Genomic DNA, 57,671 nt, shown 5'->3' with positions numbered 1-57,671 from the left:
ACCAGGACGCTTTGATGACGGGTATAGATAACGGACGTTATCCTTCACCCAGAATCTATACATTCGGTGTAAATATCTCGTTTTAAACCTGTAAATGTAAAAGACAATGAAAATTAAAAAGATATTAACAATAATGGCTATTGCCGGCCTTGGTATCAGCTCTTGCGATGACGGATTTCTGGAGGTTCCATCGAATGATACCATAACACTGGATAATTTCTTTACCAGTGAGAGTGATCTGAGAGTAGCCACTGCCGCATTGTACGGCAAGGTGTGGTTCGATTTTAACGATAAATTCTACTATGCACTCGGAGACGGAAGGGCAAACAATATTTTTGCTCCTTATTCGGATTATGTTTATCCATTTACCAATTTTACAGAGACGTCTCTTACCGGCCCTCTGGTCTCAGCCTGGGGATCATTCTATAATGTAATTGGTCAGGCCAATAACACCATTAATAATATTGAGGCCAATGCAACCAATGTTTCTGAAGAAGCCAAGAATGAAGCGATTGCTGAAGCCCGGTTTATGAGAGGTACTGCATACTGGTATCTTGCTTCATTATGGGGAAATGTACCCATTATCACCGATAATGCTGCAATAGTGAATAACCCGATTATTCCGACCAACCCGCGTAATGATGTTTTTGAATTTGCCATCCGTGATCTGGAATTTGCGGCTACGCATTTGCCTTTGGAAGCAACTCAGAACGGTCGGTTGAATCAATGGAGTGCTTATGGTATGCTTGCAAGGTTATATCTTTCCTATGCAGGATTGCATAACGTGGATGACCGTAATGGGGGTATTCGCGATACTGAGTATCTGGAACTGGCAAGGAAAGCTGCGGAGAAAGTGTGTGTGGAGAGCGGGTTGGAATTGAATGAAAGTTATGCCGAGTTATTTACTCTTGACGGAAATAATGACGCTGAGTCCCTGTTCGCTTTGCAATGGGTTGGCGGAACCACCGAATACGGTATTACCAATACACAACAAGCTTACTTTGCCTGGAATTCTGAAATAACAGGTGATGATGCAGCATGGGGATACTATACTTTCGCTTCCTGGGATATGATCAGAGAATATGATTCCAGAGAAACTGTGCGCTTGCATTCTACATTTGCCACTTATGGGGCAGAATATCCTGAAATTAACCAGGCAGCCGGCGGATATCTTTATGAGGAAACCGACCGGGCTAATATCAAAAAGGTGTCGTTGGTTCAGCGAAAGATACTGAAGGTGTTGTTGCCAGAATGAACTCTGGTTTGACAACCAAGATGTTGCGGCTGGCTGAAGTCTATCTGATATATGCCGAGGCTATTTTGGGCAACAATGCATCAACGACAGATGCTACAGCGTTGGAATATTTTAATAAGGTGCGTGAACGTGCAGGCATGCCAAGTAAGTCAGAAATTACTTATGAAGACATTCGTTACGAGCGTCGTATTGAATTGGCTATGGAAGGGCAATACTGGTACGACTTGGTTCGTCGTTCTTACTATCGTCAGCAGGAAGTCCTCAATTATGTGAATGACGCTCAGGACCGTGCTGTTCAATATGAGTATGATGAAGCAACAGGAACTTATGTTGAAGGCGATGAAAATACTGCCCAGCAGGTTGCAACAGCTACTGCAGAGGATTTGTTATTGCCTTATCCTGAGTCAGAACTGGTGCAAAACCCACTGCTGAGAGAGGATCCTGTGACTTATGAGTTTTTAGAAGAGAGAATAAATGTATTCCGGTAAAATTTGAGATTCTTTGAATTTTAAAATAAACGAAGGGCTTAACTAAATAATACAGAATATGAAACGAGCATGGCAGGGAAATTAAAAATCTATGTATGATTATTCTGCATGCAAGTTCCATGTGACCATAACAAATAAATTATAATCACATGAAAAAAACGATCAATATATGGCTATTGCTGGGATTTCTTATCTCTTCCGTCGCTTTCTTCGGATGCGAGGATGATGAGGATCCTGCAAATAATACTCCTATAACGGTTAAGGCAGTTTACCTTCAGGATGTGGATTCTGATATTCCTGACCGTCAGGTTGATTTTGCGCGCCTGGGACAAGTGTTGCGTCTTGAGGGTTCCGGATTTGCCGGAATCCGGAAGGTATATGTCAATGGGTATGATACTTATTTCAATCCTGTTTATGTTACCGATAACAATATGCTCATTCAGTTGAGTGGGGATACTCCTACTATTGAAGCAGAAGATGATGTGAGAAACACCATTCGCTTTGTGAAGACAGGAACAGAGTATGTTTATGACTTTGAAATCAGAGCTGCTTCTCCTGCTATTTCGAGCATTTCTCATACGTTGCCTCAGGCAGGCGAGTCCATCATTATTTATGGTAGCGGCCTTGTGGAAATCAGCAAAGTAGTATTTCCCGGGGACGTGGAAGTTACCGAGGGAATTACATCTGATGAGGAAGGGGAGTTTGTAATAGTGACTGTTCCGGATGGACTTACTGAAAGTGGATCCCTTTTCGTTGAAGGCTCAAATGGTGGAGCATATTCACCTGCTTATTTTAACTTTAAAGAAGGTGTAATTCTGGATTTCGACGGTAACGGTCAGCAGGGATTCTGGAGCTGGTCTGAAGACGGAAGCATGATTAACGACGAGGATCTGGAATCTGAAGTGATTGGAATGGGACCTGTTTCTCAGGGCACTTATGTTGCCCATCGTCCCGACAGAATCGCCTCCTTCCCAACCAATAGCAGTCGCAATACCGAGGTTTGGACTGCCGGTAACGATGTAGATGACTGGAGAGGTCAGCTTACTTCTTATATTCCTGCGACAACGCCTGTGAATGAAGTCGCTTTCCAGTTTGATGTTTATGTATCCGGCACCTGGTCCGGAACCGGATTCCTGAAACTTTGTCTTCACAACAGTTTTAATGGTGGAGAATGGAGTGGCGACTCATACAACTATGTGCCCTGGGTCGTGGATGGAGAAATTGTTCCCTTTGAGACGGATGGTTGGGTGACGGTTACTGTACCTTTTAGTGATTTCTATTCATTCTCTGATGTAGAAGAGGGTTATACGTTCGAAGATGTATTGGTAGCCCGCGAGGAGTCAAGTTACAAGAACTTTGGAATCTATTTCGAGAATACTGATTTTACACTTGCCAACATAACAGGAAATGATTCCGACGCAACAGAATTCCCCTCTTCCGAAACATCCGTTGATGTGTTTACGGACAACTGGAGAGTGGTTTCTTTAGAGCAACCTACTTATACTGACTTTCCTGAAGGTGGAGAGCAGACTGAAGAAGTGGTGGAATAGTATTGTATTTTGTCTCATAAATTAAGAAATGACAATTATGAAATATAAAATGTTAATTCCGGTGGTGGCAATGGCAGCACTATTTGCTACCTCCTGTGACGATCAGATGATGGAGTGGGAAGAGAGAGATCCTTCCTCTGAAATCACTGTAGCCGAAATTCCTCTTAAAATGGAGGAGAAAATAGCCCGTTACGAAGCACTAAACACTTACACCGATTTTAAACTCGGTGTGGGTGTGGGTGTAGGACTTTATATGGAGCAAGGCAATGTGGATAGTGTGGTTCATCAAAATTTTGACGAAGTGGTTGCCGGTTATATCATGAAACACGGCCCCATGGTGAACAGCGATGGCTCTATTGACTTTACTACTGCTGATGCTTTTGTGGAAAAGGCAAAAGGTGCTGGGCTGAGCGTATTTGGGCATACTCTTGTGTGGCATCAGAATCAGGATGCAAGTTATCTCAATGGGCTCATTGCTCCTGAAGTTATACCGGAACCAGCCGGTAGCAATCTGTTGGATGTTTCAGGTTTGGAAGATGGTAGTTTTACCGGTTGGGCTCGTAATAACCAGGGTGATGGTATTACAGTTGAAGGAGGTGCAGGAATGGGTGCCGGAACCGATGCAATGAAACTGATTGCTTCTTCCAGTTCAGCGAATTACTGGGACTTGCAGATTGTTAGTCCTGAGGTTCCCGTAATTGCAGGGCATGAATATCAGGTGACTTTTTTCATCAAGAGTGACCAACCCGGTAAAGGACGTATCTCTATGCCGGGTGCTGCTAATGAATATCCCTGGATTGACTGGATGGGAACCGGGTCGGGAACTGAGGCCTTTGAAACGACTTCTGCCTGGCAACAAGTTCAGTATACTATTAGTGAGTTTGCTGAAGGTTCTACCGGGTTTTCTTTGTCATTTGACTTAGGAGCTCTTCCGGGTGTTACTTATTATATCGATGTGAATACTTTGAATGTTGTAGACCTCGATGCTGAACCCACTGTTGTAAATTTGATTTCTAATGGAGATTTCGAAAGTGGAACATTGGATCCCTGGAACGGTTGGGGAAATAGTTCTACCAGAGTAGTTTCTGCCGAAGGTGAAGGGTATGGAGGTACCGGTTATTCAATGGTGCTGACCAATCCTACTGCTGCTGATTCTTATAGCGCACAGCAGGTTTATACATTTGATCAGCCGCTGGAGCAAGGGGTCAATTACAGTGTCTCTTTTATGATTAAATCATCAGTTGCTACCACAATCCAGGTGCAATTACAAAACCCCGATTATGGTGGTGACTATTATGGAGGAATTCAGGTTGGAACTTCCTGGACTCCGGTAGATTTCACTGTTACACCTTCTACGGCCGACAAAAATAAATTTGTTTTTGATTTCGGTGCCACAGCGGCTACATTCCATATTGATAATGTAGTTCTTGGAAAAGCGCCTGAAGCTACAGCTGGAGCTCCTTCTCTGAAAGTAGCCAAAGCACCTACTTACATTGAGAAAACCGATGAGGAAAAGGCCCAGCTCATTGGAGCAGCTATGGAAGATTGGATCTCCCAGATGGTGGAGCATTACAAAAATGACATTACTGCCTGGGATGTGGTGAATGAGCCTATGAACAATGATGGGACACTGCGTGATGGAGATGTGGCTGAGCCTGCCAGCGATGAGTTCTACTGGCAAAAATATCTGGGTCAGGATTTTGCAGTTACTGCTTTCAATCTTGCCCGTCAGTACGGCAACCCAGACGATATTCTTTTCATCAATGATTATGGTTTGGAAGGTAGTATTGCAAAATGTGAAGGTCTTATAGACTATGTGGAATACATCGAGAGTCAGGGTGCTACAGTTGATGGTATCGGAACGCAAATGCATGTTTCAATCAATACCAGCAAAGAGAATATCACCCAAATGTTTGAGCTGTTGGCAGCCACCGGAAAACTAATTAAGGTTTCCGAACTGGATGTTCAGGTACTTACCGATGCTTCCTCTGCAGAGCAGTTTGAGCAACAGGCCGAGATGTACCAGTTTATTGCCGATCAATATCGGGAAATTATTCCCGTAGCCCAGCAATATGGAATCACTGTTTGGGGAATCAGCGATGCCCCCGCGGAGCATGAAAATTGGTTGCCCGATGATGCCCCCTGTTTGTGGGATGCTGACTACGAGCGCAAGGTTGCTTACAAAACATTTGCCGATGGTCTTGCCGGAAGGGATGTGAGTGAGGATTTTACCGGTGAACTTCAGGAATAAAGTTTTCTGATGGTTCTTTAGTTCCTTTTTAAATGAAGGCCTGTCGGAGTTTTTTCGGCAGGCCTTTTTTATGAATTTCTTTGTTGAAGATGAAGGGTTCATAAATCTCCATGATAAAATAATAGCTTGAGTTTATTTTATTTATTTAACTGAAAGGCTTTCTGAAGAAGTGTATTGAATAGAAATTTCCACCATTTTTTTTGTAAAAATTTACTCTTTTTAATAAAAGTACGCCTATAAGATAGAATTTTCCTCCTTCTGAACTGCACATCCCGCTAACTTCGTGTAATTATTGTGTGCGATTTGACCAATGACCAATGAATGGTGATTAGTTGATTGTTTTTTTCGATTTACAGGAGTTAAAACATGGAGAGTCAGGGGTGATTTCCTGGTTCCGCGATTTTTATGTCCATTTGGGATTTTCAGAATGCTAGCTAAAAACGAGTAAGGAATAAAAACGAGCATTACTCTTTGATTTAATAAACTTCTTAAAAGTCAATCTAATGAAAGAGGCAGTGAGTTCCATTCAACAGGCCGGTAATCATACGCTCAGGTTTTATATGGTTGATCCCGGCTTGGTATTGCAAAAAATAGTGATCGATACCGGTGGATTAAAACCATCTTACCTGGGGTCGGAGGAAAGTACTTTTGTTTATCATTAATATGGCTATGATTCAAAGAGTAGAATGCATGTGATATTTCCGGGAAAAGAGATATGTTAGAAGTCTCCCTTCTTTGACCACGGATGATAATGTATCTTTGTTATTTTCGGAAATATCACTTGTTTTTGCAATGTTTTTTGATTTGGCAGAGGGTTTTCTTCAGCCTGACATTGCTGGTTTTTGGAACAACTAATTTGAAAGTTTAATGTTATGCAAAAAAAGAGCGTTTTTGTTTTAGTTTTTATGGTCCTGCTGGGTTCAACAACTCTATGGAGCCAAAAAACTAAAATTCCTTATCTGAGTTCCGAAGGGGGGACAACTCAGCTTATGGTGAATGAAAAACCCTGGCTGATGCTGGGAGGTGAACTGGGCAATTCCAGCGCATCAGATTTAAAATTCATGTCAGAGATATGGCCTGATTTACAGGCTATGCAGCTAAATACGGTACTGGCCCCTGTTTATTGGGAGTTGGTAGAACCGGCTGAAGGTGATTTCGATTTTTCGTCGGTTGATAAACTAATCGACCAAGCAAGAGAGTATAATACTAAACTCGTTTTGCTATGGTTTGGCAGTTGGAAAAACAGCATGTCCTGTTACGCTCCTTTGTGGGTGAAAAAGGATTGGAACCGCTTTCCACGTAGTATTACCAAAGAGGGAAAACCATTGGAAATCCTGACTCCTTTTTCTGGTGAGAATCTTGATGCCGACAAGAAAGCTTTTGTAAAATTTATGGAATTCCTGAAAGAAAAGGATGAGCAGCACCACACTGTAATAATGGTTCAGGTGGAAAACGAGATAGGGATGATTCCACAGGCCAGAGATTATCACCCTGAAGCCAACCGGGCCTTTGAAGAGGAGGTGCCCGCTTCTGTAATCAATCTTCTCCAGGATGAAAACGTAACTTTGCAGCCCCATTTAAAAGAGATGTGGGAAAGCAACGGCAAGAAAGGAAAAGGAAACTGGGAGGATGTTTTTGGTAAGGGCCTTTATACCGACGAGTTGTTTATGGCCTGGCATTTTGCCCGATATGCCGGAGAAATCACAGAAGCAGGAAAAGAGGTATATCCCTTGCCTATGTATGTTAATGCGGCCCTTAATTCAAGGGGAAGAAAACCCGGGGCGTATCCTTCTGCCGGTCCCTTGGCTCACTTAATTGATATTTGGAAACTCGCAGCCCCTGCCATCGATGTTTATGCCTTGGATATTTATGATCCGGGATTCAACCATTGGTGCAATTTGTACCATCTTCCCAATAATCCTTTGTTTATACCGGAAATCAGGAACGAACCGGGTAATCACGCTCGTGTTTTTTATGCTTTTGGCGAACACGATGCCATGGGATTCAGTCCTTTTTCCATCGAAGATACTTCCAATCCATCAGAGGCTCCTTTGACAAAAAGTTATGAAGTTCTCCATCAGTTGATTCCATTGTTGGGTGAAAAACGAGGGAAAGAGACTACCGGAGTATGGTTTCATCACGATCGTCGTGACACTTCGTTTGTGATGGGGAATTACCAATTCCATTTCAAGCATGATTATACCCTGGGTTGGAATCCTGCTGCCAAAGATGGAACTCAATGGCCCGAAACAGGAGGTCTGATTATTTCTATGGGCAATGATGAATTCATCGTGGCCGGGACAGGTATTGTGGTGACTTTTGAAAGTCTGAATGAGCAATCAGAAGCCGGCATTGGTCAGATTGAGCAGATAGAAAGAGTTGGTGACCAATGGGTGAATCGGTTCCGGATGAATGGGGATCAAAGTCATCAGGGAAGGCATCTTCGAATTCCTGTGGATAATTTTGACATACAGAAGATAAAATTATATGAATACAAATAGCTTATTAAAAAATGGGACTGAATCATGATAAGATTTCTTATTAAAATTTTCAGATCCGGGCAAGCCTTTTATTTGTTTTTCCTTGTGGCCGGATTTTCTTTTTTTTCATCGTGTAAGACCGAAAAGGAACCTTATCTGAATACAGATTTGTCATTTGAAGAGCGAGCTGCCGATTTGGTATCTCGAATGACATTAAAAGAAAAAATCTCTCAGATGAAGTTCAATGCGGATGCAGTAGAACGATTAGGTGTGCCCGAATACAACTGGTGGAATGAGAGTCTGCACGGCGTTGGTCGGGCAGGTCTTGCCACAGTTTTTCCGCAAGCCATTGGTATGGCTGCCATGTGGGACGATGAAGAGATGTTTAGAATTGCAACGGCCGTTTCTGATGAGGCTAGAGCTAAACATCACGATTTTTTGCTAAGAGGAAAAAGAGGAATTTATCAGGGTCTGACATTTTGGACACCTAATATAAATATTTTCCGTGATCCGCGATGGGGCCGGGGCATGGAAACTTATGGAGAAGATCCTTACTCGTCGGGTGAACTGGCCGTTGACTTTATACACGGACTTCAGGGAGATGATGAAAAATATCTTAAGCTGGTAGCAACGGCTAAGCACTTTATGATTCATAGTGGCCCGGAGTCTAATCGTCACCAATTTGACGTCTCTGTTTCTGCTCGTGATTCACTAATGACTTATACACCACAATTTAAGAAGGCAGTACAGGAAGCCGGGGTTTATTCCGTAATGTGCGCTTACAACCGTGTGAACGGTCAGCCCTGTTGTGGAAGCAAGCCTGTGGCTGATTTGTTGCGTGATGAGTGGGGCTTTGATGGTTACATAGTTTCAGATTGTTGGGCTCTTCAGGATTTCTATATGGAAGGTTTTCATGAAGTGGTTCCGACCGTTGAGGAAGCTGCTGCTATGGCAGCAAATGCCGGAACAGACCTGAATTGTGGTGAGTCTTATCCGGCCCTTGTTGATGCTGTTGGACAGGGACTGGTATCAGAGGAACAGATTGATGTACTGGTTACCCGATTGATGCTTGCTCGTATGAAACTGGGAATGTTTGATCCTGATGAGCTGGTACCTTATTCGAACATTCCTTTTTCAGTGGTTGATTGCGAGGACCATCAGCAACTGGCACTCGAATCAGCACAAAAATCAATGGTATTGCTTAAAAATGAGCAGAAAACACTTCCTCTCGATAAAAATGTTAAGAGCATCGCTGTAATCGGACCTAATGCCAACCGGGAAGATGTGTTGCTGGCCAACTATAATGGCTATCCTTCAGGTTCGATTACCCCATTTGAGGGAATAAAAGCAAAACTTCCTGACTCTCAGGTCGGATATGCTCAGGGATGTCCTTGGGTAAAAGAGTTTCCTTTTCTAATCCCTATCCCTACAGATTTTCTCTACTCTGATGAGAGTTTGTCTCAGAATGGACTGAAAGCTGACTATTTTGGAAATTATAAATTGGAAGGGAAGCCATTACACTCTCAGGTGGATCAATTAATTGACTTTTCCTGGAGAACTACACCTCCTTTTGAGGATATGGAATACGATAACTTTTCGGTTCGGTGGTCCGGCGTTCTGGTGCCTCCTGTTACAGGTGAATACGCTTTAGGAGCTGAGGGGTTTTCTGGCTATAGTGTTTTTCTTGATGGTGATTCTGTGGCCCATTTGCCACCGGATGTTCACCATCCGCGAACACATTATAAAAAGTTTTTCCTGCAGGCTGGTGAAAAGTATAACGTACGGGTGGAGTTCACTCAAAATAATACCGAGTATCCTATGATGAAGTTTCTTTGGGATGCTCCGGCACCAAACATGAAAAAGGAGGCTTTGGAGCTTGCATCGGCCTCAGATATTGTGATCATGTGTATGGGGTTAAGTCCCTCATTAGAAGGTGAGGAAATGCCAGTGAAAGTTCCGGGGTTTTTGGGTGGTGACAGAACCCTTATTCAGTTGCCTGCTGTGCAGACCGACCTGATAAAAGAAATAATGGAATTGGGTAAACCCACTGTTTTGGTATTGCTTAACGGAAGTGCTTTGGCCATAAACTGGGAAGCCGAAAATGTTCCTGCTATATTGGAGGCATGGTACCCTGGGCAGGCCGGAGGAAAAGCTATTGCTGATGTTCTTTTTGGAGACTATAATCCTGCAGGAAGGCTTCCGGTTACATTTTATAAATCGGTAGATCAACTTCCTCCCTTTGAAAATTATAATATGGACGGACGAACTTATCGCTATTTTAAAGGGGAATCTCTTTTTCCTTTTGGTCACGGACTCAGTTATACAACTTTTAATTATTCCAATTTAAAGGTGTTCTCCAATGAGGAAGATGGAGAAGAAATGAAAGTTGAAGTGGAAGTAACCAATAATGGAGAAATGGGAGGAGAAGAGGTTGCTCAATTATATATTTCCCATCCCGGATATGACAATGATGCCATTAGAAGTCTTCAGGGATTTGAACGGTTTTATCTGGAGCCCGGAGAGGCCAAAACAATTTCTTTTTCTGTTACCCCTGAGCAAATGGCGGTTTACCACCCTGAAAATGGACTTCTTATTCCCAAAGGGAAGATGAAAATAAGTGTGGGGGGTGGACAACCTGTTAAATCTGAATTTATCCATAATCAGGTTTTAGAGACTGTTCTAATGAGAAAGGATAGTCGTTTTATTGACTGAATTACAGGAGATTAATATTTTTTAATTAGTGCGTTGTAAAAAGAATAAATATGCGAGGAAAATTTCTATTATTGGTTTTGTTGGTTGTGTCGCTACCGGGTTTGATTAGTGCGGAATCAGGTGAAAAACTGTGGTTGCGATATGTACCAGTTTCTGAGACTGTACTTGACGATTATTCTACTTTGGATAATATCTATGCTGAAGGAGAGAGCCCTGTGATTAACGTGGCAAAAGAGGAACTCCTTAGAGCTCTGGAAGGGATGACCGGAATGGACGTTGAGATTAATAAAAAGCTTTCCGGAAGTTCAGTTTATTTGGGCGTCGGTTTGCATGAAAAGTTGGAGTTGCCGGGTATTGAAGAACACCTGAATACGTGTGGTGATGAGGGTTTTGTGATAAGAGAGATCGGTGGAGAGAAAGGATTGCGGATTGTAATAACCGCCAACACCGATGCCGGCGTTCTTTACGGAACATTTGCCTTCATTCGAAAGTTACAGAATGAAGAGGAGATTCAGGGACTTGATATTGTGGAGGCTCCGAAATATCAGCATCGTTTGCTCAATCACTGGGACAATTTAGATGGAACTGTGGAGCGGGGTTATGCCGGACACTCTATCTGGTGGAATCGTGAAAGGAGTTTTGACGACCTGAAAGAGGATTATGTAGTTTATGCACGTGCCAATGCATCTGTGGGTATCAATGGAACGGTGTTGAATAATGTAAATGCCAATCCGGATGTGCTGACGGATGAGTACATTGAGAAATTTGCTCGCTTTGCTGAAGTTCTCAGGCCTTACAACATTAAAGTTTATATGTCGGTGAACTTTTCTTCACCTGCAATTATTGGAAACCTGGAAGATTCAGACCCGTTGAAGGATGAGGTGCGCGAATGGTGGAAAAATAAAGTAAAGGAAATTTATGATGAGATTCCAGATTTTGGAGGGTTTCTGGTAAAAGCCAATTCCGAAGGTCAACCTGGGCCTCAGGATTATGGTCGTACGCATGCTGATGGAGCCAATATGCTGGCAGAGGCTTTGGAACCCTATAATGGAATCGTAATGTGGAGAGCTTTTGTATATGCTCCTTCAGGTGACGACCGGGCAAAACAGGCGTATAAAGAGTTTGTTCCTCTGGATGGCGAATTCCATGAAAATGTAATTGTTCAGGTGAAAAACGGCCCAGTCGATTTTCAGCCTCGTGAGCCATTCAGCCCTGTTTTTGGGGCTATGGAGCACACGCCGTTGATGATCGAGTTTCAGATAACTCAGGAATATCTTGGTTTTTCCAATCATCTGGCTTATCTGCCCACCATGCAAAAGGAGACTTTTGAGAGTGATACCTATGTCAATGGGGCGGGATCAACGGTTGCTAAAGCCACGGATGGCTCCTTGTTTGACCAGAAACATACCGCCATTGCCGGTGTCGCGAATATTGGCAGAGACACGAATTGGACAGGTCATCATTTTGCCCAGGCCAATTGGTTTGCTTTTGGCCGATTGGCATGGGATCACACGTTACGTGCTGACGAAATTGGGCGCGAGTGGCTGGGAATGACATTCTCAAATGACTCCGCTTTTGTAAAGCCTACATTGAATATAATGATGCGTTCGCGTGAAGCTGTTGTAAATTATATGACTCCGCTTGGTCTTCATCACTTAATGGGATGGAGCCACCACCACGGCCCCGAGCCCTGGACCGAAATAGAAGATGCGCGACCCGACTGGCTTCCAAAATATTATCACAAGGCATCGAAGGATGGTATTGGCTTCGATCGTAGTACTTCCGGGAGTGATGCCGTTTCGCAATATGAGGAGCCACTTGCTTCGATGTACAATAATCCTCAAACTTGTCCTGAAAACCTGATTCTGTGGTTCCACCATTTGCCGTGGAACTATACTATGAGTTCCGGCCTTTCATTATGGGATGAGCTTTGTTATCATTATTATGACGGAGTTGAAGAGGTACGATTGATGCAGAAAAAATGGGACCGGTTGGATGGATTTATTGATGCAGAACGATTTGAGCATGTTCAGCATAAATTAAAGATTCAATCGCGTGAAGCTGAATGGTGGCGGGATGCATGTCTCCTCTATTTCCAGACCTTCTCTGAAATGTCCATTCCTCCGGAACTTGAACGTCCGGTTCATGACCTTGAGGAATTGAAAAAGATAAAATTTGATATGACACACCACAATTAGGCCGGGTAAACACCCGGGTCGCACAAATAAAAAACACTTCCGTTATGTTAAAACTCAGAATTTTTATTCTGCTGCCATTTTTTATTCTGGTGGCCTCATGCAGTTCTCCTGAAGATGTGACAAAAGGCGCCTTCTTTCATTGGTTCGAATACGAAGGAAACGACGAGTATTATAATGAAAATCAGCCTGGAGAGAACGAATTTTTCAACCCTGTTCTGAGTGGTTTTTATCCCGATCCGTCAATTTGTAAGAAGGAGGGTGATTATTATCTGGTTAACTCCACATTTTCCTTCTTCCCGGGTGTTCCGGTTTTTCACAGTAACGACCTGGTTAACTGGAAACAGATTGGGCATGTGCTTGACAGACCGTCGCAGCTGAATATTACCAATCAGGAGATTTCGGAAGGTGTTTTTGCTCCTGCAATCAGCTATAATCCGCACAATGATACTTTTTATATGGTAACGACTTTTGTGGGGGGAGACGGGAATTTTTTGGTTAAAGCCAAAGATCCTGCCGGCCCTTGGAGCGATCCTGTTTTAATTCCGGAGGTTCCCGGTATCGACCCATCCTTGTTTTTTGATGATGACGGGCGTGCCTGGGTTGTGAATAACGGAGACCCACGGGGAGAATCTATTTATCCAGGACACAAAGCTATTTGGATTCAGGAATACGATGTGGATAAGGATGAAATGACCGGACCCCGTAAAATGATTGTTGATGGAGGCCATGATATTTCCCAAAAACCCATTTGGATCGAAGGACCTCATATCTACAAAGTCAATGGATTTTATTATCTCATGGCTGCTGAAGGCGGAACTGCTGAAGCTCATTCCGAAGTTGTATTTCGTAGTCGAAATGTCACCGGACCGTATGAATCTTATGAGGGAAACCCCATTCTTACTCAACGAAATTTGGATTCTGACCGCCCAAATCCTGTTACATCTACCGGACATGCCGACTTAATCAAGTTTGAAGACGGCAGCTGGTGGGCAGTATTTCTGGGTGTCAGACCCTATTTGGATAATCATTTTAACACAGGGCGTGAGACATTTCTTTTGCCGGTGAGTTGGAAAGATGGGTGGCCGGTTATTCTGGAGTCAGGAAAGGAGGTTCCGTTGACGGTTAAGTCGTCTCACCAACTGAATTCTGGTGTGGAAAATGAATTTTTTCCGAATGGGAACTTTACCGTTCGGGATGATTTTGAGAGTGACTCACTTGAGCTTTATTGGAATTTTATTCGTACTCCCAAGGATGACTGGTATGAAATTACCGGGGGTGATTTGCGAATAGATTTTCGACCGGTAACTTTCAGGGAAGCCAAGAATCCTGCATTTATTGGACGAAGGCAGCAGCATCAAAATTTTTCGGCTTCTGCAGAGATTTCTCTTGTTGCCGGAGATTTAAATGATCGTGCCGGTTTGGTTTGTTTCAGAACCGAAACCAATAATTATTTTCTTGGGGTTGCTTATGAACAAGGAGAACTGGTTGCATTTGTTGAAAAGACCATTATCAGACAGGGGACACCTGAAAAGAAGCGACTGGCGATGAAAAAAACAGGGCTTGGTGCAGATGATTCAATCCTGCTAAGAATTGACGGGCGAGGGGAGTTCCTGGATTTCCTGATTTCTGAGGATAAAGAGGAATGGGAGAGTCTGGCTGACGGACAGGATGCCACTTATCTGAGCACTGCCACTGCTGGTGGCTTCGTGGGGACTTATATTGGCATGTATGCTGAAGGTTTAGATTAACAGCGGAATAAATTGCTTCCCCGATTTGTTGGGACAGGCTGTTCTACCCGTTATGACTCATATTTTATAGTAGGAGGGGTTGATTTCCGGCCAAAACGGAAATCAACCCCTCTTTTCTTTGAATATTGTTAAACGATTGTTGTTGCAAATCCCGACTATTCCGGGAAAGAAATCTATCTTGCAGGCGTCAGTTTGGTTATTTCCCGGGTGGGGGACAGAGCATGTTTCGAAACTTTCTCTACCAGAATTGTGTTCTGCAGTGAAAAGTTTTCGTTTTGCTTTATTTGATTAGATGATGAACCTACACTAACTGCATAATCTCCAGCTTCTGCAGTCCATGCACCTGCTTCCGCGTCGAAAAAGGTGAGGTCACGTGCTGATATTTCAAAAGTAAGTTTTTCGCTTTCTCCTGGCTGCAAGAGGTTTGTTTTACCAAAATTTATGAGTGCCAATGATGGTTTTACCAGCTTTCCTTCTGGAGCAGTCAAATACACCTGAACAATCTCCCTTCCTGCAATAGCTCCAGTATTAGCGATTTCGACGGACAATGTTAGTTTATCGGTGAATTCACGGGAGGAGATCTTTAAATTATTGTAGGAAAAACCTGTATAGGAAAGTCCATAACCGAATTCATAAGATACAGTCTTTTCAAAGGTTTTGTAATAGCGGTAACCGACAAAGATGTCATCTTCATAAGACACTTCCCAGGGAGTTCTTTTCATCATAGAAAATCCGGATAGGTCAGGAGCTTCTTCCGTAGTTCCTTCGATGGGCTGTCCGGGGAAAGTTGAGGATGACGGACTGTCTTCATAAGCAACCGGAAAGGAAACAGCCAGCTTTCCTGATGGATTGACTTTTCCGGAGAGAATATCAACCACAGCGTTTCCTGCTTCCTGCCCGGGTTGCCAGGCGAGTAAAACGGCATCCGGGATGTGCTTCCAACTGGCCGTCTCAACCGGCCCTCCGATGTTAAGAATTACAATAGCTTTTTTTTCTTTGGACTGATATGCCTCAGAGACATTTTTTATGAGTTTTTTTTCTGTTTCTGTCAGATAAAAATCTCCTGCAACAGCTTCCCGGTCCCCTGCTTCACCTGAGTTTCGACCGATGGTAATAAGTGCAATATCGGTCTTCTCAGCCATATCGGATGCCATTTCAGGAGATACCTCTAACTCATCAACCGTTTCTCTACCTCCCATTAACGCAGTTAACCAGTTCCTGGGAGCCCCGGCTTTGGCTCTCATGGCTTCAATGTGAGCATTGTAGCGTTTTTCTAATTCGTCGTTGGCCTGGAAATTTCCATTCTCAAGGCCTTCAATAAGGGAAATGGTGTATGCTTCATTCACATCGCCGCTTCCGGTTCCACCCGAGATGAATTCATAAGATGAATTGCCAAATGCAGCAACCTTTTTGGTCAGGTCGCTTGAAACAGGCAAAGCCTCGTTTCGGTTTTCCAATAGTACCATCCCTTCAGCCGCAACCTGGCGGGCTATTTGTGCGTGTGCTTTTAAATCGGGATTGAGTGAGTAATTGTATCCCCTGTATTTAGGAGTCTTCATCATTACTGAAAGAATTCGTTTTATGTTTTCATCAAGGACTTCTTCATCCAACCTGCCTTCTTTTACCTCCTGAATGATTTTTTCTATTTGATTGGGCTGCCCGGGCATTATCAGGTCATTTCCTGCCTTCATCTGTGCTGCAAGGTCATCGCCTGCCCCCCAGTCAGTAACCACGTAACCTTCAAAACCCCAGTCGTCGCGAAGTATTTTGGTTAGCAGATCGTGACTTTCTGATGCATACTCTTCATTAATCTTGTTGTAGGCCGACATCACAGTCCACGGTTGTGATTCTCTGACGGCAATTTCAAATCCGCGCAGATAAATTTCTCTGAGGGCCCGCTCACTAATGATGGTGTTGACGGAAAGCCTGTTGGTCTCCTGATTGTTTGCGGCAAAATGTTTTATGGATGTGCCCACTCCGTTTGATTGTACGCCATTGACAATGGCTGCGGCCATTTTCCCGCTTATGAGCGGATCTTCCGAGTAATATTCAAAATTTCGTCCACAAAGGGGATCTCGTTGGATATTGAGAGCCGGTGCCAGAAGGATGTCGCCTCCGTATTCCAAAACCTCTTTCCCCATAGCGCTGCCAACTTCTTCTACCAGTTCGGTATCCCAGGAAGAGGCCAGCAATGTGGCAATTGGAAAAGCAGTGCAATAAAAAGTGTCATCCGTTCCTTTGCGTTTTGGCGAAATTCGCAGACCTGCAGGCCCGTCAGCCAGCACCTGAGAGGTGATACCCATTTCCGGAAATTCAGCGGTAAAACCAGCAGCTCCCGGTAAGACCTCACGTATTTTTTTCACCATTTGCGCATAGGTGGTATCTGAATAGGCTTTTAAGGGATCTTCGAATGGAGCCTCAACTCCGTCGGGCAACTCAAATACCATTCCGGTGCCTATAACTAACCGGGCCTTTTGCTCAAGGGTCATGGAATCAACAATTTCTTCTGTTTTTTTCATTCTGTCTTGTGTTTCCTTGTTTATTCGGGTTGGAGTACATTGTACAGTAAGTAACAAACATACAAAGGAAATCATAATTTTTGTAGAATTTTTCATTTGTGTATAGTTCAGTTAATTGAAAAGAGGTACTGAAAATTGACAATCATGGATATTTGGTTTTTGTCTTGTTGGATGGGTGTATGTCAAAGATAAAAAAAAGGCTGTCGCATCCACAGCCTTTTTTTTAATTAGTACCTGCAAGAAAACTAAGGATTTTCCAGTCTTTGATAAGAAAACGTCAAACACAAGGCTTTCGAAGTATTTAAAACCAAGGAGTTTACAAATAGTAGATGACTGTTTTAAAAACCAGCGTAGCGCAGTAGTTGGCGTTTTCTTGCAAAGACTAATTATGTTTATTTACCAGGGAGCATTTTGTTCCATTTCTGGGTTGTTGTCCAGTTCATTTTCGGGAATTGGATAATACTCAAATTTGGAAGTGTAATTTTGATAGCCCGTAACTTGTTTTTCCTTAATTGTTTCTTCTAAAATGCCCCATCTTCTGAGGTCATAAAAATGAAGCCCTTCTCTGGCAAATTCCAGATTACGCTGATGTTTGATCTCAATCATCATTTCTTCCTGGTTATAGCCGGTCATTTCAGTCAGTTTGTCCGTCAAATTTGCCCTTTGGCGAATGCGATGTACCAGAGGTGCTGCATCTCCGGGCTGTCCTTCCATTGTATAAGCTTCTGCCAGCATTAAAAGAACATCGGCATATCGCATCCCGTATTCGTTTAGTTCCGATTTCCAGTCACCTTCGTTTTCGTTCCACCAGTTTTGATTTTTGCGCAACCATATTTCTTCCGGCCCCCAGGTGGAACTAAATTCTCTTTGATAATAGATACTTCCGGGGTGATCCCACGCCAGAGTTGCCAGGGCTCTTGGGTCGAAATTCCCTGAGGCTGGGGGTTCTTCCAGAAAAGCATCCAATAAAACGCGGGTGGGGTACAATTCAAACCATCCGCCAACTTCTCCGGGAGCACACTCCTGGGCAATAAATGTAGCCCGGGTCTTGCTGGCAGGATTGCCGGTCCAGATGTCAGGACCACCAAGCAGGCTGTATTGAAGTTCAAAAACACTTTCTATTCCATTTTCATGCTGACCATCAAACAGCTCGGCATATTCTTCCTGAAGGCCATAACCATACTGATTTTCATTGTCAACAATTGCTTTAAGCTCGATGAGTGCCTTGTCATATTCATGACGGTAGAGGTATGCCCGTCCTAAAAATGCCATGGCCGCACCTTTGGTAGCCCGGCCTGTTTGATCGTCGGGATACCCTTCGGGAAGGTGTAATTTGGCATCTGTGAAGTCTGAAATACACTGTTGCCAAACATCTTCAAGAGATGACTTGGGAGCATAATATTCCTCTGAAGTTGCAGCCACTGTGGTAAAAATGGGCACCGCTCCAAAATCAATGGCCAGGAAGAAGTAATTTAACCCGCGTAGGAATTTGGCTTCTGCAATTAGTTGATTTTTTACATTTTCATCAATATCCATAATCAGACCATTTTGAATAACCTGATTGGCTCTGAAAATCCCGATGTAGTAACCTTTGTACAGGTCGGAGGAGCTTCCGTTGCTGAAGGTATTGAGATAGGCCGATATTTCATATCTGCTTCTGACATCATTTCGGATGGTGAAATTTTCTGTTCGCCCTGCTTTAAGTTCCCAGTTTACTGTTCCATAGTGCCCGGTATAATCTTCGACCAGCGCACTGTAAATGGTGGCAACCCCTGAATTCAGGTCATTTTCCGTTTTCCAGAAATTATCATTCGTCACCTTGTTGGGGTTTTCCAAATCCAGGAAAGATTCGGAACAGCCTGAGAGCGCGATGACAGCAAAGACTGTTAGAATATATTTGAGTTTCATAATTGATATTTTTAAATGATCCATAATTCTGATTTTCTTCTCATTCATGTTGTGGAGATCCAAACAGGCTTTTTTAGAAAGTCAATTGAAGCCCTGCATGGAATGAACGGTTTAATGGATATTGTCTGAAATCAATTCCTCTGTTGGAAATAGAACTGTTTCCTATGTCCGGGTTGAATCCTGTGTAATCTGTTACAGTGAAAAGGTTATCAACACCAATGTACACACGACATTTTTCCATCGATAGCTGACTTAACAAAGGAGAAGGGAGTGAATATCCCACCTGAAGCGTCCTGAACCGGAAATAAGACCCATCTTCAAGGAACCGGTCACTGTTATCCACCCCGTTTCCATTAGGGTCGGAGATGTCCAGTCTGGGAATATCCGATTGGGGATTAAAAGTGTACGAATCAAGCAATTTGGTTGAGTAGTTCGAGGTGAAACGTCCCGATTCGGTATAGGTGCTGATGCCATTAAATATTTTATTGCCTGATGTTCCCTGAAAGAACATTGATAGGTCAAAATTACGCCAGGAACCTTCTAACCTGATACCATATTCCAAATCGGGGAAAGGACTTCCGCAAAATACGCGGTCGTTACCATCTATCTGGCCATCATCATTGGCATCAATAAACCTGATATCGCCTACCTGGGCATTGGGCTGGATAGGAGCTCCATCCTTGCGGTGAGCTTCCAATTCACTTTCCGATCTAAACAAACCATCTGTTTTGATAAGGAAGAAAGAGTACATCGGATGTCCAACTTTTGTGTAGGTGACTGAAGGCCCGTTGTGTGTGGCACTTCCACCTGCCAGTACCTGAGAACCAGTGCTCAGTTCCTCTACCTCATTTTTGGCATGTGCCAAAGTCCCTGAAATGGAATATTTGAAGTCATTATTGACATTTCCATTGTAGTTGAGCATTACTTCGTATCCCCTGTTCGATACTTTTCCGGCATTGTTGTATGGATCCTGGTCGGCACCAACAGACAATGGAATGGGAACCCGAAGCAGAAGGTCGGTTGTGACTTTTTTATAGGTATCAAAATTTACATTTAGTTTTCCTCTGTACAGTGATAAATCAAGTCCTATATTAGAGGTGGTGGTGGTTTCCCATTTCAGGTTTTCCGGCACATACTCAGTCTGAATATTCCCTACCCACAGGGAGTTGGGTTGTCCTACACCATAACTAATTGCTGAGGTAATCAGGCCCATGTACTGATAGTCTCCGATTTCCTGGTTGCCAAGTTTTCCATAGCTTCCTCTGAGTTTTAATTGAGAAACCACCTGGGTCCAATCCTCAAAAAATGCTTCGTTGGCAATATTCCACGCAGCCGATATGGACGGAAAATTACCCCATTGGTTCGCGTCACTGAACCTTGACGAACCATCACGTCTGAATGTTCCTGTAAAAATGTATCTGTTATCAAATGAGTAGATCAAACGTCCCAGATAGGAGATCATGGTATTCTCATTTTCATATCCATTTGCTGATGGCTCATCGGTTCCGGAGTCCATTACCCATTTCCCATCGGGCATTCCCTTCTTGGAGGCTGAGAACTGGTGGTAATGATAATCGTAGGAGGTTTGTCCAATTACTGCATTGAAAGAGTGGGCCCCGAAATCGCGGTTGAAAGACAGAGTGTTTTCAATTTGCCAGTATTTATCCATGGCGCTTCTTTCGTAAATGTAATTGTTTTCATTTCTGAAAAATGAGCCCACTTCATATCGCTGTTCTTTGGAGATGTTTTTTGCTTCGGTAGCAGTCAGACCGGTACTGAACTTATATTTCATCCCTTTAAATAAATCAACTTCGGTAAACAGGTTGATTAATGCTTTATAGTAGCTGTCCTGGTTTTCTTTAAGGTTAAGGGCGGCTACAGGGTTGAAAATGTCCAGAACAGAGCCATAGGCGCCGCCATAGCCCCCAATTGCCTCGTCGTTTTTTATTGAGAAAGCCGGTACCATTAAAGCTGCAGAGCCAATTACATTGCCTCCCTGACCGGCAACTCCGGGCTGATTATCCACCGTTTCAGTAGAGAGCAACACGGTTTCTCCAATTCTAAAGCGCCCCTTTTTGAAGTCGGTTTTGATTCTAAGCGTTCCCCTGTTGTATCCGGTTTCTTTAATGACTCCGTCCTGATTGAGATATCCCAATGAAACACTGTAGTTCATGTGCTGACTTCCACCGGTGGCATTCAAAAACAGGTTCTGCACGGGGGCGGTCCTGAATATCTCATCCTGCCAGTCGATCCCTTCGCCGGGTTCTTCCGGGTTTACACCTATCGAGGGAAGGTCTATATCTGCTGCGCTGGTTGCTGCGTCGGCAATTCTAATCCACTCCTCGGTGTTGGTTAAATCAAGTGTGTTGGCCACTTTTTGAATGCCATAATCTACATTCAGATTAATTTTCACAGGTCCTTCTTTGCCTGCTTTGGTACTTATCAATATCACCCCATTAGCCGCACGGGAGCCGTAAATTGCAGCTGCCGATGCATCTTTTAGTATTTGAATAGATTCGATGTCGTGTGGACTGATGTTGTTCATTGACGAAACGGGAATGTCATCAACCAGAATCAGAGGATTGTTGTTGTTCAGAGAGCCGGCTCCTCTTATTTGGAATCTCATCCCTGCTCCGGGAGCACCTCCAGCCGATTCAATACTTACACCTGCGATTTTTCCCTGCAGGGCAGTTCCTAAATTGTTATTTGTTTGTTCATCCAGTTGGTCCGATTTCAATGTTCCTACAGCTCCTGTTAAATCACTTTTCTTTACAGTTCCGTAGCCGATTACCACGACTTCATCAAGACCCATCAATTCTTCCTGAAATTGTATGTCAATGGTTGTTCTTCCGGCGACTGCTACTTCCTGGCTTTTCATTCCCACAAAGGAGAAAACCAATGTGGCATCTTCCGGCACCTGCGGTAAGGTATAATTTCCTTCCATATCCGTTATGGTTCCCGTTGTTGAGCCTTTTATGACAATGGAGGCTCCTGGAACCGGGTCTCCCGATGGATCCACAACTCTTCCTGAAATGATTTTTCCATTTTGTTGAAGAAAGAGTGTTGAACGGTTATTACTGATGCTCCCTTCAGCATTGGTGATTTTTGGAATCAGAATTACAAACTCATCTTCGATGACAAATTCAGTGTCGGTATCATCAAATACCATCATTAAGACTTCATTAATGTTGGCATCCTTTACGTTTATGGATACTTTTCTATCCATGTCAATGAATTGGGAGCTGTAGGCAAACCGGTAAAAAGTTTGTTGCTCGATCTCTTCCAGCACAGTACCTATTCTTTCCTGATTGGCGTTTACGGATAGTTTACTGTCCTGACTAAAGACTACTGATGCCGACAGTTGAAAACCGAAAAACATCAGCATTGCGATTGATAGTTTCATAACTTTCAAAGTTTTGCCTCGGCTGAATTGGGTCAGCAGAAACGTCAAAAACCACATTTTTTTCATAAATTTGTAGATTGAGTTAAACAAAAAAAATTAATTTTCAGGGAGATGTTGGCGCATCTTCCTGTTTTTTATCCTTGTCTGAATTACCCAGGATCAAGGGTTCTGTTTGTTTTTTGCTTCAAATACTTATTATATCTTTCCTGATCCAGATGGATTCTGATAATCCCTTCTTTTTCGTTTATTTTGATGGGAAGTACGTTTTTCATCAGGTCCAGTACTTTTTCAAGTGGCTCATCTTTTATGGTGGTGCTTATGATGAACTTGTTGATTACCTCGTCTTCAATGAGAAATTTTGCTCCATATCTTTTTTCAACCCTGTTGATAACGTCATCGAATTGAGAATCATAAAAGTAGAGAAGGCCTTCTTTCCAGGAAGTGTATAAGCGGGTATTAACTTTTGATATTTTATGTCTGTTATCCTTTTTTTGAATATCCAACATCTCTCCGGGTCTGAGGCAAATGGTGTTTTGGTTTCTCGCTTTTGATTTTACCTGTACTTTGCCTTCTTCCAGTACAACACTGAAATTTTTGTTGCTGGTATAGGCATTTACGTTGAACCGGGTCCCCAGCACTTTCACCACATAATTGTCGGCTTTTACTCTGAAAGCAGTGTTGTTTTTTTTCCTGATGTCAAAAAAAGCTTCTCCTTTTAGTATTATGCTTCGATTGACCATGAAAGCCAATGGATGATATTCAAGTGTAGTGTTGCTGTTGAGAATGACTGTTGAACTATCGGGCAGTGTCATCTTCAATGTTTGACCCGGATTTGCGCTGATGCTTACTTTTTGTTGTTGTAGTTTTGGCAATCCGTATAGTCCGGCAATAAGGAGAATAATTGCTATTACAGATGCCATTTTGTAAAGGGCCATCCAGGGGGATGAAATCTTCGTTTTGTCCGTGGCTTGCCCAAGTAGTTTGTTTTTTATTCGATGCCAGGCTTCCCATTCCTCTAAAGAATAGGTTGATTTTTCCGACTGGATTGTTTTTGTTTTGGCTCTAAAGTATTTTTTGTTCTCTTCGGAGGAGCGAAGGAAATTAATGAGAATACTTTGCTCTTCTTCGGATGCACGTCCTCTTATATACGCGTCAATTATTTTGTTAATTTTAACCATAAATAACTTGCTTCTATGTTTAATACACCTGAAATGAATAAAACCCTACAAGTAATTAAATAAATTTTAACATTATTTTTCCGGGAGACTGAAAAGTAGAGATTTTGATTGCTTGGTTTTACTACCAATCACAGATTTTTGTAAGAGGCATAAAATCAAAACATTAATAGTTTGCCCCATTCGGGGACCGATTCATCTGCCCAGCTTACCCCGGGCTAAAATCCCGGGGTTATTCAAGTTTGCCCCTCCATATCTATAATGTCGCTTAAAGGCTTGTTTTTGAGAATGTAGTGAGGCAGTCTTTTTGCTCGTTTTTATGAAAACCAGAGCAGAAGCAATACCAGACCTAAGGGGAAATTTTCTTTAAAGTGTTGTTCTATTTTCTTTTTTCCAATGGATAGTTGCCGTTCCACTGCTTTTACAGAAATCCCCAGTCGGGTGGCCACCTCCCGGTTTTTCAGACCTTCGAGTTTGGTTAGTTTAATAATTTCTCCACACCGGTCGGGTAAGTCTTCTATCGCCTTGTTTAGTTCCTGAAGCAATTGTTCTTCTAGTGGAATATCCTCTTCTCCCAGATAATCAATTTGGGAGATTGATTGTAGGGGACTTGAAATAGTTTTTAATTCCTCAATTCTTTTGGCGGTATATTTTTGATCGCGAATGAAATTTAGACATCTGTTTCGGAGTGAAATAAAAAGCAGGGCTTCTTCAGAGGAATTAGGGTTCAGTGACATTCTTCTTTCCCAGAAATGGATAAACGTTTCTTGAACGATGTCTTCCGCAATAGCGGTTTCTTTTACAAAATATTTGCAATAATTCAGGAGCCGGGCATAGTGGGTCCGAAAAAAACGTCCAAAGTCATTCAGGTCTTCTTTTTTTATGGTCGTATCCCGGTTTGTCATGCGTTGGAGAAGTGTTTGCTTTTGTTTCAAAAGTATAAAAAAATTAACAGCATGGGCCGTTTTTATTATTCTTAAAACGTTGGTGTTCGCGTTAAAGACTTAGATTGCTTCGATGCGAGAGAAACGAAGCAATCTAACGGGCTGAGGCAAAATTCCTCCGGACGATAGTGATTCTTAAAAGAAAAACTGATAGTTTCAGAGCTATCTTAAAAAATAATCCCCCTGTCCATTGAAAATGAGCAAGGGGATAAATATTCTATGAGTCCGGTCTTAAATGCATTTTTATATCACACTCATTCTATTCAAATTTTAGTACTTTACTTCTTAATGAAGCGTGTTGTGATGACTTTACCGGTATCATCTGTTAATGAAATAAAGTATAAGCCTCTTTTTAGACCGGAAACAGGAATGGAAGAGATGTTGACTTTTTCCATGATTTTAACCGGTTTGCCGTCTGTTGAGAAGATTTCTACCTTTTGGATGGAAGCACCAGAAATGAATAATTCACTTTCTGCGGGTACCGGATATAATCTAAACTTCCCGGTTTTATTTTCTATAAGACTATTGGCGACTCCAAACGTTACGACTGCGTCAATGTTTTCAGAAACCGTTGCTGTGTAAGTAAAGGAATTGCCGTCCGGAATAAGACTTGGGGTAAAATCGTCTCCATTTATGGTAAATGTAGTAACCTCAAAACCTGTCTCAGGTGTTAAGGTGAAGAGGACTTCTCCACTATTAAGAATTTTTGCATCAATAGGATCAATTGTCCCGTTGCCAATGGAAACAGTTCCTGTTATATCGAAGTAATCGGCTTCAAAAGCACCAATGTCCACTGACGACTGAATCAATCGTAGAGTTGCGTCAAGATCAAGAGGAGGAAGGGGAATTCCACCCGGATTATTAATACCGGCATCCAGAAGAGCTGACTCTACATTGATTCGGTAATCGCTGGCGGAGATCTCAGCAGCTTGGAGCTGGTCGGCCGGAAGTCCTGCAAATGTGACTGGATTCCTGAAATAGGGGTGGACTCCGGTTCCGGTGTTTTCCGGAGAAAGGGAGATCAGGTTCGTGATTTCCGGAGTAGAAGTTCCCTCCTGAATGGCACAAAAATCAAAGAGGGGAGTGCTTGAGGTTGCATCATCATCATCGGTTAAGAGTTGGTTGTTATTGTAGGGGGTTGTATTTCCCCACATAACCGTATTGTAAACAGTGCCCCCGTCGTTACAAAATATTGCTGCCCCCTGACCGCCGGCATTTGAGACTACTGTACTGTTTAATACCAGCCCGCCGACCTGGAGAAAAATGCCTCCTCCTTTTCCTTCTGTTTCATTATTCCCGATATAGTTATTAATGATACGGCCTCCTGCATAGGTTGCAATTCCTCCACCTTTGTTGGTCGAACTGTTGGCAAATACCGCGGAATGGGTAATGGTTCCTTCCTGTGTTTCATCAGCTACGAGGAATACACCGCCACCTTTGCCGTCAGTGATGTAATTTCCGGCTGTGTTTTTAAAGATGGCCGATCTTGATATTTCGCCTCCAAGGTTGGAATAGACTCCACCACCCTGGACAAAAGCTGTGTTCTCGAAAATGGTACAGTTTCTTACCTTTCCACCTTTATAGAGGTAAACCCCCCCGCCACTTCCTGCTGAGACATTGTTCTGAACCTGGCACTCTTTTAGCAATCCTCCTTCGCGAATATGGACACCTGCTCCTGTTTTTGCGAAATAGGCATCCGGGCCGTTGGCATAGCCTCCCGAGATAACTACATTTTGTAATATGGCCGTATTATCTGTTTCGGGAGGAAAGATCACAACATGATAGGCGTTGTCTTCTGCTAAAGAAGCAGTTCCAATGTCACCGCTTAGGACTACTTTGTTTTCGCTGCCATAAAAGTCGGAAGGTCTTTGTTCCAGGCTTGTTTCAGACCCGGTAAATCCTCCGATAACAGACACGCCACTGGCCATAATGAATGAAAGTTGACGTTCGTCGATGGGCGAACCGGGATCACCTGGATCCTGCAGTGGTGGGTTGGGGGCATCGGGGGCTGCAGCAAGATAACTGGTAGGAAGATAGGTTCCCCCGGCCACCCATACTTCTCCGCCTCCACTTGCATGAACCTCGTCAATAGCTTTTTGTAATTCGAAGGTGGCTGTACCCCACGTATTGTGTTGGGTTACATCTGAAAATGTAATTCCTCCTTTGTCGGAAGGCTTGACTTTAACAATTACCTGAGCATCGATGAAAGCCAGTGGGCTGAAGACAATGAGGAAAGTGAAAAGGAAGCTTAAGTTTCGGCGGGTGGTTGCATTCATGAGTATCTGAATTAAAAAGTTTTAGAATCCGAATTCTTACAAGCAAGAGCAAAAGGCAGAGTTGAATTGTTCCGGTTAATAACCTGGTCACATCACGATCAGGAATTTAGGAAATGTAAGACTTTCACAAAAAAAAATTAGTGAAAGCAAATATTTTCTGAATCGGGGTTATCTCTGAGTATTAAGTTGATTGGTTGAACTCTTATCGCTCCACTTAGGTAAGAACTGATGGGTTCTGAAAGCAGGGGTCAGGAGTAACTGAGTTAAGGTGAATGGTTCTGTTTTGTACTGAAAAAAAGACTGTTTTTTCAAAGATTGTAAAAATAATCCCCGGCAACAGAAAAAAACCTGATGCCGGGGATATGTTCCGCTTAAGAGGTATTTTATTTCCAAAAAAGTTTTATTTTTTGATAAATCTGGTGTTTATAATCTCTCCGGAATTGCGGGTTAAAGAGATTAAGTAAAGGCCCTTCTTAAGACCGGATACCGGGATGGATTTGATGTCCGTATCTTCCATTATTTTAACCAGTTTTCCGTCGGCCGAGAAGATTTCAACCTTATTTATTGCAGCCCCTGAAATGAATAATTCTCTTTCGGCCGGAACCGGATATAATCTAAACTCACCGGTTTCATTTTCATTAAGGCTATTGGCGACTCCAAAGGTTACGACAGCGTCAATGTTTTGAGTAACCGTTGCTGTGTAAGTAAAGGAACTGCCGTCCGGAATAAGACTTGCGGTAAAATCGTCTCCATTTATGGTAAATGTAGTAACCTCAAAACCTGTTTCAGGTGTTAAGGTGAAGACGACTTCTCCACCATTAAGAACTTTTGCGACAATAGGATCAATTGTTCCGTTGCCACTGAAAACTGTTCCTGTTATATCGGAGTAATTTGCTTCGAAAGCACCAATGTCCACGGATGATTGAACCAATCTCGGGGTTGCGCCGAGATCCAGCAAGGGGAGAGGAATTCCACCCGGATTATCAATACCGGCATCCAGAAGAGCCGACTCTACATTGATTCTGTAATCGCTGGTGAATATCTCATCAACCTGGGCCTGATCGGCCGGAAGTCCTGCAAAAGTGACGGGATTTCTGAAATAGGGATGGGTTCCTGTTCCGGTGTTGGCTGCATCCAGAGTAATGCTATTTGTAAACAATGGGTTTGTCTCATCCTGAATGGCGCAATGGTCAATAACTACCTGAAATGTTCCATCTGCATCAATGAAATCGAATTGGTCGTTGGGAGTATAAGGGGTAGCATTGCCCCATATCGCTGTGTTGTAAATCTCGCCGCCTTCATTTGCATAGATTCCGGTACCCAGGTCTGAAGAGTTTGAGACTATTGTGTTGTTAATTATCAAACCCCCGTTTTGTAAATATATTCCACCCCCGTTTCCGACTGCTTCATTGTTGGAGATAAAATTATTGGAAACAAGGCTACCGTCGTAAACAGCCATACCTCCTCCTTTATTTGCTGAGGAATTTACGCTAATAAAAGAGTGGGTTATGGTTCCGAAAGACGTGATGTCAGCATCCATGAACACTCCTCCTCCATTGGCTTTCGTTAGGTGAATAGCTGTGTTGCTGTGAATCAGACATTGTTGTACTTCCCCACCGAGGTTTAAGAATACTCCACCTCCTTTTTGTTGGGTTTTGTTGTGGGAAATCTCCGAGTAAACAAGATTCCCTCCTTTGTACAAATAAACGCCAGCTCCTCCTTCTGATGCATAGTTGTCGGTAATGACACACTCTTTGATGGTTCCTCCTTCACGAACATGGACGCCAGCCCCCCGGTGTGCGAAGTAATTTTCAGAATTCCCATTTCCTTTAGTGACATACATCCCTTCAAGAATTGCGGTGTCGTCCACGCCGAGAGGGAACAAAACCACATGATAGGCATTGTCGGTGGTGTCATTGGCCACACCAATGTCTCCACTGAGAGTTACTCTGTTAGCTGTGGCGAATAAGTCATCAGGACGATCTCCTTCCAAAGTCTCGGTTCCCATAAAGCCTCCGAGTACCCGAACATTGGATGCCATGACAAATGAAGTTTGCCGGGCATCAGTGCCGGATAGAGCATCTCCGGGAATGTTAAAAGGCGGTACAGGGGCTGTCGGATCGGCTGCCAGAATAGTGGTGGGCAGATAAGTTCCTCCGGCTACCCATACTTCACCTCCACCGGGTTCAGCAGCAACACCATCAATGGCTGCCTGTAAGTCGCTGGTGGCATTTGCCCAGCTGGAGTGATTGGCAACATCTGTGAAGGCGACACCATTGTCGTCCACCATGACCGTTACCTGACTGTTGGCGCTAAAAGCGACAATGAAACTGAAAAGAACAGCCCATGCGGTTCTACTCAGAATGTTGTTTTTGTGTTTGTAATCATGCATCATAGCCCTTGATTTTCAGTTTGACAATAGAATAAAATTTTTATTCAAGTTCTGAAAAACAATTTTAAGATGCACGTTTTTTTTTATGAATCAGGTTTTTTTTTCCTGCAATCCATGTTTTGGGCATACGGAGGAATTCAATTTGTGGATTAACTACATCCTCCCTGAACTCTTGTTACTTTTTGTTGTACCGGTTTTTCGCGGGAAGCTAGGTTTTTTTCGATTTCTTTCATTTTTTCGGCTGCCCGACGCCTGAAAAGGGCGATGGTTTGCTGTGATTTTGTGGGATTTTCAGGGATGCTTATTTCGCCATAAAAGGTGTTTTTGAAGTCTTCGGCAGTGACATTCAGGGCCAGGCTGGTCTCGTTTCCGTGATACCGGGCAATTAAACAGGCTTTTTTTGCTTGTGCCGGGGATGCTCCATAAAATACGTTGGTTTGAATGCGCTGATTGAGCAATTTTCGGTAAGCTGTGCTATGCAAATCATCCAATGGGATATTGATTGCCGTAGCAATGTGGAATGCCTTGTATTCTTCTGCCGAACGAACATCAATCACATTGTACTGATAATAGTTGTTCATGATCTCAAATGCCAGTTTGTCGGCATCAATAAGGTCGGGTTTGCATTCTCCGGATGCTGCACGTGCTTCCAGCTTCTCCATGGTGAATTCCTTGCGTGAGGGTGTGATCATTAATATCAGGACCACCGCAAGGGGAATTGCTGCAGCAATGGTTTTGTTTTTCCAGTTGCCACTAAGAATATGTACGGGTTTCTTATTGACTTTGTCTTCAATCATTCCGGTTGCTACAAAAGCGAAGATGGCAACAGCCATCAGAATCAGTGCGAAAGTAATTCTTTCAATGCCGAGTACATTGTAGAAGAGCAGTGGACCCTGATTGCCTGCAAGATAGAAATCCTCGAGCAGTGGATAAAATTCACCGAAGGCAAAAATGCCGATGGTTGCACCTCCGATAAAGGCCCATCCGTCCAATTTTCCGATTGCTGCAGCTGCAGCACTGGTTCCGGGACAGAAGCCGCCGATAATGAATCCGGCTCCCATTATTATCCCGCCAGTGATGGCTGATGGCAGAAATGTGGGGTTGACAAAAATGATTTCAGTGTTGAGCATCTCCAGATGGGAGAGCGTGACTACTCCAATCATTGCGGTAACGCCCGCGGTGAAAAACACCTTCAGTACGGTAAAATCGTATCCGTAAAAGAGTCCTACTAGTTTGCGTGTGCTCGAAAAACCTGCCTGTTCAAGGGCAAATCCAAAACCCAGTCCTACAATGAGGGCTATCAGGTAGTTATATTCGGGAGATATTATTTCCGGTATTAATGGTGCCATTTTTATCCTTTTATCGGGTTATCCATAATTTTCTGAAAAACCATGCAAATGCGTAGGCGCCACCGAAGATGGCCAGCATGGTGATAATTCCGCCAAATGACATCACAGCCATTCCGCTAAGGGCTGAACCACTGGTACACCCGCGTCCCAACTGACTGCCGAAGCCAAACAGTATTCCGCCAATGATGGCGCCAATGATCCGGGTGGTGTTGGTTACGCCAGGGCCTTTTTCCAATTTAAGTCCAAGGCGTCCCGAAAGGGCTCCGCTTAGAAATGCACCAACCAATACGCCCAGCATTTCAAAAACCAACCACGATTTCATCGGGCCATCGGGATGATCAGCGGCATAATCCTGGTAATAGGCGGTGGATTCGTAATGATCCGGTGCGGCGGCCCGGACAGTTGTAACTGCAACACTTTTCATCGCCCCGCTTGCGCCCAAACCACGGCCTGTTATGTAAATGGTCGCCAACAATACAAACCCCAGCAGGACACCTGCCAGATAGGGATTCATGAATTTGTTCTTTTGGTCCATATTATTCTTGTTTTTTGTTTTCTTCTTTTACTTGTTCTTCATTGTCTTCTTCCAGCTCCTCGTAACCGGTCAGCATGGCCCTGATGTTTGATGTGGGCGTATGTCCCGTGGTGGTCATATAAACATGTACAATGGCAAACATGATAATCAGGTAGGCACCAAGGGTATGTAGAAAAGCGATTACCTCTAGTGGAATGTCGCTGATGATGACCATGTTGTTGGCATCGATGGTGCGATAAAACATATAGACAAAGCCGGTGATTACCAACAGTGGAGCCATTACCAGTTTAAATCCCAGATAGGTCAAAGCTTGAAGCGGGTTGAGTTTTTTCCGGGCGGTTTTACTGGTGGGATGGGGCTCTCCTTTGAAGATTCCAATGGTGTAGTATCGCATTTGTGCCTGTAACTTGGAAAAAGTTGGTATGTATTGTCTCCATTCTCCTGTGGTAAAATGCCAGAAGATGGAAAAGGCGATTAAAATTAACAGCATCCACGCTGCGACGCGATGAGACTCTACCGCCTGTTCGTAGCCCAGAAATGAAAAGCTGCCGTGTACTTCGAAGCCCGTGATGGCCAGAAAGAATATCAAGGCGGCCTGAGTCCAGTGCCAGAAGCGTTCAAATGTTTTATAGATATATACTTTTTGCATGACGTTCGGTTGGTTATTGGTGGTAATTGGTGTTGATTTCTTCCGATTCTATCTCTTTATTTTTGATGGCAGCCACTACTCTGCCCATTCCGTGAAGGATAACTCCGGCAAGGGCGGCAATAATTAGAAGTCTCCCGATGAGGTCAAGTCCAGCATGGGAGTCTCTTCCCGGCATGTAGAAGTCATTAAGGCCTGCCAGTCGGCTGTTTTTCCGCTGGTGGCATTCTTCACATGAAAGTGCGTCTTCTTTTGGGGCCACCATATGGTTAACGGGCCAGTACATTTCGGTATTTACGAATTCATAGGTTCCACTGTAGTGAAGTCCAACCCGTTTCATGCCGGCTTCTGCGGCCAGATTCCAGTCAAAATCTTTCCAGTAAGCACTGTCGCCTTCCTCTGCAGCCCAAAGTTTTGGCTGAATCAGCATGTTGGTTTCCGGGTCATAGATCTGGTCTCCCCGGTGAACTTTCACAGGATATATTTTCGATCTGTTGTCTGTTGCTGACCCGAACAAATGATTAATTTGTACAGGAATGCTGTCTACCTGATCGCCCAAAACGTAATGTGTGGCATGACCATTAAACCAATAATAATCCGGTTTAACATTTGTCTCCCAACGGAAGGAGCCTTTGATGGACATATAGGTCTCCACTCCTGAGGAGTCTGTCTCATGAAAGGGCTTACCTTCTTCCATGCGACCGGCATCAGACCATCTCCATTCCATTTTTGTAGGGTTCACTTTCGCGTAAGTCGGAATGTGACAGGTCTGACAGGCTACCCTTGCTGTATGTAAGTCAAGGTTGTGATCCATGTGTGGAGTGCTTGTATGGCAGTGGTCACAGGTCAGTCGGTTTTCATCACTTGATGATACTGAGTAAAGTTTCCCTTTTATGTTATGGTTCTCGGCAGAGTGACAGTCCACACAGGTCATATTCATTCCGTTGGCTGCCATGTGCACATCCACGTCACGAGTTGTAGAAAGAAGTGCTTCTTCCAGATCTCCATGCTTAACGTTATTTCCTCCACCACTGTAAAAGTGACACGCACCACAATTCATCCTTTGGGGACGTCCCACGCTTTGAGCTACACTGGTAAGGTTGACCGACCGATCCGGATAACCGGCCATGGCAGAACCCTTGTGGTACTCTTCGCTGTTGTCGTGGCAAACCATACAGTCCACATTTCGTGCATTGTCAAAGTCAAAGCGGTTATTGGTCATTCCAAAGCCAATGTGGCAGGCAGCACAGGATTGTTCATTAGAACTTGCTCCAATACAATAGTTGTTGAGTACGTTGCTTTTACCCATGCTGGCGATTCCGCGTCCCTCTACGTACGAGATGCGCTCCCAGTTCCAGTGGCTGGATGCAATCACTTCTTTATGGCGTTGATTGTGGCACGCAATACACGCTTCCGTAACTTCCTGAGGAGAATCAAAGTCCTTTTGAAGCTCTTCAAAAAGTTTGTGGTCAACCGACGAAGTGGGTTTGATGGCAAATTCCTGTTTGAGTTTCAGCTCGCTCAGATTCGGAAGTGGTGGGTCGTAAGCGATGTGTATCAATGCCAGGATGCCTATTGAAGCCAAAATGATGGAAAAAACGACCTTCTTCATATTTTGTTTGCTGTTGGTTATGTGATGCTTTTGTTACGAATATTGTTAATAAAAGTTTATCATCTAGGAGGGTTGGGAGCAACGAACTATTTATTGGTCTGGTTTAATTTGAATTATATATTTCTTAATGTTGTTTGACAGGGGGTTTAATGAGAATTCGAATTTAGCAATGAATCCAGATATATAAAAATACAAATATCTTGAATTTGCAATTTGTAACAAGATTACTTCTAAATAGTAAATTTTTTGATTGTGTTAAATAATTTTTCAGAATTGGAGTCATTCTGAAAAATGTTTGGAGTTGGGAATATGGTTTTTCCGGCTTGTGTCTAATAAGTTTAACGTCAGCCGATTAATGCATGAGTGTGTGAGCGGAATTGTAAACTGAATTGAAGTTGAGGCAAGCGCTTGTATTTTGAATAAGAGTACCTCTCCTTCAACAATAAAACAGAATTTTTATGCTGTTTAAAAGAAAAATTGCCAGCATGTTTCTATATGGAATGTTTGTAATGGGAGGAATGGTTTCTGTTCAGCAGCAAATGATGCATCAACAGCAACAACAGAAGCAGAAGGACTATTCTGCTGAAGAGATTGATAGGTTTGCTGAAGCGGTATTAGAAGTATTGCCCATTCAGCAGAAGGCTGAGCAAAAGATGGTGAAAGAAATTGAAGAGCAGGGTATGGATCGGTTTAATCAAATTGCTCGTCAAATGCAACAGGGTAAAGAACCAGAAGGAGTACAGGAAGAAGATATGCAAATATTCCAAAGTATTTCTGACGAGATTCATAGTGTCCAGATGGAGGCACAGCAGGAAGTTAGCCAGGTTGTTTCCGAAGCCGGTATCGGTCCCGATATGTATCAGGAAATGATTGCTGCTTACAGTAGTAATCCGGAGATTAAGCAGAGAGTTGACTAAAAGTAAGCCGTACAACAACAATAAGAATGAATCCTTGAAAACTAAACGCCCGTTGGAACTATCAACGGACGTTTCGTTTTACATAAAGGTGAGGCATGCTTCACAACCTGGTTTTTTGTTCTCTGCATGGAGGATGGAGCAAAAATAACGGTTGCTATTGTGGGTGTTATTTATTTGCGCTGTTTCGTTGAATCGGAATTCGTTGATGAAATGAATTTTTAAAGATTTCAACTTCCTGTCGGGAGAAAATCCAATAGCATCCATCATCCACTCAACATACCTGGTGTTGTTGACATGCTGATTGATGTCCAGGTCGGAATACACGACCTTGCGTTCCAATTGGGTTTGTTGTTCTCCTTCACAATAGAATGGTTCGGGGAAGTTTCCGAGGGCTTTTTTCTCAGGAGTGAACTCAATGTTTGCTAGTTTATCGGCTGGTCGGATCGGTCTTTTCCTTTTGATGTCCACCATTATCCATGCGGAAGTGGCTCTTATAATAACCTTATTATTGGTATCAGAAACCAGAAAGTCTCTGGTGGTGTATAACTTTTCGGTTCCTCTGGGCCAGGTTTCTATGGTGATTCTTTCTTCCATTTGGGGCCACCTGTCGGCTTCGATCTGAATATGTGACAGAGCCCAGAAAATGTTCTCTTGTTTAAAATCATTGAATCCAACACCCAGTTCATCGGCATGATGAGAGGCTACTTCCTGAAAATGACGCATCAGAGCTGATGCTTCTAAACAGCCGGATGCTCCTACATCGAATGAAGAAACTGAAATGGGTTCTTTCTGGATCTTTGTGGGCATCAGAGCTTGTTTTTAGGGTTGTATTTGAATCTTTTTGAGCAGTGAATCTGCTATTTCAACACATTGTTGGCAGGAGACCTTATTGATTTTTCTGATATCTCGACAAAAAGGACTGCCTGTTTGTTGAGCAAATTTCTCGGTCATCTCTTTGTGAGTGTCCTGATTGTCACTTAACAGAAAGAGGGCGCCATGCAAAGCCCCGCAATGGCCTTCCGGAGCCCGACCCGAGCCCATCTTTTTCATCCCGGAAATATCTGCTTCGCTGCCACCAAAGTGTTTTACCATAGCCTGGGCACAGTTATATCGATATTTGGGATGGTGATAATACCATGCGGCGTTATCGGGTTGAATGTCTATAGAAACATCTCGCACCATAGAGAAAAGATTTCAACTTTTTCGTCACCGTATTTTTTCAGGGCTTTTTTCACCTCTTCAGGGCTTTTCTCTTTCTCCAAATCATTGCCCTTACTGTAAAAGGTATCAGAAAAGCAGATGATTTGTTCTTCAATGCTCAGGGGAACCATGTCGCGGTGGGGAAGTGGCAGATTCTGCAATTTGATTTCCTCCACTGTAAGTCCGGTCCCGGTATGCCTTTCACATACTAAACCGTGTTTAGGCAATCCTTCTTTCTCGAGTAGTTCGCGGCCCAGATAGCCGTGAGAGATGTATGGGTGTTCGCCGTGGCAGCCAATAAGAGGGGCGTCTGTTAAGAAAATTCCTATGTCGTGAAGCAGGGATGCTTCAGCAATAAACTGCTTATCGGCGTCCAACTCGGGATGATTGGATGCAATTTTCAGGCATTTGTCACGAACCAGCCGGCTGTGGGTTATTAAAATTTCCCGGGCCGGGTGGATTTCGGAATAGTATTTATCAAAAATCTTAAGTACAGAATCGTTTACCCCCACCATCTTTCTACTATTTGTTAACGGTTTAAACTGACCGATACATTATTTCTATTTGTGTCTTTCCTGTAATATTTTGATTACATCTTCAATGCGGTAACTCTTTGCAGTGAGCAATACCAACGTGTGAAAAGTCAGGTCGGCCACTTCATTTAAAAACAGTTTGTCGTTGTTGTCTTTAGCCTCAATGACAGTTTCCACAGCTTCTTCACCAACTTTTTGGGCAATTTTGTTGATGCCTTTTTCAAAGAGGGAAGTTGTGTAAGAGCCTTCGGGCATATCTTGCAATCTTTTATCGATGAGGTCTTGTAAATGAACCAGGAAGTCAATGTTGCCCTTGTTTTTTTCAGCAAAGCAGGTGTCAGTTCCCTTGTGACATACGGGGCCAACGGGCTTGGCTTTTATCAGTATGGTATCATTGTCGCAGTCGGGAGTAATGGAGACTACATTCAGGAAGTTTCCGGATTCTTCTCCTTTGGTCCAGAGCCGGTTTTTTGTGCGACTGAAAAAGGTGACTTTTCCATCTTTCCGGGTCTTTTCAAAGGCTTCTTCGTTCATGAATCCGAGCATCAGTACCACATTTGTCTGAGCATCCTGTACGATGGCGGGAATCAGTCCGTTTCCCAGTTTTGAAAAATCTAATTGCATGATATGTAGTTTGTGTTGTTTATTAATATGTTGGCGACAAAGATAATAATTTGTCCGGCATCTTAAATGTCGGGTCAGCGAATTGAGATGCCTTCGTTTTTTAGAAAGTTCTTTAGTTCGGGAATGGGAATTTCGTTAAAGTGGAAAATGCTGGCTGCCAGTCCTGCATCTGCTTTGCCTTTGGTGAAAACATCTTTGAAGTGTTCTTTGGCTCCCGCCCCTCCCGAGGCAATGATAGGGATACCTCTCTCATCGGATAGTTTGGCTAAAGCTTCGTTGGCAAATCCCTGTTTTACCCCATCGTGATCCATACTGGTAAACAGAATCTCCCCGGCACCTCTTTCTTCTGCTTCCCGGGCCCAGCTAAAGAGCCGTTTTTCGGTGGGGATACGACCTCCGTTGACTGTGACAGTCCATTCGTCTCCCTGTAGTTGTTTGGCATCAATGGCCACAACCACAAACTGACTCCCGAAGTGTTGAGCCATATCGCTAATCAACTGAGGATTCCTGACGGCTGATGAGTTTATGGAAATCTTGTCGGCTCCGGCGCTAAGTAACGCATCTGCATCGCTCAGCTCACTAATACCTCCACCTACCGTAAAAGGAATGTTGATGTGTTGAGCAATCCGTTTTACAAGTTCCACGAATGTTTTTCGCTTTTCGTGGCTTGCGGTTATGTCCAGGAATACCAGTTCGTCGGCTCCTTGTTGAGCGTAAAGGGCACCCAGCTCCACGGGGTCGCCTACTTCTTTAATATCCAGAAATTTCACCCCTTTTACGGTCTGGCCGTTGCGGATGTCGAGGCATGGTATGATACGTTTTGCAAGCATTAAAAAAATGTTTTTTATACAGGTAACCGGGAAACTTATATCATTGTAGATTGCTTTCCCTAATGGTCGGGATTTGCAACTTCATTACGAGTGACGAAGCAATCTTTTTTCTGTTTTTATCTACCATTACAATCGCAATAGTCTGTTATTTTGAAGGTTGTGGATTCCAATCAACTTATAATTAACTCATTACAAGGTCAAGTATGCAGAACACAACTCACTTATATTAAAAACTTTGCGTCATTGCGTCTTTGCGTTTAAGTTTTTTTAACGGCCTATTGGACTAAATACTATTCACTAATTTTCCTCCCAATTTCCTCCATTCCAATCCTGCCTTCATAAATTGCCTTGCCAAAGATTACCGCAGGAACGCCTGCTTCTTCGAGATCATCAATGTCTTTCATATTGCTGACCCCGCCACTGGCGATGAGATAAAGCTCCGGGAAATTATCAAGAATTTCTTTGTATAAATCGGTTGACGGGCCTTCGAGCATTCCATCCTTACTGATGTCGGTACAAATTGTCTGGGTAATGCCCTTTTCGATGTATTCTTTCAGAAAATCCATCAGGTCGAGTTCGGAGGTTTCCAGCCAACCTGATGTAGCAATTTTGCGGTTTTTGGCATCCGAGCCGAGGATGATCTTTTCCGGGCCGTGCTTGGTCAGCCATTGCAGGAATTCCTCCGGGTTTTTCACTGCGATGCTTCCTCCGGTGACCATCTGGGCTCCGCATTCAAATGCTACCCGCAGGTCTTCAACAGTTTTAAGTCCGCCTCCGAAATCGATGGTGAGAGCGGTTTGTCCGGCAATTTTCTCTAGTACTTTGTAGTTGACAATGTATCCGGCTTTTGCGCCGTCCAAATCGACCAGGTGAAGACGCCGGATGCCATAATCTTCAAATTGTTTGGCTACTTCCAGTGGATTCTCATTGTATGTTTTTTGTGTGCTGTAATCTCCTTTGCTCAATCTGACACATTTTCCGTCAATAATGTCGATGGCAGGTATAAGTTCTATTGATTGCATTTTTTATAAAATTTCTAACCTCTAACAATACTCTGTTAAACTTTTAAAAACGGTTGATAATCAATCCATTACAAAACCAGGCGAGCAGGGCACAACTCACTCATAATAAAAACTTTGCGTCATTGCGTCTCTGCGTTTAAGCTTTTTTTAACGGACTATTGCTCTAACTTCCAATCTTTTTCATGTCACCCTTGGGGGGATCTAGGGTGCCTAACCTCCAGTATTCAGCTTCCTGGCTCCTCTCACAACGAAAGAAAATTCTTAAGAATCTGCTCCCCCGCCTTACTGCTCTTCTCTGGGTGAAACTGTGTTGCGAAAAAATTATTTTTTCTCAGAGCAGCACTGAATGGATGTATATAATGGCTCTCGGCAGCGGTATCCGGGCCGGTGGCCACATAAAAACTGTGGACAAAATAGACAAATTCGTTCTCCAGTTCTTGGCTGAACAACGGTTTTTTGACGTTTATGAGCTGGTTCCATCCCATGTGGGGAATCTTAAATCTTTCCGAATCCTGAACAGGGGCAACGAATTTCTTCACTTTCTCATCGAAGATGCCCAGACACGGTGTGTTTCCTTCTTCGGAATGACTGCACATGAGTTGCATTCCCAGGCATATACCCAGCACAGGCTGAGTGAGTGAGGGAATCAGTTGGTCAAGTCCTTCTTTTTTCAGATAGGCCATGGTGGTACTGGCTTCGCCCACTCCTGGAAAAATGACCTTGTCCGCTTTCCGGATGGTGTCATGGTCGGCCGTTATTTCTGCCTGATATCCCAGCCGTTCCAGCGCGAAACTAACCGATTGAATGTTGCCGGCATTGTATTTTATGATTACAATCTTCATTTTTAGTTCTTCATTAATTGGTCAACTTTATTAACCAGTGCCGAAAACTCCTTCTCGTTGAATAGTCTGGTCAGAAAAATAATATTCCCTTCCTTGTCGATCAGTACATTGCGCGTTACGCCGGCTCTGTCTTCTGCATATAGCTTAAAGATATCAGCGCCGGGGTCTAAAGCCAGGGGGTAACTGATGCCTGTTTCTTTCGCAAATTTCCTTACGGTTTCCAGAGGTTCATCCCGGTCAATGCCCACAACCACAAGACCTTTGTCTTTGTAGGGTTGCCATATTTCCTTTTCAATGTGTGGCATCTCTTTCCGGCAAACACCACACCAGCTGGCGGTAAACTGAAGCATCACTACTTTACCTTTATGGTCTTCAAGCCGAAACGTGTCGCCGTTGGTCAATGTTGTTTCAAAAAGAGGAGCCTTGTCGCCTACTTCAACAATGTATCCACGGTTGTCTTTTGTGTTCTGACAGCTGAGGTTGGTTACCATCAACATAAGGAAAAAAAGATGTTTTAATTTGAGCATAACGTTTGAGCTTTAGGCAAAAACTACTGTTTTGTTTTTATAAACCAGGGTTTTCCGATCCAGGTGGGCTTTCACTGCCCGTGAAAGTACAATTTTTTCAATATCTTTCCCTTTCTGAACCAGACTTTCTACCGAGTCGTGATGGGATATCCGGGTAATGTCCTGATCAATGATTGGGCCGGCATCCAGGTCGGATGTAACATAGTGGCTGGTGGCCCCAATGATTTTAACTCCCCTGGAGTGGGCGGCGTGATAGGGTTTGGCACCTGCAAATGCTGGAAGAAACGAGTGATGGATATTGATGACTTTATTGGGGAAATTCCTGACAAAATCGGACGATAAAATTTGCATGTAACGGGCCAGGACAATGAAATCGACTTTGTGTTCCTGCAGAACTTTCAGTTCCTGCAGTTCCTGTTCTTTTTTGTTGTCCTTGTTGACAGGCACATGGTAAAAGGGAATATTAAACTGTCCTGCCACATGTTCCATCTCTTTGTGGTTACTGATAATGACCGGGATTTCCACTTTCAATTCTCCTGCCTCGTAGCGGGCCAGAAGGTCGTACAGGCAATGTGAACTTCTGGACACGAAGATACCCATGCGGGGAATTTTATCGGAAAATTTTAAATCCCACACCATGTCCAGTGGTTTTGCCAGTAGTGGCCCAAAAACGGTTTCTATTTCATCGCGGTCCAGGGTGAATCCATCCATCTCCCATTCCACACGCATGAAAAAGCGCTTTTCTTCGCGGTTGGTGTATTGGTCCAGAGCCACTACATTCCCGTTGTTCTGATGAATGAAATCCGTCACTCGTGCAACAATTCCCCTTTGGTCGGGACAATGAATTCGTAATATGGCTGTTTGGTTTTCTGACATTTTTGTAACTGTTTTGCCTGCAAAAGTAATAATTTATTATCCGAATACCCGGATATTTTCTCCTCAGCGTTCTCTGTGGTTAATATCCTTCGAGAAAGTTTATTTTTCCTGGATTTAGGAGTTTGTTAGCCTTTAAGTCCTTTAATAAAATTAATTATCCCCTCCTCATCATCGCCCGATTGCTCAAGGTGTTTGATAAACGCGCTACCCACAATGGCACCATGTGCATGTAGGCATACATCGCTGAAGGTTTGGTGATTACTGATGCCAAAACCGACCATTCGAGGATTAGTGAGTTCCATGTCATTGATGCGTTCAAAATACTCGATTTGTTGGGGAGATAATCCGTCCCGGGCACCGGTTACCGCTGCAGAGGAAACCATGTAAATAAATGAAGTGGAGGCTTTGTCAAGTTTTCTGACGCGTTCCTCCGGTGTCTGTGGAGTGATCAGGAATATGTTACTGATGCCGTTTTTGGTAAAAAGTTCCTGATATTCATCCATATAGGTTTCGTATGGAAGGTCTGGGAGAATCAGTCCACTGATGTTATTTGTTTTACATTGCTCAACGAATTCCCCCACCCCGAATTTGAGCACAGGATTCAGGTATCCCATCAGAATCATGGGAATAGAGATTTCCGCCGAGATACTGCTCAGTTGTTCAAAAAGCTTTTTCAGGCTCATACCGTTTTTCAGTGCCCGGGTGCTGCTGTTTTGTATCACTGGGCCGTCGGCCAGCGGGTCGGAGTAGGGCATTCCGATTTCCACAAAATCAACTCCGGCTTTTTCCAGTGATTTTAAGACCTTTGTGGTGCTTTCAATATCGGGGAATCCTGCTGTGAAATAAACCGATAACAGGTCTTTTTTTCTTTTAAGCAGAGACTTTAATTTTTCCATTGGTAGTTTCTGGTTTTGTTTGTAAATGGATATTGCTTTAACTTATTTCAAATTAAACCGTTCCATGTAGGTTTTCATGTCTTTGTCTCCTCGTCCGGAAACAGTGACCACTACATTTTCTTCTGATTTTAGTTCCAGTTGGTCGAGTGCTGCCAATGCATGGGCCGATTCCAGTGCTGGAATAATGCCTTCTTTTCTTGTGAGCAACAGTGCTGCATCCAGAGCTTCCTGGTCGGTGACAGAAAGATATTTTGCCCGTCCTGTTTTTGATAGCCAGGAGTGTAAAGGACCTATTCCGGGGTAGTCGAGTCCTGCAGAAATGCTGTAGGGTTCTGTGATTTGACCGTCGTCTGTTTGCATCAGGTAGGTCATGCTTCCGTGTATTACCCCGGTTTCGCCCATGGCAATGGATGCGGCGGTTTTCCCGGAGGTTAAACCCTCGCCCGATGCTTCTGCACCAATTAGTTTTACATCCGGTTCGTTCAGAAAATGATAGAATGACCCTGCAGCATTGGAACCGCCACCCACACAAGCAACGACATAGTCGGGATTGCTGTTGCCGGTTTTGTTCCTCATTTGCCATTGTATTTCTCCACTAATGACCGATTGCAGCCGGGCTACCAGGTCTGGGTAGGGATGGGGTCCCACCACCGAACCGATGAGGTAAAAAGTATCCAGCGGATTTGCAATCCAGTCGCGCAAGGCTTCATTGGTCGCATCTTTCAGTGTGCGACTGCCCGACATCGCTGGTCTTACGTCAGCTCCAAGCATTTTCATCCGTGCCACATTGGGGGCCTGACGTTCCATATCGGTTTCACCCATGTAAACAATGCAGTCCAGTCCCATAAGGGCACATACCGTAGCCGTGGCCACGCCATGTTGTCCTGCACCGGTCTCTGCGATGATGCGCTTTTTTCCCATTTCATTGGCCAGGAGAATCTGGCCGATGGTGTTGTTTATTTTATGGCTCCCGGTGTGGTTGAGGTCTTCACGTTTTAACCATATGTTGCAACCATAATGCTCGGAAAGCCGCCCTGCATGATATAGGGGAGATGGCCGTCCTGCATAATCTTCCAGAAGGTTTTTGAAATCTTTCCGAAACGACTCGGAATTGATTATTCGTAAATAATTATTCCTCAGGTTTTCAATGTTGGGAATGAGCATTTCCGGGATGTAGGCGCCTCCAAAGGGGCCGTAAAATCCTCGCTCGTCAGGTTGAAATGAAGTTGACATATAAACTTATTTATTTTTTTTTATTGTTTTCGAATGGTTTTTATGAACTGTTCAATAGCGGCAATGTTCTTTAATCCGGGTTCTGATTCAAATCGGCTGTTGATGTCCAGTGCATAGGGCATTGCAGGGCATCCTTTTAAGATGCCTGGGGCATCCTGGCTTTCTATGCCTCCACTTAAAAAGAAAGGGCGTGCAGGTTCAAAACCGGCAAGGATTGACCAGTCGAACTTTTGGCCACTGCCTCCATATTGGTGGGTGGGCGTATCGAAAAGAAAAAAGTCGCATACCTCTTTGTAGTCATTGGTTTTTTCTTTATCCTTTTCGTCCTTCAGGGAGAAGGCTTTTATTATTTCGTAGCCCTCTTCTTTTAGTTCGAGACACTGGTCTGTGGATTCTTCTCCATGCAACTGAACAGTGTTTAGATTAAATATTCGACAGGTTTCTTTTATGGTTTCTGATTTTGCATTAACAAATACTCCCGTTTTGCGGATATGTTCCGGGATCAGGGCTGTGGTTTCGGGTTTTAAGATGTTACCTGCATATCGTGGCGATTTGGGATAAAAGATGAACCCTATGTAATCGGGTTTCAGGCTTATCAAATCGAGAATATTTTGATGATGGCGCATTCCGCAGACTTTTATTTTCACAGGATTTGGCATAGTTTTTTGTTCAAACTTTTATTGATGTTACTTCAGCTTTGAAATCTGCGCAAATTTGTGCCGGGTCATCATGTTTCATGAAATACTCGCCCATGAGGAAACCTTTGAATCCGGCATCCTTCAGAAACCGGAAATCTTCAGCCGAATGGATTCCGCTTTCGGCGATGGGGAGAATATGTGCGGGAAGCAAGGAAATCAGATTGGCTGCATGTTGTAAGTCCACCTCAAAGGTTTTTAGATTCCGGTTGTTTATGCCCACCATATCCACATAACTGTTAAGAAGCCCGACTTCACTTTCATCGTGGAGTTCCATCAATACCTCCAGCCCAAGATAATTGGCCAGAGCAGCAAGCTCACCTGCCTGCTTTTTTTCCAATATGGATGCAATAAGCAGAATGGTGCTGGCGCCAATGGCTTTGGCTTCATATATCTGATAAGGGTCAATGATGAATTCTTTGCGGATGATGGGGGTGTCGGTCAGGTCGCGGGCTTTACTTAAATCATCGTTGCAACCACCAAAGAAATGGGAATCGGTAAGTACTGAAATGCCTGCAACTCCTGCTCTGGCATAACCGGGAACAATATCCTCCACTTTGGCATCCGCATGAATCAGGCCTTTGGACGGCGACTGTCGCTTAAATTCGGCAATGACAGGAAAGTCGCTCTTTTTTATCAGGTTGTCTTTCATGGAGGGAGTAGGAGCTGAAAAGTGACGATAATATTTCAGTTCTTTTACCGACACCTTGTTTTTAGCGGCTTCGACTTCCTCTTGCTTTCTCGCTACTATTTTATCCAGAATGTTCATGGTTCCTTTGTGTATTGGGTTAGACAATTTCCAGAAGGGTCTTTAAGGTAGCCGCTGCCTTGCCGCCTTTAAGGGAATCGGAGGCTTTCTCCAGACATAGCTCAAATGAGAGAGACTCATCTATGGTTTGAATTGCCAGCGCAGCATTGGCCATGACGGCGTTGTTTTGAGCTTCAGTTCCCTGTCCGTTTAGTACTTTTTTGAAAATGGAGGCCGAATTCTCAACTGTATTGCCACCGAAAATATCTTCAGGTTTGTTGAGAGGCAGTTTGATGTCGTCTGGCTTCAGTAACTTTTCCCCGTTGTGTGAAATCACCTTAAACGCATCCGTTAAAGACACTTCATCGTATCCGTCAATGCTATGGACAATGCTGAATTTTGTATCTGTTTGCTGGTAAATGTACTGATAAATGCGGGCCAGTTCCAGGCTGAAAACACCCACCAGTTGAAACTGCGGATTGGCCGGATTAACCATAGGCCCCAGCATGTTAAAGAAAGTCTTGATGCCAAGTTCGCGACGGATGGGGCCTACTGCTTTCATGGCAGGGTGAAACAAAGGTGCGTGCATAAAGCAAATTCCTGCTTTGTCAATCTGTTTTTTTAGCAAATCGTTGTCGTTGGAAAATTGATAACCCAGATATTCCATGACATTGGAGGAACCACAAGCTGAACTCACCCCCGCATTTCCGTGCTTTGCCACTTTGTAGCCTGCACCGGCAACCACCAATGATGCCAGCGTGGAAATGTTAAAGGTGTTTTTCCCGTCGCCTCCGGTTCCACACATATCGATGGTCTGAAAATCGGACAGGTCAACGCGTTTGCATTGTTCCAGCAGGCCGTCCCGGAAACCCGATAATTCTTCTACGGTAACCGAGCGCATCATAAAGACTGACAGAAAGGCCACAACTTCTGATTTGCTGTAGTTTTCGCTGGTGATATTGACGAGTATCTCTTTGGCCTCTTCTTTGGATAGGGTATTGTATTCGAAGAGTCGTTTTAGTGTTGGCTGTAGCATTGTTCCAGGTGTTAATTATTTAAAAATAGAGGTTAGAATTTACCCTTCAATCCAGTTTTTTATCATTTGTTTTCCATGCTCTGTGAGGATGGACTCGGGATGAAACTGCACGGCTCTGACATCATATTCCTTATGGGTGATGCCCATGATTTGTCCCTGTGTGTCTCGGGCAGTGATGTTGAGTTCCGACGGGAGATCCTCTTCGTTGACGACCCAGGAGTGGTAACGGCCACCCATGAAAGTGTCGGGCAGGGTATTAAAAATCATTTCGTTGCGGTCGCAAACCGATATGGGCGTTGCGATGCCGTGGTAAACACGCGGCAGGTTGTAGATGGAACCTCCAAATACCTCCGCAATGGCCTGGCAGCCGAGGCATACGCCAAAAATAGAGTGGGTGGGGGCCAATGCTTTGATTAACGGTTTCAGAATGCCGGCTTCGTCAGGAATCCCGGGGCCCGGAGAAAGTACGATCTTGTCATAAGCCCGGGCTTCTTCGATGGTGATTTTGTCGTTCCGGAATACATCCACTTCCTGATCGGCCACTTCTTCCAGATAGTGCACCAGGTTGTAGGTAAATGAGTCGTAGTTGTCTATAACGAGTATTTTCATCTTTTTCTGTTTTTACACAAAGCCAAAATGGCCGTCTTTGATGAGTTTAATGTTTTTATTTTGCTTAAATTTTAACTTTCTTAGGTGCTTGGTTGTATTGAAAATAGGGGTTCTTTAACTTTCAACTCATGATTAGCACTTAAAAATTACGAGCCAACAGCCAACAACTAAAACTCTGCCGCCATTTCGATGGCTTTCTTCAAAGCACCCAGTTTATTGTTTACTTCCTGGAGCTCTTTTTCTTCTACTGATTCGGAAACGACTCCTGCGCCAGCCTGATAGAACAGGGTGTTGTTCTTACTCAGGAACGAACGAATCATAATGGCCTGGTTAAAAGAGCCGTCGAGCCCCAGCTTTCCTATACAGCCACCATAATAACCACGATTGTGAGGCTCATATTTATTAATCAGTTGCATGGCTTTGTATTTAGGCGCTCCGGACAAGGTGCCTGCAGGAAATGTGTCGGCCATGACACGGGCAATGTCGTTGGGATTCCGGAGTTTCCCGGTCACTTCAGATACCAGGTGGAGTACGTGGCTGTAATATTGCACTTCTTTATAGGTTTTTACCTCTACCTCTCTGCAGTTGCGTCCCAAGTCGTTGCGGGCAAGGTCAACAAGCATTACATGTTCTGCATTTTCCTTGGGGTCCTTGCTCAGCTCTTCGGCCAGTTTCATGTCTTTGAGGTCGTCTCCGGTACGGCGGAATGTTCCTGCAATGGGATTGATGGTGGCCAGCCCCTTTTCAATTACCAGCTGACTCTCGGGCGAAGAACCCATGAGGCGATAATTGCCATAATCGAAATAGAAAAGATAGGGGGAAGGGTTGATGTGACGTAAAGCTCGATAAACATTAAACTCATCGCCTTTGAATGTTTGTGAAAACTGGCGCGACAACACAATCTGGAATACGTCGCCCCGATAGCTGTGTTCTTTGCCCTTGGTCACCATTTCCATGTATTGCTGCTCGTTGAGAGGTGATTCCTCATCATTTACAGGAGTGAAATAGAAAGAGGGTACTGAGCGGTTTTTCAGGATTTCCAGGGTCTCATTCAAAGATGATTTCTGGCCGGGAAATAGGTGTTCTACTAAGTAAAGCTGATTGGTAAAGTGGTTGAAAGCGATGACGGACTGGTAGAGGTGATAGCGAATGTCGGGGATGGAGTGGGGGGCTTCCGGGTCTATATCCAGGGTAAGGTCTTCGAAGTAGCGCACGGCGTCATAAGCAGTGTATCCATAGAGACCGGAAGCAGGAACCGGGCATTTCATTTGTTCTTCTTCGGAGATTTCAAAATTGTTGATGAATTCCTGCATCAGCTCCGGAACAGATTCCTTTCCGGAAAGTGAAATCTTCGATCTGGTTTCATCCGGATATCGGGATAAAACTGTTTCGTTTTCCACAATGAAATCGGCTATGGGATTGAAACATATAAAAGATAGTGAGTTATTTCCACCGTGGTAATCCGAACTCTCCAGTAAAATGGTATTGGGGAACAAATCCCTTAATTTCAGGTAAATGCTCACTGGAGTCACAATGTCTCCCACATGAGCAGGGATGTGGTTGCACGAGAGGTTGAGTTTTTGCTTCTTCATAGGTATCGGTTGTTTTTTGTTTTCAAAATTGGAATAAAAAAAAGGCTCACCGGGATTTCCGGTAAGCCTTTCTTATTTTATGCTTTAGTTACAATTTAAGCATGAAGACACCACCTTAATCCCCCTGAGGAATAAAGAAATGACGCCACCACCAGATATTTGCAACTGAAATGTTCATGTTTTATCTAATTTCCGGGTTTATGTAAACCCTTATTTATGACTTTTGTTATGTTTTTGCTTTTGCAAGTTTAGGGAATGATTTTTTAAAATGCAAGTAAACAGCTTAAGTTTTTTTGATATTTACCGCCATTTTATCTTTTTCACACTCTTTGTTTTAATGATATTCTCCGGTAAATTATCCAGTACGGCCGATTTTATCCGGTCAATCAACAATTGTCGTGTAAAGCTCTGGTGAACGACAATGCTTACTTCCCTTACCGGTTCCGGTTCCGTAAACCTTCTTACAAAGGGTTTGTCGGTCATGGAATCTACCGATAACTCAGGAACCAGGGTGTAACCAATCCCTTTTCGTACCATTGCCTTGAGGGCTTCAATGCTGCCGCTTTCATAGTAAAAACCGAAGGCATTGTTGGTCTGACTAGCTTTGCCGCAAATATCGAGTGTTTGGTTGCGGAAACAGTGTCCTTCGTTTAGAACCAGTACTTTAGCCGGGTCTAACAGGTTGTTTTCTATGAATTCATTGTGCATAAAGGGATGGTCGTAAGGCGCATAGAAGAGAAAAGGCTCATAGAATAATGGTACTTCCCGGATTTGCTTTTCTTCTGCGGGGGTAACCATTAGTCCTATATCAATGCGGTCGTTGTGGATTGCTTTGAGAAGTGGTTCCGATTCAATTTCTTCAATGCGCAGATGTGTGTTGGGGTTTTCGCTGATAAACTGTGGAAGAAACCGTGGGATGAGGTATGGTGCCAGTGTGGGAATAATACCCAGGCGAAATTCTCCTTCGATGCTTTTTTTCTCGTGGCTGACATAGTTGCGTAAATCAGAAATTTCTCTGAGGATCTGCCGGGCTCTAATAATGATTTCCTCTCCAGCAGGTGTGGGTTCAATGGGTTTCTTTGCCCTGTTGAAGATCTGAACGCCAATTTCATCTTCCATTTTACGCAATTGCATGGTCAGGGTTGGCTGTGTTATGTGGCAGCTTTCGGCGGCATCCACGAAGTGACGATGGTCGTCCAATGCAACAATATATTCCAGTTGTTGGATGTTCATATCTTTTTAATTTTGTGGAGCAAAAGATATAAAAAAAAACGGGAATCCTTTTACAGACTTCCGCTTTAGGTGGTTCTTATGTGTTTAATGTTATTATTTCACAAAACTTTGGTTCTTTCATGAGATTGCTTCACTTTGTTTGCAGTGACCGAATATTGCAGCGTTTTAAGGGATGGAGGGGGTGAAAACCTTTAGAATGGCCTGATTGCGGATAAGACGAAGAAATCTCTCTTCAAGAAATAAGTTTCTCCGGACAATAATGAAAAAACGGGAATCTTTTTCAAATCCCCGTTTTGTATATTCCTTATATGGTTTAATAACTAAAATATATCTTTCATTTTACTGAAAAATCCATTTTGTTCGTTTCCTTCTTTTGGCGTAAAAGACTCAGATTCTTTCAGTTTTTCAAGCGTTTTCTTTTCATCTTTCGAAACATCAGAGGGAATCCAAACATTAATGCGAACCAGCAGGTCGCCACGGTGGTAGCTGTTGACTTCGGGCAACCCTTTGCCTCTGAGACGCAGTATTTTGCCGGGCTGTGTGCCGGGGTCAATTTTAACTTTCACCTTGCTCTCCACAGTTGGGATTTCGGCAGGTGTACCTAAAATGGCATCGGGTACACTCAGTTGCAGATTGTAAATCAGGTCTCTGCCGTCACGAACCAAGTCGGGATGTTTCTCTTCCTGAATTAGTACCAGTAAATCTCCATTGATTCCACCCCGACGGGCAGCATTTCCCTTGCCTGAGACTGAGAGCTGCATACCTTCTTCCACTCCGGCCGGAATGTTTATGGTGACCACTTCTTCTGTACGCATTACGCCATCACCGTTACAATGGGCACATTTTTTGGTAATGGTTTTCCCTTCTCCATTACAGGTCGGACAGGTGGAACGTGTCTGCATTTGCCCCAGTATGGTGTTGGCTACCCGTGTTACCTGGCCTGCGCCTCCGCATGTGGAACAGTTGCTGTAGGCTGTTCCGTTGTCAGCCCCAGTGCCACTGCAGTGTTCACAGGAAACATATTTTTTGACTTTGAGTTTTTTCTCTACACCGTTGGCAATTTCTTTAAGTGTGAGGGTCACTTTTACACGGAGGTTAGAGCCTTTATTAACCCGCTGTCCTCCGCGTGAGGAACCTCCGAATCCGCCAAAACCACCAAATCCGCTAAAACCACCGCCAAAGATGTCTCCAAAATGGGAGAATATGTCTTCCATTGTCATCCCGTCGCCACCGAAGCCGCCTCCGGAAGCACCACCAACACCGGCATGTCCAAATTGGTCGTATCGTTGTCTTTTTTCTGCGTTTCCAAGTACCTCGTAGGCTTCAGCTGCTTCCTTGAATTTATCTTCTGCCTCTTTGTCACCGGGGTTTTTGTCTGGGTGAAATTTCAGGGCTTTCTTTCGGTAGGCTTTTTTGATCTCTTCCGCACTTGCGCTTTTTGCAACTTCCAGTACTTCGTAGTAGTCTCTTTTTGACATGATATATTTTTGGGTTTATTCTCCAACAACAACTTTGGGATATCGGATCACTTTGTCGTTGAGTTTATAGCCTTTTTGAACACAGTCGATGATTTTTCCTTTCATATCTTCTGAGGGTGCCGGAATTTTTGTGATGGCTTCATGTGTTTCACTATCAAACTCCTGATTTTCTGTTTCAATCTCCACGATTCCCTGTTGCTTCAGAAATTCATTAAATTTGTTGTAAATCAGATCTATCCCGTTTTTTACGGCATCCAGGTCACTGGCAGTCCCCAGGTGAGCACGAGCTCTGTCAAAATCATCTATAACTGGAAGTATGCTCAAAAGGATTCCTTCACCTGCACTTTTCGATAACTCCATTTTTTCCTTCAGCGTTCGTTTTCTGAAGTTATCGTATTCGGCAATCAGGCGCAAGTGTTTGTCACTGAGGTCTTCCAGCTGTTTTTTCAGGAGCGTTTGTTCGTCTTCTGCATCCTGCCTGGCCTCTTCACAATTCTCTTCCGAATTTATTTCTTCAGCATCCTTTTTGGTTGTTGGATGCTCTTCATTTTCCTGGTTTTTTTGAGCGTTGTTGGCTGAAGTTTCCGGAGCTTCAGTAGGCTTTGATTTTTCTTCGGTCGCTTTTTTTCTGCTCATATCTTGTTAAGTTTTCTTTTTTAATATTTGGCGCACAAATGTATGCAATTTCTTTGCCATATTAAAAAGAGGGACATTTTGGCATGAAAGAGCCTGCATAAATGACAAAGACAGCAAAAAGCCGAAGCTTTCTGCTGTCTTTGAATCCCTGTAAACAATAGAAAAATGCTATTTCATAAGCTTTGCCAGACGCTGGTCTATGGCTTTCAGGTTATTTGCCACAGCTACAATCCGGCCGTCTCCGTCTATAAGATAGTTCTTCATGTGATCAACAGAGTTGAAGCTTTTTGCCAGTTCTGATTCACGACCCTGAAAATCACAAATATGTTGTAATGCTTCAAGTTTGTCACGCTGAATAACTTGATTCAAAGGGGTTTTAAACCGGTCGAGCGAAATGCTGATAATAATAAAATCCTGTCCGTTAAGGAATTTCTGATTTTTATATGCTTTCAGCATTTTTGTTTTCTGATGGTTTTCAACCCTTGATTGTGCATCGAATGACGCCCAGAAGTCAATCAGTACCATCTTGCCTTTAAGGCTGTCGGTGCTGAATGGAGTCCCGTCCAAGAGAGGTTGATTGATTTCAGGAACTTTGTTCCCTACATCCAGGCCCTCACGTGGTTCCGGAGAACCGTTGATGAATGACAGAAAAACAATTCCTGTCAAAGTGATGATTAGTAGTAACTTGTTCTTCATAAGCATAGTCTTTCCCGAATTGTTACTGTGCAAAGGTTCAACAATTTATTCGGTCTGGTCAAAGTTTTTAGATGAATATCCATAAAAGAGTGACCAGTGGATTTATTTGCGCAACAAAACTATGCTGTAAAACATTAAAAATAAAGGCTCATTTGTTTGGAGAAAAGAGGTAAAATTATAATTTTGATGGGGTTGGAATTAGCAGGCTGATTTAGAGAGTGTTAGTGATTAGTTAAAAAGGTGTAAAAAAGGTCAAATTAACGCCCGAATTAAAGAAAGAAATCTCTAAATGCGCTTAATTTTGGCTCCAAGACGGTTTAATCGCTCATCAATTCTCTCATATCCGCGGTCTATTTGCTCTATGTTGTGGATTACACTTTTGCCTTTGGCGGAAAGAGCAGCAATTAATAACGCAACTCCGGCACGAATATCAGGAGAGGTCATAATACTGGCTCTGAGAGGGGTTTCCTGGTTCAGGCCTATCACAGTTGCTCTGTGTGGGTCGCATAAAATAATGCGGGCTCCCATATCAATGAGTTTATCCACAAAAAACAAGCGGCTTTCAAACATTTTCTGATGAATAAGTACACTGCCGTTGGCCTGAGTAGCCACCACCAGGAATATACTTAGAAGGTCCGGCGTCAGGCCGGGCCATGGAGCATCGGAAATGGTCATTATTGAACCATCAATAAATGTTTCAATGGAGTATTTTTGTTTTGGAGGGATGTAGATTTCGTCTTTGCTGATGTGCATATTAATTCCCATTCGGCGAAAAGCCAATGGAATAATACCAAGATGTTCGGTTGCAGCATTTTTTATGGTGATTTCGCTTCCTGTCATTACTGCGAGACCTATAAAACTGCCTATTTCAATCATGTCGGGCAGAATGCGATGGGTGCAACCACTAAGAGTTGAAACTCCCTCAATGGACAAAAGATTAGAGCCAACTCCCTCAATTTTTGCTCCCATGGAGTTGAGCATCCTGCAAAGTTGTTGAACGTAGGGTTCACAGGCAGCATTGTAAATGACCGTTTTGCCGGGTGTCAGAACTGCTGCCATGATAATATTGGCCGTTCCGGTGACGGAGGCTTCGTCGAGCAGCATATACGATCCTTCCAGCTTATCAGCATAAACGGTATAGAATATGTCGTCGGAATCAAAGTTGAACTTGGCTCCCAGTTTTTCAAAACCGAAAAAGTGAGTATCCATACGTCTGCGCCCAATCTTATCTCCTCCTGGTTTCGGGAAATAAGCTTTGCCGAAACGCGCCAGGAGTGGTCCCATTATCATGATGGAGCCTCTCAGGGAAGCAGCTCTTTTTCTAAATTCTTTGGTCTTTAAGTAATCAAGGTTGATGACTTCAGCTTTGAAACTGCACTTTTCCGGAGAAAGACGGTTTACCTTTACGCCAAGGTCTTTAAGAAGGTCAATCAGGTTGTTGACATCCAGAATATCGGGTAAATTGTCAAGAATGATTTCCTCAGAAGATAATAATACGGCACAAATGACCTGCAGGGCTTCATTTTTTGCCCCCTGCGGAGTGATATCACCTTTTAGCTGGAGACCCCCATGCACTTCGAAGCTGCTCATCGTTTCGGGTAGTTGTGGAAGATTGAAATGTGTAAGTGATTAATTATTGCTTTTGCGAACGAATTTTTTCCGCGGACGACTGTGAGCGTTATTATTAGTGTCTTTAATTTCGCGGAAATCATTAATTCTTGCCTCTCCTTCGATCTTGATTTTTCCATTGGAAAGACGCTGTATATCACTTAATATGCGGTCGTCGGTAGCATTGTCTTTATTCCAGTTGGACAAAGATTTCTTCATGTGGTTGCCGATGAGCATGATGAGGTGCCTTTTTAATGGGCCTTCTTCCATTTTAGAAGCTTCTTGTATCATCTCTTCAACAATAGTTCCGTAATGTTTGAAAGTCATTTTGCCATCATTGTAGGAAATCGGATCCGGTTTGGATTGGAAATTTTCCGGTGCCGGAGGATCATAAGGATAATCAATGTCCAGTTTGAAATCCGCCATGATGGCCAGATGATCCCATAATTTATGCTTGAAGTCGCTGACATCGCGCAGGTGCGGAAATAAATTTCCCATTACACCAATAATGGCTTTCGAAAATCGGGTTCTTTCTTCACGGTCTTCAATGGTAAGTGCATGATCTACCATTTTCTGAATATGACGACCATATTCAGGCAAAACCAGTTTCTTTCGGCTTGAATTATAATCCATTAGTAGTTTAAAAAAATTATTTTTTGCTGAATTAAGTGGCGTTTTAGTAATGCTTCAGCATTGTTGTTTTGAATTTAGGTAAGATGTCCGAAGTCGTTTTTAAGCAAGCTCCGGGACACCGGGTTTAAAAGAGGGCTGTTATTTTAAATAGTTGTTGGTAAAAGCCGGAGGGCCAACCTTGGTATTTGAATATAACATTGTTTGTTATAAAACGGTTTTCTTTCAAGTAAGTTTCAGGGCTTGCAAATATCGTGTTTCATTGTTAAAAAAACGTATTTGCAAGGAAAAATCTGCAAAAAACGATTGTTTTGGTAAGTGATACGATTTTTTTTGACCGTAATCCTTTGAAGCCTAATTGTATTGCAAATCTAAGTGATTATTTTAAGTTTGGCAAATTTAAGCAATAATTGTTTTTGTCCTGCATTTTTGAAAAAAACGGTGGCTTTTGTATTGGGGGCTTCTCCTTCGAGATGCAAAACTTTACCCTGTCCAAATCGCTCATGCTCAATGATTACACCGGGCTGCACTTTGCTCTGATCGTTCGGGTTGAGTGAGCTGAAGGGTGAAGGGGAGGTGTTATTTTGAAGTACTTTGCCACTAAAATTTATTTTTTTCTTTTCCGGGAATGCTTCATTTTTCAGGTTGAAACGTTTCTTTTTCGAAAATGATGTATTTCTTTCCTGTCCCGGGCGAGAAAAGCTTTGTGTTTCAGACGGGATATTTAGAAATTCCTGGCCTATTTCCCCTAAGAACCGACTGGGTTTGGCAAAAGTTAATTCTCCGTATTTATAGCGGTTTCTGGCGCAGGTGAGGGTGACCCGTTCTTCGGCACGTGTGAGGGCTACATAGAACAGCCGTCTCTCTTCTTCAATTCCTGACTCGGAGGATGATGCCATAGAGGATGGGAACAATCCTTCTTCGACTCCCACGATGTAAACATTCCTAAATTCCAGTCCTTTGGCAGCGTGAATGGTCATCAGCGTTACTTTATTGATGTCATCGGGCTTGTCGGTATCCTGGTCTGTTAAAAGGGATACTTCTTCCAGGAAATCTACCAGACTGTTGTTTTCTCCACTTTCCTGCCTTTCATCCGAAAATTCGCGAATGGCATTGAAAAGTTCCTCCAGGTTTTCAATGCGCGTCTGGTTTTCGTGCGATTTTTCCAGATGCAGTTCTTTCATGATGCCACTTTGTGTGGCTATTTCGTTGGTGATATCGAAGGCTGACATATTCGGTGCCTGACTCATAAATCCGGATATCAGGCGTGCAAAGCTGCTTAACTTTTTTAATATACCGCTGTTGAATCCATAATTTGGGAGTGCGGGATTGGTTATTACCTCCCAAAGACTAAGATTATTCTGATTGGCAAGGTTTTCGATTTTCTCCATGGTGGTCTTACCAATTCCCCGGGCCGGGTAATTGATTACGCGCTTCAGGGCTTCGCTGTCACGTGGGTTTATTGTCATTCTCAGATAAGCCAACAGATCTTTAATTTCCTTGCGCTGGTAAAATGAGAGTCCTCCATATATTTTATAAGGAATATTTTTTTTGCGAAGTGCTTCTTCAAATATCCGGGACTGTGCATTGGTTCGATAGAGGATAGCAAAATCTTCATATTGACACTGATGGCGCAGCCGGGTGTCATTGATGTCGTTGATTACAATAAAGCCCTCGTCTACATCCGACTGGGCCTGAATCATGTTTATTTTATTGCCTTCGTCATTTTCGGAGTAAACCTGCTTTTTTATTTGTTTATCGTTGTGGGCAATGATGCTATTGGCAGCATTCACGATGTTTTGCGTCGAACGGTAGTTTTGTTCCAGTTTAAAAAGCTGATACCCTTGATAATCGTTTCGGAAATTGAGAATGTTTTCGATTTTTGCACCCCTGAAACTGTAAATACTCTGTGCGTCATCGCCTACCACACAGATGTTTTTGTGTTTTTCGGCCAGTTTTTTGGTGATTAGGTATTGTGAAAAGTTGGTGTCCTGGTACTCATCCACCAAAATATATTGAAAGCGTTCCTGGTATTTGGCCAGCACTTCGGGATGATCCCGAAAAAGGATATTGGTGTTGAGCAAAAGGTCGTCGAAATCCATTGCCCCGGCTTTGCGGCATTCCCGCATATATCGCTGGAAGATTTCTGGCATCAGAGGAATACGGGCGGCAGCATCGGCAGATGTTCGTTGGGCATCCCTGGCATAAACAGCCGGAATAATCAAGTCATTTTTGGCTGATGATATCCGGCCCAATACGGTGCCCGGTTTGTAAGCCTTCTCCTTGTTCAGCTTCATGTCTCTCAGGATGCTGTTAATGAGGCTCTTGGAGTCGGACGTATCGTATATTGAAAAAGTGGAAGGAAAACCCAGTTTTTCTGATTCAATGCGCAAAATTCTCGAGAAGATTGAGTGGAAAGTTCCCATCCAGAGTTTTGAGGCCACTTCCTTCCCGACGATCTGTCCGATTCGGTTTTTCATCTCTCTGGCGGCCTTGTTGGTAAATGTAAGTGCCAATATGGACCAGGGGGCAACGCCTTTTTCAAGCAGGTAGGCAATCCGATAGGTCAACACACGGGTTTTGCCCGAGCCTGCCCCGGCAATGACCAGTGATGGGCCTTCGGTGTTGATAACGGCTTTATGTTGAGCTTCGTTGAGTTGTTCTAAATAATTTTCCACAAAAGAAACAGGTTTTCCGGTGCTTAAATAAGGCCGGTTTTAATTTTTTTCTGGTTTGTTTTCCGGGGTTAATACGATGGAAAAGGTTTGCAAATTTATATCGGTAAAAGGGTTCTCATTTTCAGTAGTTTTAATTTTAATATATTCCGGATTTGCCGGTATTGTTATGGTTTGCTTCCACCAACCGGCTTCCGGGAGTGCCATCAGGTCAAAATAATCTTTTGCTCCTACTCTGTTGTAATTTTTTATCAGCAAAATATTTTTTCCTTTTTTCAGGTTAAATACCAGTTCTTTTACCAGAGGAGTTCCCGGGTTGGTATTTCTGGTCAGCAGGATTTCATCCTGATTGAACCAAACCTGCAGTCCGTCATTTCCTGTGATCCTGTAACAAAATTGTTGCTGGTTTTCGGATTCTACTTCCACATAATAATACCTTGCCGACATGGGAAGGGGTTTTAAGTGGTTGTCTTTATTGTTCTTCAGGTTGTGCCAGGAGGAGTTAAGAATTCTCAGACGATTACTGCCATTTGAATTGACATGCACCTCATTTAATGAACCGTAAAAGATATTGGACTGGTAAATATCTGCAGTTTGAATGGTGTCGTATCTTGAGCTAATCAGATTGTCCTTCGCTTCTGCAGGTTCTATTTTTATTTGGCCTTTTTCCGTTTCAAGAACAAGTTCCCTGCCCTTTTGCATCGGAACAAATTTTAGTTCTGCTTTTTGGGTATGTTCCGCTTTAATATTCCACTTCATGGCGATGGTTGAAGGAATAGTGGTCAGGCGGTCTTGTTGGGTGATGCTCTTTTGAAAAAGGGCGTTGTTACTGTTCAGTGTCAAAGTGTCTTTGGGATTGATGTTGATGTTTTTCAGTGGTACAACACGGATGGTATCTTCAAACTCCGCTTCAATGACCGGCATTTGCATCGGGTCGGCCATTGCGGGAGAGGTCCAGATGATTTCATTAACAGCTCCCTTGTTGGAATACTCAAGCTCAATGCCGCTTCCTAAAAAGCGGGCGGATGTAATTTTGTTTTGCAAACCCGATAACCGAATGGATGAAGAGGCTGGAATAGATTCTATAAAAAGAT

At 43.4% G+C, this 57,671-nt stretch carries 45 protein-coding genes and 1 pseudogene (1 of these 46 running past the window's edge); 11 read left to right on the top strand and 35 right to left on the bottom strand.

Going from position 1 to position 57,671, the window contains the following annotated elements; translation table 11 throughout:
* The 10 genes from QZZ43_RS06735 to QZZ43_RS06690 all read left to right on the top strand — a co-directional run.
* Positions 1–86 carry the final stretch of a TonB-dependent receptor gene (locus QZZ43_RS06735; protein ID WP_291857303.1) on the top strand. Its footprint begins 3,067 nt before the window's first position, so 86 of the gene's 3,153 nt are visible here — the last part of the coding sequence; the start codon falls outside the window, past its left edge; it ends in the stop codon at positions 84–86.
* Between the two features lie 20 nt (positions 87–106).
* The gene (locus tag QZZ43_RS06730) at positions 107–1,255 is read left to right on the top strand and encodes a RagB/SusD family nutrient uptake outer membrane protein (RefSeq protein ID WP_291857301.1); all 1,149 of its coding nucleotides are present in this window, start codon (positions 107–109) and stop codon (positions 1,253–1,255) included.
* A gap of 8 nt (positions 1,256–1,263) precedes the next feature.
* A complete protein-coding gene (locus QZZ43_RS06725) occupies positions 1,264–1,743 on the top strand; it encodes a RagB/SusD family nutrient uptake outer membrane protein (protein WP_291857299.1) in 480 nt (159 codons plus the stop codon).
* Between the two features lie 149 nt (positions 1,744–1,892).
* Positions 1,893–3,293 (top strand): glycan-binding surface protein, encoded by a 1,401-nt coding sequence (locus QZZ43_RS06720; RefSeq protein WP_291857298.1) that lies wholly within the window; start codon positions 1,893–1,895, stop codon positions 3,291–3,293.
* Positions 3,294–3,330: 37 nt separating this feature from the next.
* Positions 3,331–5,544, top strand: a complete 2,214-nt coding sequence (locus QZZ43_RS06715) for an endo-1,4-beta-xylanase (RefSeq protein WP_291857296.1) — start codon at positions 3,331–3,333, stop codon at positions 5,542–5,544.
* Positions 5,545–6,047: 503 nt separating this feature from the next.
* Positions 6,048–6,206 carry a hypothetical protein gene (locus QZZ43_RS06710; RefSeq protein ID WP_291857294.1) on the top strand — a complete coding sequence of 53 codons (159 nt, stop codon included), beginning with the start codon at positions 6,048–6,050 and terminating at the stop codon, positions 6,204–6,206.
* Between the two features lie 210 nt (positions 6,207–6,416).
* Complete coding sequence (locus QZZ43_RS06705; protein WP_291857293.1) at positions 6,417–8,045, top strand: DUF5597 domain-containing protein; 1,629 nt, start codon at positions 6,417–6,419, stop codon at positions 8,043–8,045.
* A 24-nt stretch (positions 8,046–8,069) separates the two neighbouring features.
* Complete coding sequence (locus tag QZZ43_RS06700; protein ID WP_291857291.1) at positions 8,070–10,736, top strand: glycoside hydrolase family 3 C-terminal domain-containing protein; 2,667 nt, start codon at positions 8,070–8,072, stop codon at positions 10,734–10,736.
* Positions 10,737–10,786: 50 nt separating this feature from the next.
* Positions 10,787–12,934 (top strand): alpha-glucuronidase family glycosyl hydrolase, encoded by a 2,148-nt coding sequence (locus tag QZZ43_RS06695; protein WP_291857289.1) that lies wholly within the window; start codon positions 10,787–10,789, stop codon positions 12,932–12,934.
* Between the two features lie 44 nt (positions 12,935–12,978).
* Positions 12,979–14,682: a glycoside hydrolase family 43 protein gene (locus tag QZZ43_RS06690; RefSeq protein ID WP_291857287.1), complete on the top strand. Its 1,704-nt coding sequence runs from the start codon at positions 12,979–12,981 to the stop codon at positions 14,680–14,682.
* A 173-nt stretch (positions 14,683–14,855) separates the two neighbouring features.
* On the opposite strand, the gene QZZ43_RS06685 is transcribed toward QZZ43_RS06690, so the two are convergent.
* The 11 genes from QZZ43_RS06685 to QZZ43_RS06635 all read right to left on the bottom strand — a co-directional run bounded on the left by QZZ43_RS06685 (position 14,856) and on the right by QZZ43_RS06635 (position 33,441).
* Entirely contained in the window at positions 14,856–17,201 is a 2,346-nt protein-coding gene (locus QZZ43_RS06685; RefSeq protein ID WP_291857286.1) for a glycoside hydrolase family 3 N-terminal domain-containing protein, read from the bottom strand.
* A gap of 396 nt (positions 17,202–17,597) precedes the next feature.
* Positions 17,598–19,109, bottom strand: a complete 1,512-nt coding sequence (locus tag QZZ43_RS06680) for a RagB/SusD family nutrient uptake outer membrane protein (RefSeq protein ID WP_291857285.1) — start codon at positions 19,107–19,109, stop codon at positions 17,598–17,600.
* Between the two features lie 73 nt (positions 19,110–19,182).
* A complete protein-coding gene (locus tag QZZ43_RS06675; RefSeq protein WP_291857282.1) occupies positions 19,183–22,512 on the bottom strand; it encodes a TonB-dependent receptor in 3,330 nt (1,109 codons plus the stop codon).
* A 149-nt stretch (positions 22,513–22,661) separates the two neighbouring features.
* Complete coding sequence (locus QZZ43_RS06670) at positions 22,662–23,690, bottom strand: FecR family protein (RefSeq protein ID WP_291857280.1); 1,029 nt, start codon at positions 23,688–23,690, stop codon at positions 22,662–22,664.
* Between the two features lie 314 nt (positions 23,691–24,004).
* Positions 24,005–24,592: an RNA polymerase sigma-70 factor gene (locus QZZ43_RS06665; RefSeq protein WP_291857278.1), complete on the bottom strand. Its 588-nt coding sequence runs from the start codon at positions 24,590–24,592 to the stop codon at positions 24,005–24,007.
* Positions 24,593–24,909: 317 nt separating this feature from the next.
* Positions 24,910–26,907: a T9SS type A sorting domain-containing protein gene (locus QZZ43_RS06660; RefSeq protein WP_291857276.1), complete on the bottom strand. Its 1,998-nt coding sequence runs from the start codon at positions 26,905–26,907 to the stop codon at positions 24,910–24,912.
* A 400-nt stretch (positions 26,908–27,307) separates the two neighbouring features.
* Complete coding sequence (locus QZZ43_RS06655) at positions 27,308–29,302, bottom strand: T9SS type A sorting domain-containing protein (protein WP_291857275.1); 1,995 nt, start codon at positions 29,300–29,302, stop codon at positions 27,308–27,310.
* Between the two features lie 146 nt (positions 29,303–29,448).
* Positions 29,449–30,648 carry a YeeE/YedE thiosulfate transporter family protein gene (locus tag QZZ43_RS06650; protein ID WP_291857272.1) on the bottom strand — a complete coding sequence of 400 codons (1,200 nt, stop codon included), beginning with the start codon at positions 30,646–30,648 and terminating at the stop codon, positions 29,449–29,451.
* A 10-nt stretch (positions 30,649–30,658) separates the two neighbouring features.
* A complete protein-coding gene (locus QZZ43_RS06645; RefSeq protein ID WP_291857270.1) occupies positions 30,659–31,183 on the bottom strand; it encodes a YeeE/YedE thiosulfate transporter family protein in 525 nt (174 codons plus the stop codon).
* 1 nt (position 31,184) lies between these two features.
* On the bottom strand, positions 31,185–31,832 hold the full coding sequence (locus QZZ43_RS06640) for a cytochrome b/b6 domain-containing protein (protein WP_291857268.1): 648 nt from the start codon (positions 31,830–31,832) through the stop codon (positions 31,185–31,187).
* A gap of 13 nt (positions 31,833–31,845) precedes the next feature.
* Entirely contained in the window at positions 31,846–33,441 is a 1,596-nt protein-coding gene (locus QZZ43_RS06635; protein ID WP_291857266.1) for a tetrathionate reductase family octaheme c-type cytochrome, read from the bottom strand.
* A gap of 458 nt (positions 33,442–33,899) precedes the next feature.
* Here QZZ43_RS06635 and QZZ43_RS06630 point away from each other — a divergent pair, with 458 nt between their 5' ends.
* Complete coding sequence (locus QZZ43_RS06630; RefSeq protein ID WP_291857265.1) at positions 33,900–34,358, top strand: DUF4168 domain-containing protein; 459 nt, start codon at positions 33,900–33,902, stop codon at positions 34,356–34,358.
* Between the two features lie 78 nt (positions 34,359–34,436).
* Here QZZ43_RS06630 and QZZ43_RS06625 read toward each other — a convergent pair whose 3' ends face one another.
* The 24 genes and pseudogenes from QZZ43_RS06625 to QZZ43_RS06510 form a co-directional block, all read right to left on the bottom strand.
* A complete protein-coding gene (locus tag QZZ43_RS06625; RefSeq protein ID WP_291857263.1) occupies positions 34,437–35,165 on the bottom strand; it encodes an acyl-ACP thioesterase domain-containing protein in 729 nt (242 codons plus the stop codon).
* A 12-nt stretch (positions 35,166–35,177) separates the two neighbouring features.
* Complete coding sequence (locus QZZ43_RS06620; protein ID WP_291857262.1) at positions 35,178–35,540, bottom strand: hypothetical protein; 363 nt, start codon at positions 35,538–35,540, stop codon at positions 35,178–35,180.
* Positions 35,519–36,073, bottom strand: a complete 555-nt coding sequence (locus tag QZZ43_RS06615) for an HD domain-containing protein (RefSeq protein WP_291857261.1) — start codon at positions 36,071–36,073, stop codon at positions 35,519–35,521. Before QZZ43_RS06615 ends, QZZ43_RS06620 begins: the two co-directional genes overlap by 22 nt.
* A 45-nt stretch (positions 36,074–36,118) precedes the next feature.
* On the bottom strand, positions 36,119–36,742 hold the full coding sequence (hisIE, locus tag QZZ43_RS06610; RefSeq protein WP_291857315.1) for a bifunctional phosphoribosyl-AMP cyclohydrolase/phosphoribosyl-ATP diphosphatase HisIE: 624 nt from the start codon (positions 36,740–36,742) through the stop codon (positions 36,119–36,121).
* A gap of 47 nt (positions 36,743–36,789) precedes the next feature.
* Positions 36,790–37,545 carry an imidazole glycerol phosphate synthase subunit HisF gene (gene hisF / locus QZZ43_RS06605; RefSeq protein WP_291857259.1) on the bottom strand — a complete coding sequence of 252 codons (756 nt, stop codon included), beginning with the start codon at positions 37,543–37,545 and terminating at the stop codon, positions 36,790–36,792.
* A gap of 290 nt (positions 37,546–37,835) precedes the next feature.
* A complete protein-coding gene (gene hisA, locus QZZ43_RS06600; RefSeq protein WP_291857256.1) occupies positions 37,836–38,567 on the bottom strand; it encodes a 1-(5-phosphoribosyl)-5-[(5-phosphoribosylamino)methylideneamino]imidazole-4-carboxamide isomerase in 732 nt (243 codons plus the stop codon).
* Between the two features lie 242 nt (positions 38,568–38,809).
* Positions 38,810–39,409: an imidazole glycerol phosphate synthase subunit HisH gene (gene hisH / locus QZZ43_RS06595; RefSeq protein WP_291857254.1), complete on the bottom strand. Its 600-nt coding sequence runs from the start codon at positions 39,407–39,409 to the stop codon at positions 38,810–38,812.
* Between the two features lie 2 nt (positions 39,410–39,411).
* On the bottom strand, positions 39,412–39,936 hold the full coding sequence (locus QZZ43_RS06590) for a TlpA disulfide reductase family protein (RefSeq protein WP_291857253.1): 525 nt from the start codon (positions 39,934–39,936) through the stop codon (positions 39,412–39,414).
* Between the two features lie 12 nt (positions 39,937–39,948).
* Complete coding sequence (gene purU / locus QZZ43_RS06585; RefSeq protein ID WP_291857251.1) at positions 39,949–40,812, bottom strand: formyltetrahydrofolate deformylase; 864 nt, start codon at positions 40,810–40,812, stop codon at positions 39,949–39,951.
* A 125-nt stretch (positions 40,813–40,937) separates the two neighbouring features.
* A complete protein-coding gene (gene trpA, locus QZZ43_RS06580; RefSeq protein WP_291857250.1) occupies positions 40,938–41,708 on the bottom strand; it encodes a tryptophan synthase subunit alpha in 771 nt (256 codons plus the stop codon).
* Between the two features lie 42 nt (positions 41,709–41,750).
* Complete coding sequence (trpB, locus tag QZZ43_RS06575; protein WP_291857248.1) at positions 41,751–42,941, bottom strand: tryptophan synthase subunit beta; 1,191 nt, start codon at positions 42,939–42,941, stop codon at positions 41,751–41,753.
* A 20-nt stretch (positions 42,942–42,961) separates the two neighbouring features.
* Positions 42,962–43,567: a phosphoribosylanthranilate isomerase gene (locus QZZ43_RS06570; RefSeq protein ID WP_291857246.1), complete on the bottom strand. Its 606-nt coding sequence runs from the start codon at positions 43,565–43,567 to the stop codon at positions 42,962–42,964.
* A gap of 43 nt (positions 43,568–43,610) precedes the next feature.
* Complete coding sequence (trpC, locus tag QZZ43_RS06565; RefSeq protein ID WP_291857244.1) at positions 43,611–44,405, bottom strand: indole-3-glycerol phosphate synthase TrpC; 795 nt, start codon at positions 44,403–44,405, stop codon at positions 43,611–43,613.
* A 19-nt stretch (positions 44,406–44,424) separates the two neighbouring features.
* Positions 44,425–45,420, bottom strand: coding sequence for an anthranilate phosphoribosyltransferase (gene trpD, locus QZZ43_RS06560; RefSeq protein WP_291857242.1), 996 nt, complete (start codon positions 45,418–45,420; stop codon positions 44,425–44,427).
* A gap of 39 nt (positions 45,421–45,459) precedes the next feature.
* Positions 45,460–46,029, bottom strand: coding sequence for an aminodeoxychorismate/anthranilate synthase component II (locus QZZ43_RS06555; protein WP_291857240.1), 570 nt, complete (start codon positions 46,027–46,029; stop codon positions 45,460–45,462).
* A 167-nt stretch (positions 46,030–46,196) separates the two neighbouring features.
* A complete protein-coding gene (locus QZZ43_RS06550; protein WP_291857239.1) occupies positions 46,197–47,621 on the bottom strand; it encodes an anthranilate synthase component I family protein in 1,425 nt (474 codons plus the stop codon).
* 300 nt (positions 47,622–47,921) lie between these two features.
* A complete protein-coding gene (locus QZZ43_RS06545; RefSeq protein ID WP_291857238.1) occupies positions 47,922–48,854 on the bottom strand; it encodes a LysR substrate-binding domain-containing protein in 933 nt (310 codons plus the stop codon).
* Between the two features lie 320 nt (positions 48,855–49,174).
* The gene (gene dnaJ, locus QZZ43_RS06540; protein WP_291857236.1) at positions 49,175–50,332 is read right to left on the bottom strand and encodes a molecular chaperone DnaJ; all 1,158 of its coding nucleotides are present in this window, start codon (positions 50,330–50,332) and stop codon (positions 49,175–49,177) included.
* A gap of 15 nt (positions 50,333–50,347) precedes the next feature.
* Positions 50,348–50,968 carry a nucleotide exchange factor GrpE gene (locus tag QZZ43_RS06535; RefSeq protein WP_291857233.1) on the bottom strand — a complete coding sequence of 207 codons (621 nt, stop codon included), beginning with the start codon at positions 50,966–50,968 and terminating at the stop codon, positions 50,348–50,350.
* A 168-nt stretch (positions 50,969–51,136) separates the two neighbouring features.
* A complete protein-coding gene (locus tag QZZ43_RS06530) occupies positions 51,137–51,664 on the bottom strand; it encodes a TlpA disulfide reductase family protein (protein ID WP_291857231.1) in 528 nt (175 codons plus the stop codon).
* A gap of 285 nt (positions 51,665–51,949) precedes the next feature.
* A complete protein-coding gene (gene murA, locus QZZ43_RS06525) occupies positions 51,950–53,254 on the bottom strand; it encodes a UDP-N-acetylglucosamine 1-carboxyvinyltransferase (protein ID WP_291857229.1) in 1,305 nt (434 codons plus the stop codon).
* A gap of 39 nt (positions 53,255–53,293) precedes the next feature.
* Entirely contained in the window at positions 53,294–53,905 is a 612-nt protein-coding gene (locus QZZ43_RS06520; protein WP_291857227.1) for a DUF4290 domain-containing protein, read from the bottom strand.
* A gap of 368 nt (positions 53,906–54,273) precedes the next feature.
* A complete protein-coding gene (locus tag QZZ43_RS06515; RefSeq protein ID WP_291857225.1) occupies positions 54,274–56,580 on the bottom strand; it encodes an ATP-dependent helicase in 2,307 nt (768 codons plus the stop codon).
* A gap of 39 nt (positions 56,581–56,619) precedes the next feature.
* Positions 56,620–57,671, bottom strand: a pseudogene (locus QZZ43_RS06510) (alpha-L-fucosidase); the annotation flags it as partial.

The organism is Marinilabilia sp. (assembly GCF_016278715.1).
Classification (GTDB): domain Bacteria; phylum Bacteroidota; class Bacteroidia; order Bacteroidales; family Marinilabiliaceae; genus Marinilabilia.
This window is presented reverse-complemented; position numbering and strand designations above follow the sequence as displayed.

Coding starts and splice junctions, on each gene's coding strand:
- QZZ43_RS06730 (WP_291857301.1), top strand. CDS start 107: ATGAAAATTAAAAAGATATTAACAATAATGGCTATTGCCGGCCTTGGT.
- QZZ43_RS06720 (WP_291857298.1), top strand. CDS start 1,893: ATGAAAAAAACGATCAATATATGGCTATTGCTGGGATTTCTTATCTCT.
- QZZ43_RS06715 (WP_291857296.1), top strand. CDS start 3,331: ATGAAATATAAAATGTTAATTCCGGTGGTGGCAATGGCAGCACTATTT.
- QZZ43_RS06710 (WP_291857294.1), top strand. CDS start 6,048: ATGAAAGAGGCAGTGAGTTCCATTCAACAGGCCGGTAATCATACGCTC.
- QZZ43_RS06705 (WP_291857293.1), top strand. CDS start 6,417: ATGCAAAAAAAGAGCGTTTTTGTTTTAGTTTTTATGGTCCTGCTGGGT.
- QZZ43_RS06700 (WP_291857291.1), top strand. CDS start 8,070: ATGATAAGATTTCTTATTAAAATTTTCAGATCCGGGCAAGCCTTTTAT.
- QZZ43_RS06695 (WP_291857289.1), top strand. CDS start 10,787: ATGCGAGGAAAATTTCTATTATTGGTTTTGTTGGTTGTGTCGCTACCG.
- QZZ43_RS06690 (WP_291857287.1), top strand. CDS start 12,979: ATGTTAAAACTCAGAATTTTTATTCTGCTGCCATTTTTTATTCTGGTG.
- QZZ43_RS06685 (WP_291857286.1), bottom strand. CDS start 17,201: ATGAAAAAAACAGAAGAAATTGTTGATTCCATGACCCTTGAGCAAAAG.
- QZZ43_RS06680 (WP_291857285.1), bottom strand. CDS start 19,109: ATGAAACTCAAATATATTCTAACAGTCTTTGCTGTCATCGCGCTCTCA.
- QZZ43_RS06675 (WP_291857282.1), bottom strand. CDS start 22,512: ATGAAACTATCAATCGCAATGCTGATGTTTTTCGGTTTTCAACTGTCG.
- QZZ43_RS06670 (WP_291857280.1), bottom strand. CDS start 23,690: ATGGTTAAAATTAACAAAATAATTGACGCGTATATAAGAGGACGTGCA.
- QZZ43_RS06665 (WP_291857278.1), bottom strand. CDS start 24,592: ATGACAAACCGGGATACGACCATAAAAAAAGAAGACCTGAATGACTTT.
- QZZ43_RS06660 (WP_291857276.1), bottom strand. CDS start 26,907: ATGAATGCAACCACCCGCCGAAACTTAAGCTTCCTTTTCACTTTCCTC.
- QZZ43_RS06655 (WP_291857275.1), bottom strand. CDS start 29,302: ATGATGCATGATTACAAACACAAAAACAACATTCTGAGTAGAACCGCA.
- QZZ43_RS06650 (WP_291857272.1), bottom strand. CDS start 30,648: ATGGCACCATTAATACCGGAAATAATATCTCCCGAATATAACTACCTG.
- QZZ43_RS06645 (WP_291857270.1), bottom strand. CDS start 31,183: ATGGACCAAAAGAACAAATTCATGAATCCCTATCTGGCAGGTGTCCTG.
- QZZ43_RS06640 (WP_291857268.1), bottom strand. CDS start 31,832: ATGCAAAAAGTATATATCTATAAAACATTTGAACGCTTCTGGCACTGG.
- QZZ43_RS06635 (WP_291857266.1), bottom strand. CDS start 33,441: ATGAAGAAGGTCGTTTTTTCCATCATTTTGGCTTCAATAGGCATCCTG.
- QZZ43_RS06630 (WP_291857265.1), top strand. CDS start 33,900: ATGCTGTTTAAAAGAAAAATTGCCAGCATGTTTCTATATGGAATGTTT.
- QZZ43_RS06625 (WP_291857263.1), bottom strand. CDS start 35,165: ATGCCCACAAAGATCCAGAAAGAACCCATTTCAGTTTCTTCATTCGAT.
- QZZ43_RS06620 (WP_291857262.1), bottom strand. CDS start 35,540: ATGGTGCGAGATGTTTCTATAGACATTCAACCCGATAACGCCGCATGG.
- QZZ43_RS06615 (WP_291857261.1), bottom strand. CDS start 36,073: ATGGTGGGGGTAAACGATTCTGTACTTAAGATTTTTGATAAATACTAT.
- hisF (WP_291857259.1), bottom strand. CDS start 37,545: ATGCTTGCAAAACGTATCATACCATGCCTCGACATCCGCAACGGCCAG.
- hisA (WP_291857256.1), bottom strand. CDS start 38,567: ATGCAATCAATAGAACTTATACCTGCCATCGACATTATTGACGGAAAA.
- hisH (WP_291857254.1), bottom strand. CDS start 39,409: ATGAAGATTGTAATCATAAAATACAATGCCGGCAACATTCAATCGGTT.
- QZZ43_RS06590 (WP_291857253.1), bottom strand. CDS start 39,936: ATGCTCAAATTAAAACATCTTTTTTTCCTTATGTTGATGGTAACCAAC.
- purU (WP_291857251.1), bottom strand. CDS start 40,812: ATGTCAGAAAACCAAACAGCCATATTACGAATTCATTGTCCCGACCAA.
- trpA (WP_291857250.1), bottom strand. CDS start 41,708: ATGGAAAAATTAAAGTCTCTGCTTAAAAGAAAAAAAGACCTGTTATCG.
- trpB (WP_291857248.1), bottom strand. CDS start 42,941: ATGTCAACTTCATTTCAACCTGACGAGCGAGGATTTTACGGCCCCTTT.
- QZZ43_RS06570 (WP_291857246.1), bottom strand. CDS start 43,567: ATGCGCCATCATCAAAATATTCTCGATTTGATAAGCCTGAAACCCGAT.
- trpC (WP_291857244.1), bottom strand. CDS start 44,405: ATGAACATTCTGGATAAAATAGTAGCGAGAAAGCAAGAGGAAGTCGAA.
- trpD (WP_291857242.1), bottom strand. CDS start 45,420: ATGCTACAGCCAACACTAAAACGACTCTTCGAATACAATACCCTATCC.
- QZZ43_RS06555 (WP_291857240.1), bottom strand. CDS start 46,029: ATGAAAATACTCGTTATAGACAACTACGACTCATTTACCTACAACCTG.
- QZZ43_RS06550 (WP_291857239.1), bottom strand. CDS start 47,621: ATGAAGAAGCAAAAACTCAACCTCTCGTGCAACCACATCCCTGCTCAT.
- QZZ43_RS06545 (WP_291857238.1), bottom strand. CDS start 48,854: ATGAACATCCAACAACTGGAATATATTGTTGCATTGGACGACCATCGT.
- dnaJ (WP_291857236.1), bottom strand. CDS start 50,332: ATGTCAAAAAGAGACTACTACGAAGTACTGGAAGTTGCAAAAAGCGCA.
- QZZ43_RS06535 (WP_291857233.1), bottom strand. CDS start 50,968: ATGAGCAGAAAAAAAGCGACCGAAGAAAAATCAAAGCCTACTGAAGCT.
- QZZ43_RS06530 (WP_291857231.1), bottom strand. CDS start 51,664: ATGAAGAACAAGTTACTACTAATCATCACTTTGACAGGAATTGTTTTT.
- murA (WP_291857229.1), bottom strand. CDS start 53,254: ATGAGCAGCTTCGAAGTGCATGGGGGTCTCCAGCTAAAAGGTGATATC.
- QZZ43_RS06520 (WP_291857227.1), bottom strand. CDS start 53,905: ATGGATTATAATTCAAGCCGAAAGAAACTGGTTTTGCCTGAATATGGT.